Origin of the sequence: Clostridium frigidicarnis, assembly GCF_900111985.1 — a bacterium.
Taxonomy (GTDB): domain Bacteria; phylum Bacillota; class Clostridia; order Clostridiales; family Clostridiaceae; genus Clostridium_Z; species Clostridium_Z frigidicarnis.
This window is the reverse complement of sequence record NZ_FOKI01000003.1, coordinates 57,672-115,342: the sequence shown is the minus strand read 5'-3', so window position 1 is coordinate 115,342 and position 57,671 is coordinate 57,672. Positions and strand designations below refer to the sequence as shown.

45 protein-coding genes and 1 pseudogene (2 of these 46 cut by a window edge) are annotated in these 57,671 nt (G+C 28.4%); 45 read left to right on the top strand and 1 reads right to left on the bottom strand.

Annotated features, from left to right (window positions below):
- The 32 genes and pseudogenes from BM119_RS02610 to BM119_RS02455 form a co-directional block, all read left to right on the top strand.
- Positions 1-886 carry the 3' portion of an oligosaccharide flippase family protein gene (locus BM119_RS02610; RefSeq protein WP_090038637.1) on the top strand. The gene continues 416 nt to the left of window position 1, outside the view, so 886 of the gene's 1,302 nt are visible here — the last part of the coding sequence; its start codon lies beyond the left edge, outside the window; the stop codon is at positions 884-886.
- Positions 861-2,093: a glycosyltransferase gene (locus BM119_RS02605; protein WP_090038636.1), complete on the top strand. Its 1,233-nt coding sequence runs from the start codon at positions 861-863 to the stop codon at positions 2,091-2,093. Before BM119_RS02610 ends, BM119_RS02605 begins: the two co-directional genes overlap by 26 nt.
- Before the next feature lie 127 nt (positions 2,094-2,220).
- Positions 2,221-3,162, top strand: a complete 942-nt coding sequence (gene fcl, locus BM119_RS02600) for a GDP-L-fucose synthase (RefSeq protein ID WP_341465742.1) — start codon at positions 2,221-2,223, stop codon at positions 3,160-3,162.
- A gap of 16 nt (positions 3,163-3,178) precedes the next feature.
- Entirely contained in the window at positions 3,179-3,937 is a 759-nt protein-coding gene (locus tag BM119_RS02595) for a glycosyltransferase family 2 protein (RefSeq protein WP_090038635.1), read from the top strand.
- Positions 3,938-3,939: 2 nt separating this feature from the next.
- A complete protein-coding gene (locus BM119_RS02590; RefSeq protein ID WP_090038634.1) occupies positions 3,940-5,343 on the top strand; it encodes a hypothetical protein in 1,404 nt (467 codons plus the stop codon).
- A 222-nt stretch (positions 5,344-5,565) separates the two neighbouring features.
- Positions 5,566-6,633 carry a glycosyltransferase family 4 protein gene (locus BM119_RS02585; protein WP_090038632.1) on the top strand — a complete coding sequence of 356 codons (1,068 nt, stop codon included), beginning with the start codon at positions 5,566-5,568 and terminating at the stop codon, positions 6,631-6,633.
- A 23-nt stretch (positions 6,634-6,656) separates the two neighbouring features.
- Positions 6,657-8,996: pseudogene (gene secA / locus BM119_RS02580) on the top strand (preprotein translocase subunit SecA); the annotation flags it as partial.
- Between the two features lie 50 nt (positions 8,997-9,046).
- A complete protein-coding gene (locus BM119_RS02575; RefSeq protein ID WP_479723131.1) occupies positions 9,047-9,700 on the top strand; it encodes a sugar transferase in 654 nt (217 codons plus the stop codon).
- A gap of 21 nt (positions 9,701-9,721) precedes the next feature.
- Positions 9,722-10,912, top strand: coding sequence for an O-antigen ligase family protein (locus BM119_RS02570; protein WP_090038628.1), 1,191 nt, complete (start codon positions 9,722-9,724; stop codon positions 10,910-10,912).
- 149 nt (positions 10,913-11,061) lie between these two features.
- Positions 11,062-12,216 carry a glycosyltransferase family 4 protein gene (locus BM119_RS02565; protein ID WP_090038626.1) on the top strand — a complete coding sequence of 385 codons (1,155 nt, stop codon included), beginning with the start codon at positions 11,062-11,064 and terminating at the stop codon, positions 12,214-12,216.
- Between the two features lie 11 nt (positions 12,217-12,227).
- Entirely contained in the window at positions 12,228-13,394 is a 1,167-nt protein-coding gene (gene cps2T, locus BM119_RS02560; protein WP_090038624.1) for a beta 1-4 rhamnosyltransferase Cps2T, read from the top strand.
- Between the two features lies 1 nt (position 13,395).
- Entirely contained in the window at positions 13,396-14,238 is an 843-nt protein-coding gene (locus BM119_RS02555; RefSeq protein WP_090038622.1) for a glycosyltransferase family 2 protein, read from the top strand.
- A gap of 632 nt (positions 14,239-14,870) precedes the next feature.
- Positions 14,871-17,720: an Ig-like domain-containing protein gene (locus BM119_RS02550; protein WP_090038620.1), complete on the top strand. Its 2,850-nt coding sequence runs from the start codon at positions 14,871-14,873 to the stop codon at positions 17,718-17,720.
- A 905-nt stretch (positions 17,721-18,625) separates the two neighbouring features.
- Complete coding sequence (locus tag BM119_RS02545) at positions 18,626-19,276, top strand: sugar transferase (RefSeq protein WP_090038618.1); 651 nt, start codon at positions 18,626-18,628, stop codon at positions 19,274-19,276.
- Between the two features lie 20 nt (positions 19,277-19,296).
- Entirely contained in the window at positions 19,297-20,181 is an 885-nt protein-coding gene (locus tag BM119_RS02540; RefSeq protein WP_090038617.1) for a glycosyltransferase family 2 protein, read from the top strand.
- A 217-nt stretch (positions 20,182-20,398) separates the two neighbouring features.
- On the top strand, positions 20,399-21,250 hold the full coding sequence (locus BM119_RS02535; protein ID WP_090038615.1) for a glycosyltransferase family 2 protein: 852 nt from the start codon (positions 20,399-20,401) through the stop codon (positions 21,248-21,250).
- Between the two features lie 13 nt (positions 21,251-21,263).
- Complete coding sequence (gene rfbA, locus BM119_RS02530) at positions 21,264-22,133, top strand: glucose-1-phosphate thymidylyltransferase RfbA (RefSeq protein WP_090038613.1); 870 nt, start codon at positions 21,264-21,266, stop codon at positions 22,131-22,133.
- A gap of 15 nt (positions 22,134-22,148) precedes the next feature.
- Complete coding sequence (rfbB, locus tag BM119_RS02525) at positions 22,149-23,198, top strand: dTDP-glucose 4,6-dehydratase (protein WP_090038611.1); 1,050 nt, start codon at positions 22,149-22,151, stop codon at positions 23,196-23,198.
- Positions 23,199-23,733: 535 nt separating this feature from the next.
- Positions 23,734-25,350 carry a phosphoenolpyruvate carboxylase gene (gene ppcA / locus BM119_RS02520; RefSeq protein ID WP_090038609.1) on the top strand — a complete coding sequence of 539 codons (1,617 nt, stop codon included), beginning with the start codon at positions 23,734-23,736 and terminating at the stop codon, positions 25,348-25,350.
- 904 nt (positions 25,351-26,254) lie between these two features.
- Positions 26,255-26,758, top strand: coding sequence for a hypothetical protein (locus tag BM119_RS02515; RefSeq protein WP_090038608.1), 504 nt, complete (start codon positions 26,255-26,257; stop codon positions 26,756-26,758).
- Positions 26,759-27,410: 652 nt separating this feature from the next.
- Positions 27,411-28,196, top strand: a complete 786-nt coding sequence (locus BM119_RS02510) for an N-acetylmuramoyl-L-alanine amidase (protein ID WP_177199293.1) — start codon at positions 27,411-27,413, stop codon at positions 28,194-28,196.
- Positions 28,197-28,392: 196 nt separating this feature from the next.
- A complete protein-coding gene (locus BM119_RS02505; RefSeq protein WP_090038605.1) occupies positions 28,393-29,910 on the top strand; it encodes a lipopolysaccharide biosynthesis protein in 1,518 nt (505 codons plus the stop codon).
- 254 nt (positions 29,911-30,164) lie between these two features.
- Positions 30,165-31,187 (top strand): glycosyltransferase family 2 protein, encoded by a 1,023-nt coding sequence (locus BM119_RS02500; protein WP_177199292.1) that lies wholly within the window; start codon positions 30,165-30,167, stop codon positions 31,185-31,187.
- Between the two features lie 120 nt (positions 31,188-31,307).
- Positions 31,308-32,771 (top strand): O-antigen ligase family protein, encoded by a 1,464-nt coding sequence (locus tag BM119_RS02495; RefSeq protein WP_090038602.1) that lies wholly within the window; start codon positions 31,308-31,310, stop codon positions 32,769-32,771.
- A gap of 60 nt (positions 32,772-32,831) precedes the next feature.
- Positions 32,832-33,833: a glycosyltransferase family 2 protein gene (locus tag BM119_RS02490; protein WP_177199291.1), complete on the top strand. Its 1,002-nt coding sequence runs from the start codon at positions 32,832-32,834 to the stop codon at positions 33,831-33,833.
- Between the two features lie 16 nt (positions 33,834-33,849).
- A complete protein-coding gene (gene rfbC / locus BM119_RS02485; protein WP_090038599.1) occupies positions 33,850-34,407 on the top strand; it encodes a dTDP-4-dehydrorhamnose 3,5-epimerase in 558 nt (185 codons plus the stop codon).
- Positions 34,408-34,423: 16 nt separating this feature from the next.
- Entirely contained in the window at positions 34,424-35,248 is an 825-nt protein-coding gene (locus BM119_RS02480; RefSeq protein WP_090038597.1) for a LicD family protein, read from the top strand.
- Positions 35,249-35,269: 21 nt separating this feature from the next.
- The gene (locus tag BM119_RS02475) at positions 35,270-36,340 is read left to right on the top strand and encodes a glycosyltransferase family 4 protein (RefSeq protein ID WP_090038595.1); all 1,071 of its coding nucleotides are present in this window, start codon (positions 35,270-35,272) and stop codon (positions 36,338-36,340) included.
- 1 nt (position 36,341) lies between these two features.
- Entirely contained in the window at positions 36,342-37,220 is an 879-nt protein-coding gene (gene rfbD / locus BM119_RS02470; RefSeq protein WP_090038593.1) for a dTDP-4-dehydrorhamnose reductase, read from the top strand.
- A gap of 13 nt (positions 37,221-37,233) precedes the next feature.
- Positions 37,234-38,685: an oligosaccharide flippase family protein gene (locus BM119_RS02465; RefSeq protein WP_090038592.1), complete on the top strand. Its 1,452-nt coding sequence runs from the start codon at positions 37,234-37,236 to the stop codon at positions 38,683-38,685.
- A gap of 490 nt (positions 38,686-39,175) precedes the next feature.
- On the top strand, positions 39,176-40,177 hold the full coding sequence (locus BM119_RS02460) for a C40 family peptidase (protein ID WP_090038590.1): 1,002 nt from the start codon (positions 39,176-39,178) through the stop codon (positions 40,175-40,177).
- Between the two features lie 432 nt (positions 40,178-40,609).
- Complete coding sequence (locus BM119_RS02455; protein WP_090038589.1) at positions 40,610-41,449, top strand: C40 family peptidase; 840 nt, start codon at positions 40,610-40,612, stop codon at positions 41,447-41,449.
- Between the two features lie 211 nt (positions 41,450-41,660).
- Here the strand turns inward: BM119_RS02455 and BM119_RS02450 are convergent, their stop codons facing one another.
- Entirely contained in the window at positions 41,661-43,310 is a 1,650-nt protein-coding gene (locus tag BM119_RS02450; RefSeq protein WP_177199290.1) for an N-acetylmuramoyl-L-alanine amidase, read from the bottom strand.
- A 658-nt stretch (positions 43,311-43,968) separates the two neighbouring features.
- On the opposite strand from BM119_RS02450, the gene BM119_RS02445 reads away from it, so the two are divergent.
- The 13 genes from BM119_RS02445 to BM119_RS02385 form a co-directional block, all read left to right on the top strand.
- On the top strand, positions 43,969-45,822 hold the full coding sequence (locus tag BM119_RS02445) for an NTP transferase domain-containing protein (RefSeq protein ID WP_090038586.1): 1,854 nt from the start codon (positions 43,969-43,971) through the stop codon (positions 45,820-45,822).
- A gap of 352 nt (positions 45,823-46,174) precedes the next feature.
- Positions 46,175-47,155, top strand: a complete 981-nt coding sequence (locus BM119_RS02440; protein WP_090038584.1) for a DMT family transporter — start codon at positions 46,175-46,177, stop codon at positions 47,153-47,155.
- Between the two features lie 30 nt (positions 47,156-47,185).
- Positions 47,186-47,878: a sugar phosphate nucleotidyltransferase gene (locus BM119_RS02435; RefSeq protein ID WP_090038583.1), complete on the top strand. Its 693-nt coding sequence runs from the start codon at positions 47,186-47,188 to the stop codon at positions 47,876-47,878.
- A gap of 494 nt (positions 47,879-48,372) precedes the next feature.
- The gene (locus BM119_RS02430) at positions 48,373-50,547 is read left to right on the top strand and encodes a transcriptional regulator (RefSeq protein ID WP_090038581.1); all 2,175 of its coding nucleotides are present in this window, start codon (positions 48,373-48,375) and stop codon (positions 50,545-50,547) included.
- A 183-nt stretch (positions 50,548-50,730) separates the two neighbouring features.
- A complete protein-coding gene (locus BM119_RS02425; protein WP_090038579.1) occupies positions 50,731-51,156 on the top strand; it encodes a membrane-associated protease 1 in 426 nt (141 codons plus the stop codon).
- Between the two features lie 28 nt (positions 51,157-51,184).
- The gene (locus BM119_RS02420) at positions 51,185-51,610 is read left to right on the top strand and encodes a membrane-associated protease 1 (RefSeq protein WP_090038578.1); all 426 of its coding nucleotides are present in this window, start codon (positions 51,185-51,187) and stop codon (positions 51,608-51,610) included.
- Between the two features lie 92 nt (positions 51,611-51,702).
- Positions 51,703-52,140: a J domain-containing protein gene (locus BM119_RS02415; protein ID WP_090038576.1), complete on the top strand. Its 438-nt coding sequence runs from the start codon at positions 51,703-51,705 to the stop codon at positions 52,138-52,140.
- 14 nt (positions 52,141-52,154) lie between these two features.
- A complete protein-coding gene (locus BM119_RS02410; protein ID WP_242948279.1) occupies positions 52,155-52,730 on the top strand; it encodes an FHA domain-containing protein in 576 nt (191 codons plus the stop codon).
- A gap of 15 nt (positions 52,731-52,745) precedes the next feature.
- Entirely contained in the window at positions 52,746-53,249 is a 504-nt protein-coding gene (locus BM119_RS02405; protein ID WP_090038572.1) for an FHA domain-containing protein, read from the top strand.
- Between the two features lie 11 nt (positions 53,250-53,260).
- On the top strand, positions 53,261-54,106 hold the full coding sequence (locus BM119_RS02400; protein WP_090038571.1) for a PP2C family protein-serine/threonine phosphatase: 846 nt from the start codon (positions 53,261-53,263) through the stop codon (positions 54,104-54,106).
- A gap of 24 nt (positions 54,107-54,130) precedes the next feature.
- Entirely contained in the window at positions 54,131-55,915 is a 1,785-nt protein-coding gene (locus BM119_RS02395; protein ID WP_090038569.1) for a PP2C family protein-serine/threonine phosphatase, read from the top strand.
- Between the two features lie 10 nt (positions 55,916-55,925).
- Positions 55,926-57,230 (top strand): normocyte-binding protein, encoded by a 1,305-nt coding sequence (locus BM119_RS02390; protein WP_090038567.1) that lies wholly within the window; start codon positions 55,926-55,928, stop codon positions 57,228-57,230.
- Positions 57,227-57,671, top strand: partial view of a hypothetical protein gene (locus BM119_RS02385; RefSeq protein ID WP_090038566.1) — the 5' portion only. It continues 251 nt past the right edge of the window; 445 of the gene's 696 nt are visible here — the first part of the coding sequence; its start codon is at positions 57,227-57,229; its stop codon lies off the right edge, out of view. Before BM119_RS02390 ends, BM119_RS02385 begins: the two co-directional genes overlap by 4 nt.

The window sequence follows — 57,671 nt, the reverse complement described above, 5'->3', positions numbered from 1 at the left end:
AATAAACTCTATTTTATATGCCTACCAAAAAAGTAATCTTGTGAGTTTTGGCCAGGTTTTAAACTCATTAATATTACTTCTTGGAGTATTTGAAATAAGTAAATTGGGAAAAGGAAATTTGATACATATATCTCTTGTGTATGTAGTAGCATTGATATTATCAAATGTTATTTTGTCAGGTGTATTCTTTTTAAAACATAGGAGCATGTTTCCGAGCATCAGTGCATTTAAGAAAGATACAATCGGATCAATCTTAAACCTTGGAATGAAATTCTTTTTTCTTCAACTATGTGGTCTTGTACTTTTCTCAACAGATAGTTTAATTATCGCTAATTTAATAGGACTTACAGAAGTAACTCAATATGACATTCTTAATAAGGTATATAATAATTTAACCATAATGTATTCTATAATATTGATACCAATTTGGTCAGCTGTTACTTATGCTTATGCAAAGAAGGATGTAAAGTGGATAAAGAAAATTTTATTTAAATTGAAATTACTTTTAGTTCCTTTTTCTTTAGGGGTAATTGGTGTATCAATATTCTTTAAGCCTATAACGATTTTGTGGCTAGGAGATGATAAAGGAATACCAGTTTCTTTAGTTATATTATTTGCATTATACACAATAGTTCAAGGATGGACGGCTATATATTGTAGTATTGTAAATGGTATGGGGAAAATAGAGGTACAACTTTATACAGCTATAATAGGAGCTATAATAAATATACCTTTATCTATTTACTTAGGTAAGACTTATGGAATATTTGGGGTTAAGTTGGCAACCTTTGTGTGCCAGGTAATGCCTGCAATAGTTCTTCCTATACAGGTTAGATATGAACTTAAAAGGAGTGAAGTAAATGAAAGTGTTGCACATAACGACTAATGTTTTTAAACAGTCAGCTTGTTATAGACTTCATAAAGCATTATTAAAAAATGAAGTTGATTCAAAAATACTTGTAGTTGAAAAATTCCATGATTTAAAGCAGGTTATACCTTATGTTGATAGCTTTTCAAATAAGGTTAAATGGAAAATAAGAAAAAAGCTTGATGATAGAGAAAAAAGTAAGTTTGATATACAAACAGTGTTTTCTTTAGGACATAGAGGAGTAAACATAGAGAATAATCCTTTAGTTAAGGAAGCAGATGTTATACATCTTCATTGGATAAATGATTCTTTTGTGAGTATCCAAAGTATAAAAAACATAAGTCAGATGGGAAAACCGATTGTTTGGACTTGTCATGATAGCTGGCCTTTTACTGGTGGCTGTCATGTAAGATATGGATGTGATAAGTTTACTAATTCATGTGAAGACTGTCCACTTGTAAATCATAAGGGTAAGGTTTATGCTAAGGAGCTTTTAAAGGATAAATATAAACTTTTTAAGGACATACCAATGAAGTTAATTGGACCAGGTCAATGGACCGTTGATTGTATAAAAGAATCAAGGGTTTTTAAAGGAAAGGAAGCCTTCAAAATATCAAATACCTTGGATTTAAATACTTTTGCTCCAATGAATAAGGATATAGCTAAGGAAAAACTTAATTTACCAGAAGGTAAAATTATACTTACCTTTGGGGCAGTTAATGGAACAAAGGTTAAGTACAAGGGATATGAATATTTACTTGAAGCTTTAAAAAGTCTTTTAAAAGAAAATCCTTCATTAAAGGATAAAATCCACTGTGTTGTGTTTGGTAGTGATTATGATGAAAATATTGATAAGCTAAATATAACTTCAACTTTTACAGGGTATATAAGTGAAGAAGAAGAATTAGCTTTAATATATAATGGAACAGATTTATTTTTAGTTCCTTCTATAGAAGATAGTTTAAATTCAACGGTTATGGAATCCTTAAGCTCAGAAACTCCAGTTGTAGCATTTAGAACAGGGGGAATACCAGAGCTTATAAGACATAAGGAAAACGGATATTTGGCAGAATTCAAGAACTCAGAAGATTTTAAAAATGGAATAAAATACTGTCTTACTAATAATAGAGACAATATACTTGGAAAACAGGGAAGAAAACATGTTGAAGAAAACTTTAATATGAAACTTATTGCTGAAAAACATATTCAGGTTTATAACAATTAAAAATTGACAATTGACAATTGACAATTGAGAATGAAGGATGTTTTTCTTCACTTCGTTTAGAAAAATCAACCACCATTGTCAATTGTTCATTATCAATTTTCAACTCAAAAAAAGGGGAGTGTTAATTATGATGGAGAAAAAAAGTAGAATATACGTAGCAGGTCATAGGGGACTTGTTGGGTCAGCTATAGTTAGAGGATTAGAAAATATGGGTTATAACAATATTGTTAAAAGAACCCATAGTGAATTGGATTTAACCAATCAAGAGAAGGTTAATGAATTTTTTAAAAATGAAAATATAGATTATGTTTTTTTAGCAGCAGCAAAGGTTGGAGGTATTCTTGCCAATAGTACTTATCCAGCAGATTTTATAATGGAGAATCTTTTGATTCAATGTAATGTTATAAAAGCAGCTTATGAAAATAAAGTTGAAAAATTAATGTTTTTAGGAAGTTCTTGCATATATCCAAGAGAATGCCCTCAACCAATTAAAGAGGACTATCTTTTGTCAGGATATTTAGAGAAAACCAATGAAGCATATGCATTAGCAAAAATAGCGGGTCTTAAAATGTGTCAGTATTATAACACTCAATATGGCACAAACTATATAAGTGTAATGCCAACTAACTTATATGGTACTAATGATAATTTTGATTTAAAAAATTCTCATGTAATGCCGGCGTTAATTAAAAAATTCCATGAAGCTAAAGTTAACAATCTTGCCTCTGTAGAAGTATGGGGAAGTGGTAAACCACTTAGAGAGTTTTTACACGTAGACGATATGGCAGATGCCTGTATTTACCTTATGAACAATTATGAGGGAAATGATTTCTTTAATGTGGGAACAGGAAAAGAAATATCAATAATGGATTTAGCTCTTCTAATTAAAGAAGTTGTTGGATATAATGGTGAAGTTAAGTTTGATTCATCAAAACCAGATGGAACAATGAGAAAGCTTTTAGATGTTTCAAGACTTAAGAATGCAGGATGGGCTTATAAAATAGATCTTAAAGAAGGTCTTAAAAGCACTTATAAATGGTACTTAGAAAACTCACACAATATAAGATAAGTAAGGGGAGAATGTTTTGGATAAACCATTAGTTTCAGTAATTGTACCTTGTTATAATGGAGAAAAATATATTAAGGAAACCATTGAAGGTATATTAAATCAAAGCTATAAAAATATAGAAATTATAGTTATGGACGGAAAATCAAAGGATAATACATTAAAGGTTTTAGAACCGTACAAAGATAAAATAACTATAGTTTCAGAAAAAGATAAGGGTCAAACAAATGCAATCAATAAAGGATTTGCTTTAAGTAAAGGTGAGATAATTGGTTGGATTGGCTCAGATGATATTTTGCTTCCCCATGATGTGGAAATGGTAGTTGAAGAATTTTTAAAGGATAAAAACATATGTCTTGTTTATGGTGATGTTCAATATATAGATGAGAAAGGACAGGTTCTTGGAAGATATTCTAGACCAAACCTTTCAAGAGAATCTCTTTTAAAAGATAATCCATCAGTGGTACAGCCAGGATCATTTTTTAGAAAAGCTCATCTTGATAAGTGTGGGATTTTAAATGAGGATCTAATATGTGTTATGGATTATGATATTTGGCTTAGAATACTTGAACATGGACAAATAAAATATATACCAACATATCTGGCACAATTTAGATTACATGAAGATTCAAAAACAATGTCAATACTATCTCAGTTTAATAAGGAGATTATTAAGGTGTGTAAGTACAACGGAATTGGATGGTATGGAAAAGTTCCATTAATGTGTAGATGGGAGATATTTAAAGGGGGAATTAAAAAAATAATAGGGAGGAGATAATTTTGAAAGAAGCTATGAGAAAATTCTTTAGTGGTGTTGAATTTATAAAGAGTGACCTTCTTATGTTTTTACCATTCTCTTTACTTATTGTTATAACAGGAAAAGAGAATTTAATATATCCTTGGTTTATACTTATGTTAATAAAAGAAGGCTATATGATAGTTAAAAGAGGAAAAGTTTTTGAGGAGAGTTTGCTTTCATTAACTTTATATACATATATATTAGCTGATAATTATAGTTCTATGGTAATGACATTAATTCTTACAGTTTATATATTAAGTCAAATCATAAGAGGAAAAAGAAAAATAAATCTTAGTAATAAAACAAAATATATTATAATGGGAATTTTTATATATATTGTTGTAAATATTATACTTAATAGAGTTCCTATGGCCAATATACTATTATACATTTTTTATAATGCTACTTTTGTTTGTATAATGTTTATAATCTTAGCTTATAAGCCATATGAATATGGGGATACATTAGAAAAAGTTATGAACACAATGATAATGGCACAGATTTTACATCTTATAATATATATACCATTAAATATTGATGTGATTATTATACATAGAATAGGAGATTGGGCGATTGGTACTTTAGGAACCAGCCAAGGACCAATGTTGTTTAATCTATTTATATTTTCATTTATAAGATTTTTTATGAGATTTAAAGAAAATAAAAAGAAAAATTTATTAGGTTGGATGGCCATAGTATTTATATTTGGAATACTTACTGTTTCAACAGCATTAACAATGTTATTTGTAGTTTCTATGGGTATATATTCAGTTTTATTTACATCAAATAAGCTAAGAATTATAATTGTTTCTACATTAATAGGATTAAGTGCAGTTTTTTATGTAACATCACCATCATGGATTCAGTATCAAATAAAAAGTACTTTATTTGATAGTGAATTTAGAAATGATGAAATAAAGAAATTTGCATATTACGAAGACACATTCCTAACAGTACCTAAAAAGGATGCATCTTTTGCTTTAAAGGGTGCAGGGCTAGGATGCTATTCATCAAGAGCTGCACTAACAAGTAGTGGATATTATGCTAATTGGTACAATAAATTAAAGTTACCTATATATAATGGACAATATATGAGGAAGTATATAAAACCAAGACTTTATTCAAGATATGGGCTTTCTGTAGTGGATCAACCTACATCTCAATATATATCTATAATGGGTGAGTTTGGTTATATAGGGTTTATAATGTTTATAGCGCTGTTAGTAATTTTCTTTATAAAAAGTCCTAATAATAGGCTTACAATTATATATTTAGCCATGATATTAACTATTGACAATTGGTTTGAATATCCAAAATTATCAATATTATTTTTCTTTACTTATTATTTAATAGAAAATTATTATGAAAAACATGTGAAAAGTTAAAAAAAGTATACACTTTTTTTGGGAATACTTAGTATAATAAATTGACTATTTATTGTTTTTAAATTATATTAATATTAGATAATTGGTGTAAATATACTAGATTAACTTTAATTTTCTTAGGTTTTTTATTTAAACAATAAGGAAATTAGACAAAATTCCTCATAGTAATATGATAAAGGGTGTATATTATATACCCTTTTGCAATTTCATAGAGGTGGAATAATGAAAAAAAATATATATTTTATAAATTGGCATAATGGATTAAATACCTTAAATGGACCCACAAATGTATTTAATTCATTGGTTAAAGAGATAACACAAGAGGACAATATAAAAGTTATATGTCCTGAAACATTTAACGGCAATTTTACAAGAGCTGTTAAATTTATAATGAGTACTTTTTCAAATAGTGAAGAAAATATTTATTGTGTAAACTCCGATGGTCTTAAAATGCCTTATGTAATTTATCTTTTATCAAGGATGCATAAAAAACACAAATATTATATGATGGTTCATGGTTTTAGAAGACTTGAAGATAAGTTTGTGGGATTAGATAAGAAAAATTACTATAGGCTTGAGAGCTATATTCTTAAAAACTTTCAAAATTTAATATGCGTTTCCAATTTTTCTAAATCTATGATTTTGCAGTACACAAAAAGGATAAAGCCAACTTATGTTATACATAATGGGGTAGATTTAATTGACTACATAGATTTGAATAAAGAAAAGCATATGGAAAAAGAGATCAGGCTTATAATGAGTGGAGGAGTCAAAAAACTAAAGGGTGCTTTAGAAACGGTTAATTTAGTTACCAGTTTAAATAATAAAAACAGACCGTATAGAGTTACATTAGATGTTTACGGAAAATTTGATGATAAAGTATTCTTTGATAGCTTTTTAGAGGCTATACATGGAAAAGATTATATAAGATACAACGGATGTGTAGATAAAGATGAGCTATATGAGGCCTATAAAAGAGCTCATTTTTTAATAGCGTTATCCTATCTAGACTCTTTTAACATGACTGTAGTTGAGGCTATGGCCAATGGTACTGTACCTATAATTACGGAGAATGTAGGCGCATGTGAATTTGTAGATGAGAACAAAAGTGGATTTATTGTTAAATTAGATGATTATTATGGAAGAATAGAAGAAATTCTAGATTCATCTTTTCATAAACAAGAAAAGTATTTAAACATTGTTAAAAACGCGTATGATAAGTCAAAGAAAATAAGTTGGCGTCATAAGCTTAATGAGTATATGGAGCTTTTTTATGAGAATAAAAATTAGCTGAGAAGGATGGTTTAGTTAACATGGGCATAATTAAGAAGGTTATAGGAAGCTATAGTGAACGAGAAGTAAAAAGAATAATACCATTGGTAGATAAAATAGATGCATTAGATGAAAAAATCGCATCATTAAATGATGAAGAACTTAAGAATAAAACAGAAGAGTTTAAAGAAAGACTTAAAAATGGGGAAACAGTTGATGACATATTAGTAGAAGCTTTTGCAGTATTGAGAGAGGCTTCATGGAGAGTGCTTAAAAAGAAACATTATAGAGTTCAGCTTATTGGTGGTATAGTACTTCACCAAGGCAGAATTGCAGAAATGAAAACTGGAGAAGGTAAAACATTAGTTGCAACTTTACCAGCGTATTTAAATGCGTTGGAGGGAAAAGGAGTTCATGTAATTACAGTTAATGATTATCTAGCTCAAAGAGATAGAGATGAAATGAGTAAAGTATATGGATTTTTAGGCCTTACAACAGGGGTTGTAATACCACAAGATGCACAAGATTCTAAGAGAAATGCATATAATTGTGATATAACTTATGGAACAAATTCAGAATTTGGGTTTGACTATTTAAGAGATAATATGGTTAACGAAATGGAAGAAAAAGTTCAACGTGGACTTCATTATTGCATAGTTGACGAAATGGACTCTATACTTATTGATGAAGCAAGAACCCCTCTTATAATTTCCGGAGGAAGTGCTTCAGTAAATGAGTATTATAAGTTAGCTGATTATTTTGCTAAGACTTTAAAAATAGAAGAGGATTTTACTATAGATGAGAAATCTAAATCTGTTTTACTATCAGATGAAGGTGTTGAAAAGGCAGAGAAGTTTTATAATGTAGAAAATTTTACAGAGGTGCATAATTTACATATTCAGCACTACACTGTTCAAGCGTTAAAAGCTAATTATTCTATGCAAAAAGAAGTTGACTATATAATAAAAGAAAATAAAGTTTATATAGTTGATGAATTTACAGGAAGAACAATGGAAGGAAGAAGATTTTCAGATGGTCTTCACTGTGCAATAGAAGCAAAAGAAGGAGTGCCAATAGAGGGAGACAATAAAACTTTTGCAACAATAACATATCAAAACTTCTTTAGAATGTATACAAAACTTTCAGGTATGACAGGTACTGCTCAAACAGAAGAATATGAGTTTAAAGAAATATACGCACTAGATGTTATAGTTGTACCAACAAACAAGCCAATTAAAAGAATAGATAATTCTGACGTTGTTTATAAATCAGAATTTGCAAAATTTAAAGCTGTTGTTGATGAAATAGAGAGAATCCATGAAACAAATCAACCTGTTCTTGTGGGTACTGTTTCTATAGAAAAATCAGAACTTTTATCATTTATGCTAAAAACAAGAGGAATTCCTCATGAAGTATTAAATGCAAAGCATCATGCTAAGGAAGCAGAAATCGTAGCAAAAGCTGGACAAATGGGAGCTGTAACTATAGCAACTAACATGGCTGGTAGAGGTACAGATATAATCTTAGGAGAAGGTGTAAGAGAACTTGGTGGACTTAGAATAATTGGTACTGAAAAACACGAATCAAGAAGAATAGATAATCAGCTTAGAGGACGTTCAGGTCGTCAAGGTGATGTTGGAGAGTCAACATTTTACGTATCTTTAGAGGATGATTTAATTAAAGTTCATACATCAGAGAAATTTAAGAAGATTACTGATAAACTTGATTTAGAAGATGAAACACAAGTTAATGAAGCTTGGACTGTTAGAGCTATAGAAAGTGCCCAAAAAAATGTTGAAGCAAATAGTTTTGACACAAGAAAGAATCTTATACAATATGATGATGTTATAAATAAACAAAGAGAAGTTATATATTCTCAAAGAGATAGGGTAATTTTAAAGGAAGATTTAAAACAACAAGTTTTATCAATGGTTGAAGATGTTATACAAGAAAATGTTACTAAGATTTTAGTGGGTAAGAAAAATAAAAAGTTTATCGAAGAAGAAGTTAAAGATTTAATTAAAAAGATAAAAGAGTTATTTAAGATAGATGAGCTAAAAGAGGAAACACTTTCTGAAATAATGGAAATGAAATCAAAAGATGATGTAAGAAGTTATTTTAAAAACATTGCATTTTCATTATATGATGCTATGGAAGAAAGATTTAAAGAGGCCTTTGAAGATTTACAAAAGGCTGTAATACTTAAAGCTGTTGATAATAGATGGATTGAACATCTTGAAAATATGGAGCATTTAAAGCAATACATTGGACTTCAAGCATATAAACAACAAGATCCAGCAATGGCTTATAAGCTTCAAAGTGCAGGAATATTTGATGATATGGTAAGTGGAATAAAGACAGATGTTATTAAAGGTCTTTATAAGTATTAAAAATTACTCTCAAGATATGAGGTGTTAGATGTATGCAAAAAATAAGTCAGTGTAGAGATGAGGATACTAGGGTTACCCATGCTGAAAGAAGTATAATTTTTAATATAGTTAAGAGAACAGTGGATATTATAGGTTCTTTATTTGGACTGGTTATTTTATCACCGTTGCTTTTAATTATTTCCATTGCAATAAAACTTGATTCTAAAGGTCCTATATTTTTCGCACAAGAGAGAATTGGAAGAAATGAAAAGATATTTAAGATGTACAAATTTAGATCAATGGTAGTTAATGCAGAGGAGTTAAAGGAAACCTTACTAGAAAAAAATGAAATGTCAGGTCCTATGTTTAAAATGAAAGAAGATCCAAGAATAACTAGTGTAGGGAAATTCATAAGGAAAACAAGCATAGATGAACTTCCACAACTTTTAAATGTATTAAAAGGGGAAATGTCTATTGTTGGACCAAGACCTAATTTACCTAGGGAAGTAGAAAAATTCACACCTTGGCAAAAACAAAAATTTATAGTTAAGCCGGGACTTACATGTTACTGGCAAGTTATGGGAAGAAATGAAATAGGTTTTGAAGAATGGATGAAGCTTGACATAAAATATATAAATGAAAGAAGTATTTTAGGTGATTTTAAGCTTATCTTTAAAACATTCTTTGTACTTTTCGGAGATAAGAATGCTAGGTAAAGCATTTAGGAGGAGTTCTATATGGAGTTACTGTTAGCTATATTATATTACTTTAGACAGATGTTCGGTAATATAACAATAAACGGAGTGTTTCTTTCAGGTAATGCAGATTTATTATATATTTTATCTATATATTATTTTGTATTTTACTTGTTTAAAAGGGAAACAAGAGATCATAAAAAACAATTATTTCTATGGATTATTCCATTAATTGTATATGGATTATTACAATTTTTTATTCTTGGTAATGTAAGTATTATTAAGATGGGTGTTAATATTGTAAAGATAATGCTTTGTATAGGAGTAATGTATTTAACCATTGGAAATATAAGAAAGTTTAATATAAAAAAGTTTTTAATGTATTGTACTGGATTATATCTAGTTTCTATACCATTAGCCTTTGTATTAAGAAACTCTATACTATGGAGAAATAATGATACAATAAATAAATATAGTTTATCTAGATTAAATCTTCTTTACATGGAACCTAGTGAACTGGGATTTCATGTATCAATATTGATAATAATGCTTATAGCAGTTGTATTACACGAAAAAAATAAGGGAAACATTAAAATTTTCTCAGGAGCTATATTAGTCAACTTTATAGTACTATATTTAGCAAGGCCTTGGGGAGCAATTGTAGTTTTAGTTGCAAGTTTAATGTTTATGTTTCTTGTTTATATGATTCTTAATCCATCAAGGAAAGCATTTAAAATTGGTGGAGTTGTATTTGCAATTATAATTGCAGGTGGAATATTTAGTGCTGCAACTAAGAATCCTATTTATATGAGAGCCATGGATACAGTGCAAGGAAAAGATTTGTCTAACTGGTACAGAATAAATGCTTCAGTTAGATTAACAAATATGATGTTTAAAGATACCAATGGACTAGGACTGGGAATGGGTAATATGAACACCAGTTTAGCAAGAGAAAAATATCAAATATGGGGTCTTGTTAGTGTAATACCTAACTCTTTCCTATATGAAATAGCAGAAACAGGAATTTTGGGCATTCTAGCAATTTGGGGAATTATTGCGTCACTTATATATAAATGTTTTAGAGAAAGATCAGTGTTAAAATGGGGACTTTTGTGCTTCGTTGTATTATATCAAGTTTTTGGAGGACATTTTACAAATCCTCTAAATTGGATTGTATATGGTTTTATCTTTAGTAATTTTAAAGAAACAGATTTAGATAATGAAGTTTTATAGGAATGAGGACTTATTCTAGTTGAGAATTGAAATTTTACATTTTCAATTCTGAATTCAACAAAAGTTATGAGTTTCATTAGTAAAAAGTTATAAGTTGCAAAGTTTATTAAATTGATCCAACTTTCCACTTATAAAAAAGGAGAAGAATGATGAAAAATATTTTATATCTCCATGCAGGAGCAGAATTGTACGGAGCGGATATAGTTCTTCTTCAACTTATGAAGAATCTAAATAAGGAAAAGTATAAATTGCATATTATACTTCCTTGTGATGGACCTTTAGTTGAGGAAATGAAAAATATAGGTGCAAAAGTTACCGTGCTTGAATATCCAATCTTAAGAAGAAAATATTTTAATCCAAGTGGTATGATAAAATATTATAAGGAATTTAGAGATAAATCTAAAAAAATTAAAGAATATTGCCTGGAAAATAAAATTAATGTAATACATTCAAATACTATGGCAGTTCTTTTAGGTTCTAAGGTGTGTAAGGATTTAAATTTATATCATGTTTGGCATATACATGAGATAATTACAAAACCTAAGATGGTTAATAAATTCTTATGTAAGGTTATTTCAAAAAGTGCTGATAGAGTTATTGCAGTTTCAAATGCTGTAAAAGATCATCTTTTGTCAACAGGATATTTTAATACTACTCCAGTAGATGTTATTTATAATGGTGTTGATAATGAAGTGTTTAATGAGAATAATGAAACAGATTATTTGAAAAAACATTATGATATAAAAAATGATGAAGTAGTTGTTGGAATGATTGGTAGAGTTAATGCTTGGAAAGGACAAGAATCTTTTTTAGAAGCACTAAACAAAGTTTTACCTAAATATCCAAAGGCAATTGGAATAATGGTTGGAGGAGTTTTTGAAGGTGAAGACTGGAGAATGGAGCAGCTTAAAAAAGCAGTTTCTGAAAGTCCAGTAAAAGATAGAATCATTGTTGATGATTATAGAAAAGATAGTAAAAACCTTCATTGTTTATTTGATATATTTGTACTTCCATCAGTTAGACCAGATCCACTTCCAACAGTAGTCCTTGAGTCTATGGCTTCAGGAAATGCTGTTATAGGATATAGACATGGTGGAGTAATGGAGATGGTTAAAGAAGAGTATAACGGATTATTTGCAGATATATGTGATACAAGTGATTTAGCAGATAAGATAGAAATTTTATTAAAGAATGATGACCTAAGAAAATCTTATGGTGAACATTCAGCAAAAAGACAAAGAGAGAGTTTTTCGCTAACAAGTTATGTGGCAAACTTTGAAAAAGTATACGATAGTAGTAAGTAGGAGAGATAGTTATGAAAAATATTTTCATAATAGGGTCAAAAGGCATTCCGGCTAATTATGGTGGGTTTGAAACTTTTGTTCATAAGTTAACTGAGTTTAAAAAAAGTGATGATATAAAGTACCATGTTTCATGTCTTGCAGAGGATGACAATGAATTTGAGTTTAATAAAGCGAGATGTTTTAATGTTAAAACTCCAAATGTGGGGCCTGCAAAAGCTGTTTATTATGATATGAAAGCTATAAAAAAGGTATATGAGTATGTTAAGAAAAATAATGTAGAAAATCCTATACTATATATACTTGCATGTAGAGTTGGACCATTCTTATTGTGTTATAAGAGAAAACTCGAAAAGTTAGGCGTAAAAGTTTATATCAATCCAGACGGACATGAATGGAAAAGAACTAAATGGAATTGCTTAATAAGAAATTATTGGAAAATATCAGAAAAGCTTATGATTAAAAAGGGCGACCTTATAATATGTGATTCAAAGGGAATAGAGGATTATATTAAAACTGAATATAGTAGTTATAATCCAAAAACAACATTTATAGCTTATGGAGCTGAGGTGTTTGATGGAAAGACTTCAGAAAAAACTGAAGAGAAGCTTTCAAAATGGTATAATAGCCATAATCTTAAAACGAGTGAATATTATTTGATTGTGGGTAGGTTTGTACCAGAAAACAATTATGAACTTGTAATAAAAGAGTTTATGAAATCAGATAGTAAGAAAGAGTTAGTTATTATAACTAATGTAGAAAAAAATAAATTTTATGAAGGTCTTTTAGAAAGAACAAAATTCAATGAGGATAAGAGAATAAAATTTGTTGGAACTATGTATGACCAAGAAGTTCTTGCACTAATAAGACAAAATGCATTTGCTTATTTTCATGGTCATGAAGTTGGTGGAACTAATCCTTCTTTATTAGAAGCTTTAGGTGCAACAAAGGTAAACATACTTTTAGATGTTGTTTTCAATAAAGAAGTTGCTATGGATGGTGCTCTTTACTTCTCAAAGAAGGATGGAAACTTAAGCAATTTAATAAATGAAACAGAAAAAATTTCTAGCGAAAAAATCTTAAGCCTTGAAAAGGCAGCTAAGGATAGAATAAATAAATTTTATTCTTGGGATTATATTGTAGAAAGGTATGAATCCTTATTCTTAAATAAGGGGTGTTAAAGTGAAGATATCGTTAATAGTCACTACATATAATAGAGTTAAAGAAATGGAGACTCTTTTTACTACCTTAAAAGATAGTACATTCAATAATTTTCAACTTATAGTCATAGATCAAAGTGATTTAGAAGTTATAAAAGAACTTTGTACAAAGTATGAAAAATTATTTGAGGTTAAATATGTTAAGGCAAGTAAAATGTCTTTATCAAAAGCTAGAAATTTAGGAATTGATTATATAAATGGAGACCTCATAGCCTTTCCGGATGATGATTGTTGGTACAATGAAGAATTCTTAGAAAAGGTTAATGATATATTTGAAAATCATAGAGATATAACTGCTATTTGTACAGGGGTATATGATCCTATAAATAATTTGCCATATAGTAGTATTGAATCAAAAAAACCAATAGTAAAGATTAACTCCTTCAATGCATTTAAGTATACAACATCTGTTGGAATATTTATAAGACGTGAAAGTATTCAAAGGTTTGATGAGGATTTAGGTCTTGGTGCTAAGTGGTTTGGGGGAGAAGATATAGATTATACTTTGAACCTTATATCAAAAAATAAAAATATATATTACTATAATGATTTAAAGGTTTATCACCTTTATAATCCACATGATGTAAATTTAGACAAGGAGTTTAAATATACAGTTGGATATGGGGCTGTAATAAAAAAATCATTAAAAGTATATGGATTTAAAACTACGGCATTATTAAAATATTCTTCAGTATTATTAAAGTTTAAAATTTATTCTATTATAGATAATAACCATAAACTTTATTCAACTAGGCTTAGTGGTATGAAAAAAGGATTCAAGGATTATAAGAAGTTGTCCGATTAATATATTGGGCAACTTTTTTTGTGTACAAGAAGGTATAAAAAATTTTGAGGCTAAAATGTTGAGAAAACCTAGGGTTAAAGGGCTTTTGAATTGAAAATCTTTGCTTAAAATTTTATAATGTATTATATTACATATAAGGATAATATTTAATTTAAAGTCAGGTATATAAGTATAATTTGTAGTATATTTTATAAGATTAAAATATAATTTACTTAAAATGAATATTTTTCTTGATACATAAGCATAATGAATGTAAAATTTAAGATGTACTTAATAAGTAAGAAGTTGCAAGTTTTGATAAGTATAAGCTTGTGTTAGTTAAAAGTTGAGAGTGAGGGATGTTTTTCTTCACAATGTTCAGGAAAACCAACATTAACTTGTTACTTGTCACTATTAATTTGTCACTTATAAAAATTGTTTTATTATTGGAGTGTGGATTTTAGGGAATAGAGTTAAGATAATAGATTAAATTCTGGGAATAGATGGAAAATAAACGTTATTTTATTATTGAACCTAGAATTTATGTTCCAATTTTAAATAGAAAAAAATATATATACATATATCTTCATTCAGATGGTGGAAAGAATACAACTGAATGAGGATTTGTTCTATATATTAAAAGGAGGGGAAGAATGAAATTTCTAAAAAAAAGGTTAAGCTTATTTTTAACTTTCATTTTTGCCCTAACATTAATTACTCCTGTTGAGATAGCTCATGCAGCATTACCTTTCAATGGAAATCTAGAGCTTCCAAGCTATGGATCAAGTATGAATGGTGATGTTATTCATGTTGAAGGTTGGGCCGTACATAACGATAGGGTTAAAGAAGTTAATGTTAGATTGGATGGAAATCCTATAGGTAAAGCTACTTATGGAAAAGAAAGAAACGATGTTCACGATGCTTTTTCACAATATTCTGATAGTAAGAATAGTGGATTTACTTATGAAATGTCTCTTAGGGATATTAAAGACGGGAAACATAATATAGAAATAGAAGTTGTTTCTCAAAGTGGATCTAAGGGATATTTAAGTACATCTTTTACAAAAACTAAATTACCAGCTAGAATGTGGGTAGAAACACCAGAAAATTACTCTAATTCAAATGGTTCTATGGTTAATGTAAGAGGATGGGGATTAAATCCGAGTGGGGTAAAGGAAGTAAAGGTTTATCTTAATGATAAGCTAGATGGATCAGCTAAAATAAATCTTCCAAGAGAAGATGTAAATGAAGTTTATCCTGGGTATCCTAATGGTACAAATGGTGGTTTTGAATATGACTTAAACCTAAATAATGGTGTTGAGGGAAGAAACAAAATCAGAATTGAAACTATAGGACAAGATGGTTCAATGCAAACTCAAGAAGTTTTTGTAAATTATAAAAAACAAGATCCTAAAATGTGGCTTGAACTTCCAGTATATGATTCAACAGCTGAAAGTTCATTAGTTAGTGTTTATGGTTGGGCGTTAAATCCAAGTGGTGTTAAGGAAGTAAAGATTTATTTAAATGATAAATTAAATGGTTCAGCAGACTTGAATCTTCCAAGAAAAGATGTAGATGCTGTTTATCCTGGATATCCAAATGGTGAAAATTCTGGTTTCGCTTATGACTTAAACCTGTCTAATGGAGTGGAAGGTAGAAATAAAATAACAGCTGAGGTAATAGGTAAAGATGGCACAAAGCAAAAGCAAGATACCTATGTTCAGTTTAAGAAGTTAGACCCTAAAATGTGGGTTGAATACCCAGAGAATTATAGTGTTACAGGACCAGATATTCTTGATGTTTTTGGATGGGCTTTAGATCAATCTGGCATTAAAGAAGTTAAGGTTTTACTTGATGGAAATTATGTTGGACTAGCTAAAACAAATCTTTCTAGAGAAGATGTAGATAGTGCTTTTCCAGGATATGCAAATGGTAAAAACTCAGGTTTTTCATATAAGCTATCTTTAAGTAATATAATCCAAGGACAACACAGAATAACTGTACAAGCTATAGGTAATGATGGAAAAGTTCAAAGTCAAGATAGATTTGTAAATTTAAAAGTTCTTGAAAATAAAATGTGGGTAGAAGAACCTGTAAATGGTAGTAATGTAAATAATACATTTAAAATTTCTGGTTGGGGATTAAATCAATCAGGGGTTAAAGAAGTTAATGTTTATGCTGATGATCAATTTATAGGTAATGCACAAAGTGGACTTGAAAGAAATGATATTTTTGCAAATTACCCAGAGTATGTTAATGCTAAAAATAGCGGATTCTCTTATGATATGAATATTGATACTTTAACAATAGGAAGCCATAAGATTACCGTTGAAATAGTAGGAAACAATGGAAAAAAACAAACCTCAACATTTAGTGTAAATGTTGCTAAAAAAGATATGAAAATGAATGTTGAATCATTGTATGAAAATATGAATGTAAATTCAAATGCATTAAAGGTTTCAGGGTGGGTATTAAGTGATTCTGAAATAAGAGATGTAAAAGTTTATGTTGATAATTCTTTACAAGGAAATGCTACAATGAACTTATCTAGAGAAGATGTAGACAACATTTATCCTGGTTATAAAAATGGTAAGAATAGTGGCTTTGAGTATAGCTTAGATGTTTCTAAATTATCAAAGGGAAACCATAGGGTAAAAGTTGTGACAACTAGTGTTGATGGTAAGTCAATAGAGAGAAGTGCAAATATCAACGTAATTAAAAGTGATTCAATAACATATAAGGAATATACTAATTCACTAGATTTTTATAGTCAAATTCAAATGAATTCTAATGCACAAATAATCTATGATGGTGGCTGGAGAAAGGCTACATGTGATGAGATTAAATACCAAATGAACCCAAACAACTTTGTTAATGATCCAGTTAAGAAATATATTTTCTATAAGTTAAGTTATACAGATGGCATAACAGCGGATCAACTTAATCAAGTTTTAGTTGGAAAGGGTGTTCTTGAGGGCAAGGGAGCTGCATTCCTTGAAGCAGGAAGACGTTATAATGTAAATCCTGTTTATCTTGTATCACATTCATTATTAGAGACAGGAAATGGTACATCAAAGCTTGCTACAGGTATTATTGTTAATTCTTTATATAAAAAGGAAAGTATTAAAGATGAAAACGGAAATACTGTTGTAGTTAAGGTTAAAGAAAAAGATGTTTCACCAAGACTTACATTTAATGTTTATGGTATAGGTGCATTTGATGATGATGCCAACTTCTGGGGATCTGATAGAGCCTACAGAGAAGGATGGTTTACTGTTGAAGATGCTATAATTGGTGGAGCTAAATGGATAGCTGATGGATATATTTCAAAGGGACAAGATACCCTTTATAAGATGAGATGGGATTTTGATAGTATGACTATGTGGCATCAATATGCAACTGATATTGAGTGGGCTACTAAGCAAACTTCTCGTATAAAGGCGCTTGTTGATAAGATAGATAATCCTAGTGTATCTTTTGAAATTCCTGTGTTCAAGAAATAGGGGAATTCATATAAACATGAAAATAGAGGGATAAGCACCGTAAACAAGCAGATTTCACCTAGTATTCTAAAGTGAAAAAAGCGTTACTTCCTAAATTCCAATAACTCACTGAGTTCAAACAATTGGAATTCTTAACGGAAGCAACACTTTTTTCACTAAGAATACTTACGGTTTATCTGATAGTTTACTAACGCTTATCCCTCTATTTTCATTTAGATAAATTTATTATTAGGAGAAAGGAATTTAAAAAGGTAAATCTTAACACCATCAATGTGTTTTTATAACAAGAATGATTAATGTTCGTCAGATAGTTTGCTAACGCTTATACCCACACACTTTTTATAGTATATATAGTGAAGAAAACTTAGGGAAAATTTAAAAAGATACATGGCGTCAGTGCCGATAAAAAAAAGTAAATATTAATATTGACAATATTTTTTAATAACAAGAATGAGTAATTACAGATAGTTTTATTTAAATATGTAAAGAATAATAATGCAACAATAAATGAATTTATAGAATAAACAAAATAATATGGTTTAAATAGAATTTTTAGGTTTATTTCTTTTGTAAAACTAAATATATAATGAAAAAAATTACATATTAGTATTTTAATAAGAGTTCTACATTGTGAATTTTTTTATTTCCAATTTACAAATAAAAAAAATAATAGTAAACTATATATTAGCTTATTATGTTTAAATGAGGGTATTCTTCAGAAAAAATCTGATGAAAACAAAAGTTGATTTTAGCTAGTATATTATTAATTTATATAAAGGTCAATAATAATAAGAGATTATAACAAATTATTAAAATTAAGTACCTGTATAGATTAAAACATTTTTATTATGTATAATATATGGGTAGTATACATAGTTAAAAATTAATGTATATGGAGGATTAGTATGCAAGTTAAAGAGGTAAAAATAGATACAACAATAGAGTCAAAGCCAGTGTACAATTTCTTTAAGAGATTATTTGATATTGTTTCAGCTATGGTGGCATTAATTCTTTTATCTCCAATATTTTTAGGTGTGGCGATAGCTGTAAAGCTAGATTCAAAAGGAGCAGTATTTTTTGGACATAAAAGACTTGGAAAAAACGGAAACTTTATAAAAGTTTATAAGTTTAGAACCATGTATGAAAACTCTAAGGAACTTTTTGAGAGGTTTACTCCTGAGCAAAAGAAAGAGTTTGAAATAAATTTTAAGTTAGATGATGATCCTAGAATAACTAAGGTTGGAAATTTTCTTAGAAAATCAAGCTTAGATGAATTGCCACAGCTCGTAAATATAATTAAGGGGAATATGGCAGTTGTTGGTCCAAGACCAATAGTTGAAAAAGAACTTGAAAAGTATGGAGAATTTGCGGGTAAATTGTTAAGCGTTAAACCAGGTCTTACAGGTAACTGGCAAGCAAATGGTAGAAGTGATACTACATATGATGAAAGAGTTCAAATGGATATGGATTATATTAATAAGAGAAGTTTTGGACTTGATATAAAAATAATATTCCAAACAGTATTTTCAGTTTTAAAAGGTAAGGGTGCTGTTTAACATTAGGAAGGAAGAATTGTATGAAGGACTTGTCAATTGTTATAGTAAGTTATAATACTTGTGATTTACTAAGAGATTGCCTAAATTCCGTATATAATAATACAGAAAATATAGATTATGAAGTTTGGGTAGTTGATAACCAGTCTAAGGATGGTAGTCCAGATATGGTGGAAAGGGAGTTTCCACAGGTTAAACTTATAAGAAACCCTATAAATGGAGGGTTCTCTCAAGCTAACAACTTAGCAATTAAACAGTGTTTAGATTATAGTAGGTATGTTTTAATTTTAAATCCAGACACTGTAGTTCCAAAGGAAACTTTAGAAGATTGTGTTAAACTTTTAAATAACAATGAAAAAGTTGGATGTTTAGGATGTAAGGTAGTTTTGGCTAGTGGTAAACTAGATAAGGCTTGTAAGAGAGGTTTTCCATCTCCATGGAATTCATTATGCTATTTCTTAAAGCTAGATAAGTTATCTCCAAAATCAAAGAAATTTGGCGGATACAATTCTACTTATATAGATGAAGATGAAGAAAGTGAAATAGATTGTTTAGTTGGGGCATTTATGATGCTTAGACAAGAAACTATTAAGAAAATAGGATTTCTTGATGATACCTTTTTTATGTACGGAGAAGATATAGACTGGTGCTATAGAGTTAAAGAAGGTGGATGGATAAACTATTATTATCCTAAAGTAAGAATAACTCACTATAAGGGTGAAAGTAGTAAAAAACAAAGTACAAGAATGATAGGTGAATTCCATAAATCTATGTTTATTTTTTATAATAAGCATTATAAAGCTCAATATAATTTCTTGGTAAATGGACTAACTTACCTTGGAATATATGCAAAGTGGGGAATGTCTTTACTTGTTAATGCGTTTAAAAAGGAAAAGAAGGTTTTTTAACATTATTTATTATGGTTAGAATATTATATATGGTGTAATGATATATGTGTGGATAACGTTAATAGGTATTAAATTTTAAAATTGAGAATTGATGATTGACAATTGTTCATTGTCCATTATCAATTAAAAAAGGGCATAGCCTTTTTTATAGTTATAAACAATTATAATTAACATTGAATCTTATCTTTATAGATTCTATATGTAGGGAGAATTACCAATGGAGTTAAAATTTAGTTTGGTAGTGGCAACTTTAGGTCGTTACGATGAATTAAGAGGGTTTTTTAATAGTATAAAAAATATAAATTATCCTCTAGATAAAATTGAGATTGTAGTTGTCGATCAAAATGATGAGTTGAATTTAAAACCTTTAATAGAGGAATTTTTAGATTTAAATATAGTTTACATAAAATCAGATGTTAAGGGGTTATCCCAAAACAGAAATATAGGGCTGAAACAATGTGCTGGGGATATTATTGCCTTTCCAGATGATGATTGTGAGTATTTAAACGATACCTTAAACATAGTAAATGAGTTTTTTGATGAAAATAAGGATAATAGTGTTGTTATGGGAAGAATAGTTCAGCGTGATGGGTCAGATTCATTAAGGGTGTGGCCAAAAGAAACCATAACTATAACTAAGAGCAATTTTTATACAAAGTGCTCATCTATTACTATGTTTATAAAGAAAAATTCAAAGACTTTAAAATTTAATGAAAAGCTTGGTACAGGTAATTATTTTGGAGCTTGTGAAGATGCAGAGATGATATATGGTTTTTTAAAAGAAGGATTGAAAATAACTTATAATCCAGAATTAAGATTATATCATCCCCATTATTCTTCAAGTCACAATATGAGTGCACAAAAGGTGTATAGCTATGGCTTAGGCTTTGGAGCATTTTGCAGAAGTAGATTTGATTTTCATAAATTCATGTTGTTTTTTAAAGCAGAAGGCTTTCATTTTGTAAATACTTTAATAGGGGTAATAACCTTTAATAAGGAACGAATGAAAAAAGGTTTTAACGCTTTTGTATCAAGAATAAAGGGATTTATAACTTATAAATCTTACTAGAGGGGGTTGTACAATGAAAGGAATTATATTAGCTGGTGGTTCAGGAACAAGACTTTATCCTGTAACTAAGTCAGTATCTAAACAAATATTACCTATATATGATAAGCCGATGATTTATTATCCTTTATCAGTTTTAATGCTTGCAGGGATTAAGGATATATTAATAATATCTACTCCAAGGGATTTAGGTTGCTTTAAAGAGCTTTTAGGAGATGGAAGTCAGGTTGGCTTAAATCTTCAATATAAGATTCAAGAGGAACCAAAGGGACTTGCAGAGGCATTTATAATTGGAGAAGAATTTATAGGGAATGATAGAGTTGCATTAGTTTTAGGAGATAATATATTCTACGGTTACGGATTCTCTGAAAGACTTAAAAATGCAGTGGAAAGACAAGAATCTACTATATTTGGATATCATGTAAGCAATCCAAAGGCTTTTGGTGTAGTTGAATTTGATAAGGATTTTAATGTTGTTTCTATAGAAGAAAAACCAGAGGAGCCAAAATCAAATTATGCAGTTCCAGGGCTTTATTTCTATGATAATGATGTTATTGAAATTGCTAAAAATGTTATGCCTTCTGATAGAGGGGAACTTGAAATAACTTCTGTTAATAATGAATATTTAAACAGAGGAAAGCTTAAGGTTGAGCTTTTTGGTAGAGGTATGGCTTGGCTTGATACAGGAACTCATAGAGGGCTATTAGATGCGTCAAACTTTGTTGAAGCTATACAAACTAGACAGGGACAATATATTGCATGTATTGAAGAAATAGCTTATAGAAAAGGCTTTATAGATAATAAGCAACTTCTAGAGCTTGCACAGCCACTTTTAAAGTCAGAGTATGGTCAATATTTAGTTCAAGTGGCTAATGAAAAGAAATAGGAGGAGTTGAAGGTTATGAAAACTTATTTAGTAACTGGTGGAGCAGGTTTTATAGGCTCAAACTTTGTAATATATATGTTAAATAAATATAAGAATATAAAAATAATAAATTTAGATAAATTAACTTATGCAGGTAACTTAGAAAATTTAAAATCTGTAGAGGGTAATGAAAATCACATATTTGTTCAAGGGGACATATGTGATAAGGAATTAGTTTCAGGTTTATTTAAGAAGTATGATATAGATTATGTTGTTAACTTTGCAGCTGAATCTCATGTTGATAGAAGTATAAAGGATCCAGATATATTTGCTAATACAAATATATTAGGAACTTTAAATCTTTTAAATTGTTCTAAGAATGCATGGGAAACTAAAGAGGGATGGATTGAAGGTAAGAAGTATCTTCAAGTGTCTACTGATGAGGTTTATGGTTCTTTAGGAGATGAAGGATATTTCACAGAAACAACTTCTATAGATTCACACAGCCCTTATTCTGCAAGTAAGGCAAGTTCGGATTTAATGGTTAAAGCTTATGCTGATACCTTTAAGATGCCTGTAAATATAACAAGATGTTCTAACAACTATGGACCATTCCAGTTTCCAGAGAAGCTAATACCTCTTTTAATAAACAATTGTTTAAATCATAAGGATTTACCTGTTTATGGTGATGGTTTAAATATAAGAGATTGGCTTTATGTTGAGGATCATTGTAAGGCAATAGATATGGTTGTTAACAATGGTAGACTTGGAGAAGTTTATAATGTTGGTGGACATAATGAAAGAACAAATATACAAATAGTTAAGACTGTTATTGATTATTTAAACAAGAATGTTGATAGTGCTATAACAGAAGACTTAATAAAGCATGTTGAGGATAGAAAGGGTCATGATAGAAGATATGGAATAGACCCAACTAAGATTAAAGAAGAGCTTGGATGGTATCCAGAAACTTGTTTTGAAGAAGGTATAGTTAAGACTGTTAAATGGTACCTTGATAATAAAAAATGGATGGATAATATAACTTCAGGTGATTATCAAAATTATTATTCAGAAATGTATAAATAGAATTTTTAGAAATGTGTGCTTTTTAGCACACATTTTTTTGTTGGTGTGTAACAAATTGGATAGTCATTCGTTTTATAAGTGAATGGAGGTGAATTATGGAGAAAAATAAAGACAATACAGTGGTTTTAGTAGATCTGATTTTTAATGATCCTATATCATTAATAGAAGTAGGTAAATTAAAGACTAAGTATGACGTGGATTTTCCTTATTAGATCTTCAGGACGATCCGTATATAGAAGGGTATAAAAAGCAACTTAAAGATTTTATAGATAAGTCTAACAAATATAAGAATGATAGACGAAATGAAAATCAATGCTTTTAAGGTTCAAGATATGGGTTTTTATGATTGGGATAAATAATTAGTGCAAGTTTCTAAAAGAATTTCTTGCATAATTTTATAAAAAGTATTGCAAAATAATATAAATGTGTTATTATATGAAATATAAACAAAGAGAGAAATGCATATTGTATAAATGATGAATTATTCACAAGATATAGAAAGTAATGAATACAATTTATAGGGGGCAATATAAAAATGAAGAAATTTCCTAGTTCGATGATGACACAACATCCAGATAATGTAGATATTTATATTTCGGTACAGCAGGAGCCAGAAGAGGCTATAGAGGGATTATCTCCACATAATAAAGGTGGACTTGGAATAGATGAGGTAATGATTGATTTTGAGGGTAAGTTAACCCCTTATCATCAGACATCACAAATTGCTTTGGGATTAATTGCTAAAGATGTTATACCAGGAAAAGATGTTAGAATAACACCAAGAATACCTAATGCAAATAAGGAATCTGTTTTTAGACAACTTATGAGTATCATGTCTATTGTTGAGACAAATGTACAAGCATATGAACTTACAAAAACTCAAGCAATAAAAGAGGTTGTAGTTCCTATGGTTGAAACAGGTCAAGAAATTACTCAGTTTCAAGATAGAGTAAATTCAGTTATAGAACTTGGAAATAAGAATTATCCAATACACTTTGAACCTAACAGTGTAAGAATAATACCTTTAGTTGAAAGTGTTCCAGCTCTTGTAAATATAGATAAGATTTTTGATGAATTTTATCATACATGTGAGGGAAATGGATTTAAGCTTGATGATTTAAGATTTATGATAGCTCGTTCAGATTCAGCTATGTCTTATGGATTAATTTCAGGAGTGCTTTCAGTTTTAATAGCAATAGATAGAGCTTATAAATGGGGAAATAAGCACAATTGTGAAATGGCACCTATATTAGGATGTGGGTCACTTCCTTTTAGAGGACATTTTACAGAAGAGAATGTAGAGAAGGTTTTAGAAACTTATAGTGGTATAAAAACTTTTACTTTCCAGTCAGCTCTTAGATATGATCATGGAGCGGAAAAAACTAAGAGTGCTACAAATAAATTAAATAAGGGCATTAAGAATTCTATTCATAGAAATTTTAAAGAAGAAGATATACAACTTATGAAGGAATTTATAGGGATTTTCTCAAAACATTATTTAGTTACATTCTTAAAAGTAATAAATACAGTATCATTTGTAGCTGATTTTATTCCTAAGAATAGAGATAGATTAACTAAGGCTAAAACAGGAATTGAGTATAATAGAGAAGTGGCAGATTTAAATCAAATTGCAGATTTAGTTAAGGATGAGAAGCTTAAGAAAGAAATTCTTTCAATAGATAATTCAACTGAATTTGCAGTGCCTAGAGCTATATCTTATACAGGTGCTATGTATACAATAGGACTTCCACCAGAAATAATGGGTATGGGAAGAGGTCTTAAAGAAATTAAGGATAAGTATGGTGATGAGGGAATAAATAAATTACTTGAATTTTATCCAATGCTTAAAGAAGATTTACGCTTTGCAGCTAAGTTTGCTAACGGGGGAGTTGCAAAGAAAATTATAGATGAAAGTGCAAGACAAGAGTATAAAGAGGATATGAGACTAGTTAATGAGATTCTAAATCTAGGGGTAGATTTTGAAGACTTGAACGAAAATAATTTTTATCATACTCTTTTAAAAACAACAAGACCTATAGTTATGCATTTAATCGGAATTGAAAAAACTGAAATACTTGGCAAAACTGAGGAGTTAAAAATCCTAAATGAGTGGATTGTTAGAATGGGTAAAATAAGAGGAAGCATTGGTTAATTGAAAATTGATAATGGACGATTGACAATTGTGGATGTTTTTATTCACCCTGTTCACAAAAACTGATAATTAAATTTAATTTTACAAAAGGTCGGTAAGAAGAAATTCTTACGGACCTTTTGTCATTGTATAGAAATTTATATAAATTCTCTAGTGCAAAATGCTGATAACCGCGCAATTTTATGAATTCATTATGCTTTTCAAAGTCTATTCAATTTTCTTAATGAATATGTACTAAAAGTCTGGTTATATAAGTGTTAGAAAACTATCAGATAGAACGAATCTTCATTTAGTGAATTGATTATACTTAAAATTACATATATATTTTTGAGTATAAGGAATTTTATAAAGAAAAGAGAGGGCTAAGCATTAGCAAACTATCTGGCGAACATTAATCATTCTTGTTATAAAAAACATTGATGGCGTTAAGAATTCCAATCTGTTCGAAGTGAAGCAAGTTATTGGAATTTAGTCGTTGATGCCTTTTTATAACTTAGAATTATATGCATAGCCAGCTAATTAGATCGCACTTTTCTGTTTTGATAAATTTTTGTTTTTAAAATTATACATCCTTATAATAATAAATTATTTAATGAAACTAGAGGGATAAACGTTAGTAAACTATCAGATAAACCGTAAGCATTCTTAGTTCAAAAAGTGTTACTTGCGTTAAGAATTTCAATTGTTTGAACGGAGTGAGTTATTGAAATTTAGGAAGTAATACTTTTTGAACTTTAGAATACTAGGTGAAATCTGCTTGTTTACGGTGTTTACCCCTCTAGTTTCATGTTTAGATGATTTATTTAAAAAATATTTTAAATAAACTGAAAATTCTATTTATCATAGTAGTAGTTTTTGAATATAATAGTAGTATAAGCACAGTAATATTAAATGAGGTGATTGTATGAAAAAAATATATTGGGGACTTTTACTTTCCTCCTGTATATTGCTTATTCTAGTTATGAGTATTGTTTTAACTGTTAAAAAGGATAATTGTGACTCTCTAGCATATGATTTAATTCATACACCATTACCATGCTACAATGTGACGGATACTGATCTAGATAATAATAAAAATGATGTTTTTATATTTTATACTAGAGATGAGGCTATTAATTTTGATAAAGAGTACGGAACAAATATTAGTAAAAATATTATGGATAACTTTATTGGTAAAAACTTAGTTCTTATAAAGGTTAACTGGGAAAATAAAATTAATGGTTCGGCTTATAAGATTGATTGTATAAATTATAAGGATAACGTTATTACTATAGATTTAAAACCTAAGCAACAAAAAATAACTATCAATTCTAATGATAAGAATATAGTCTATAATTATTTCTTGTTAATTGAAATGGATGATTCAGTTATAAATAATAAAACAACTCTAGAAATAGCAATTAAATAAATTTTCATGGCTTGTCTTATAATCTTTAATAATGCATTCACTTCAATACTGTGCATGGGTTATAGGACAAGCTACTACTTATTGTTACGCAAAAATAACTAAATAGATTATCATACTAACTTGTTATTTTTTATTGTTAGTGTATAAGAAATTATAGAAGTTTTTAATCCTAAAATGCTGATAAAACCTAAGGTTAAAGGGCTTTTGAATTGAAAAATGAGAATTTGCAATTGACGATATTGGATGAAATCTTTTTAATAAGATTTCTAAAATAAAAAAATCTTATTAAAGAAAATCTGTGATTTTCAACAACAACTGTCAATTTTGAACTGTCAACTCTCAATTATAACATGGTGCAGCTATTTTTTTCAATGTGCCTTAATCAGGGTAATAACATTTAAGAATTCTTAAATGTTATTTTTTATGGGATATTATAGATTTTAAATTTGCGGATAACTTTAATTTGTCACTTGTCACTTAAAAAAATATATATAGAACAAATTGAATGTTTAGGCGAGTTAACCTATTGTATATAAAAAATATATTAAGATTGAAGCTTGAATTTTTGTTAAATTTTGAAAATCAATAGCATTAGTAAATACATACTTATATAGTAGATAAACTCATGTTTATGATAGAAGGAGGGAAACCTATGAAGATAGCAGTTAGGCGTGGTCATCAATACACCGGACAAGATCAGGGTGCTGAAGCAATAATAAAGGAAATTGATGTAGCTGAAAAATATTATAAATTAGCGCTTGAAGGATTCAAAAGTCTAGGCCATGAAGTGTTAGATGTTACTCCACCAGAGGCAAATCGAACATTATCAGATAGTTTACTTTATGGAATAAATATGGCTAATAATTGGGGTGCTGATTTATTTGTAAGTTGTCACGTTAATAATGCATATGATAGTTATAGAGGAAGCTTAGGATGTGAAGTTATATATGCTATAGGTAGCTCATCAGGTGAAAAGTATGCAACTAGTGTAGAGAGTCAGCTTTCTAGCTTAGGGTTTAAAAGTAGGGGTGCAAAGGCAGATGTAAGAGGTCTTGCAGAACTTATAAAGACTAACATGCCAGCTATAATTGTTGAACCATTTTTTGTTGAGGCTACTAATGATATAGATGTATATAATAGCATTGGAGATAAGGGGATTGCTAATTCAATAGTAAAAGGGGTTACAGGTAAAGATATACCAAGTGGAGGAAATGGAATGAAATACGTAGTTACTAACTATTTGCCAGAAGGTCAGTATGGAGTTGAAATAAATTCCATAATTAAAAAATATTTTAGTGAATTAGATAGATTATATGTTAGAAGTAATGATACAGGAATATGGATAGAAACTCAAAATATGCCTGAAGACAAGGCGAATTCAATAGCCCAATCTTTAAAAAATGATAATTTGTTTTGGTCTATAGAAGAAGCAAATTAAATATATATGTAAGCATACTTTAAATTAACAAAAATTTTTTATATTGCTATAAGAATCATCTTAAATATGTGAATTTAGGATGATTTTTCTTTGCTTTTACAACAAAGATATAAAGGTAGATTGGACAAAGATATAAATAAAAATTATAATAAGGTTACTTAATGAAAAATAGTTTTTAATATAAGGAGTCGTTAATGTGAGAACTAAAAAGGCAATAAAAAATGCAAAATATAATATGTTTTTTTATTTATTGTTATCAATACTTACTTTTGTAGTAAAAGGTACATTTATAAAAGAACTAGGAAATGATATAAATGGATTAAATTCATTACTTAGTAGTATTTTAAATTTAATAAATCTTGCAGAGCTGGGAATAGGTAGTGCAGTAATGTTTGCATTATATAAGCCAGTAGCTGAAGGAAATGTGAAGTTAATAAAGGGTATAATGGATCTTTATAGAAAGATGTATGCAATTGCTGGCGTTATTATGCTTGTATGTGGAGTTTTATTTATACCATTCTTAGGTATATTTACAAAAGGTCAAGTACCTATGGGTGATGTAATAGTGTATTATTTAATATATTTAATAAATACATCATTTAGTTACTTTTTTTCTCACAAGCTTACGTTACTTTATGTGTATCAAGAAAACTACACTATATATAAATATGATGGTATATTTAAAATTTTAAAAAATTTAATACAATTAGCAGTTTTATATAAATTCAAATCATATAAAGGATTTTTAATTGTAGAGACTGTCTGTAATATCTTATATTATTCAGTAATAAATAGGATAATAAATAAAAATTATAAACATGTATTGGAATGTGAAGGAACTTTGGATATAAGTACTAAGCAAGGTATATATACAAATCTAAAAGCTCTAGCATTACATAAAATAGGTGGATTTGTTGTGTTTGGTACAGATTATATGGTAATGGCGTATTTTGTTACCTTAACAAATCTAGGAACATATAGTAACTATTTAATGATTATAACTTTTTTCGGTAGTCTCATTAGTAAAATATTTGAAAGTGTAATGTCAAGTATAGGAAATTTAATTAGTTCCTCTAGTGAAGAAAAAACATATACAGTATTTAAAAGATTATTCTTTTTTAACTTTTGGGTAGTGTGTTTTATAAGTATATCTATTTATAATACTATGCATAACTTTATACACCTTTGGGTTGGAGATTTATATTTAGATAATATAGTTTTAGCATTAATGATAGTTAGTTTTTTTATAACTAATATGCGACCAAGCTTAGAAAAATTTAAAGAAGCGGCAGGAATATATAAAGAAGATAGATTTGCACCAATTTTTGAAGCTTTAATAAATTTCGTGGTTTCTATAATACTTGCAAGGTGGTTTGGTATTGCAGGAGTAATTATAGGAACAATAACAAGTAGCTTAGCTGTTGTATTTTGGATAAGACCAGTGCTAGTTTATAGAATTGTATTTAAAAGAAATGTATCAGGTTATTTTTATAATTACTTTAAAAAGACTGTTATAACAATCATTATTTTAGTTACATCAAATTTTTTAATGAATAAAATTCCGCTTTCATTTGGTATAGGAAGTTTTGTAATTAAATGTATGTTTAATGTAGTGTATATTAATGTATTTTTATTTATTTTATATAGGAAAACTCCAGAATTTATATATTTTAAAGATTTAATTTTATCTAAAATTAAATCAATTAAAAGTTAAATATAGCAAAAATCACCTGTAAATGTTATTATAGGTGATTTTTGGTGCAAACTCCTTGTTTCACACAAAATATACATAGCATCTTTAACTTGTTATTTTCTTTCATGTACCTAAAGTAAATTGGACATTATAAAGAATAAATTTTATAATAAAAGTATTTCATGAAAATAGAGTATTAAATTAAAAATATAAGGCACATTCAAAAAATAACAAGTCAGTATGGAAGTCTATTTAGTGTCATGTGCCTAAGAAGGATGGTTAAAATTGATATGGTAGATGTAAGTATTATTATACCTGCTTACAATGTTGAAAAATATATAGGTAGAACACTAAATTCAGCAATAAATCAGACATTTAAAAACATTGAAATTATAGTTATTAATGATGGGTCAGAGGATAATACTCACGATATAATAGAGGAATATGCTAATGTTGATTCAAGAATAAAGGTTATACAGAAAGAGAATAAGGGAGTATCATCTGCACGAAATCAAGGCATTAAATCTTCTGTAGGTGATTATTTAATGTTTCTTGATGGAGATGATTGGGTTGAAAATACAGCAGTAGAAGAAATGTATTCATTCTTAATTAATGAAGATGGCGATATTTTAGTAAGTGATTTTTATTTAGATTATGGAAAAAAAATAATGGATTATTACTTTGAGTTTAATGATGATAGTATAGACAACATTGAATATATAAAGAAAATTTTACTTGGTCAAAGTAGTGGGGTAATATGGAATAAAATGTTTAAAAGAAAGCTTTTTATTGAACATAATATATTGTTTCCTGAAAATATAACTCTTGGAGAAGATGCTTGTACATTAATTAAATTAATTTATAATAGCAAAAAAATAATTAAATTTAATAAGTCCTTTGTTCACTATATTCAAAGACCTGAAAGGATTACTGCAACTAACAATGAAAAAAGCTATAGCATATATGATAGTGTAATTTGTTTAACTCAATATTTTTATGAAATTGATTTATACCATAAACTAAAAGATGAAATAGAATTTTTTGAGTACCTTTATGTGTTCTATTATAGAGTAATAGAAGCAAAGACTAACAATGAAGTAACAGTGGACATGTATTGTAGATGGAAGAATACTAGAAAAAAAATAAGATTCAATATACATTATAAGAATTTTATAAATAGCTTATCCTTTAATAAAAGACTAAAAAGTAGACTTGTTTTGTTTAACTATAATTTAGCTTGTATAATATTTAAATTTACTAAAAGATTTAATAAAGATATAATAACATTTGGAGAATAAAGCTAGTTATATTAAAATAGTAGTGTATGACTTTAAAATTGAAAAAATGAGTATAATAAATATACAGAAATAATATATTTAAATTTGAAGTTAACAGATGTTGTATAAGGAGTGTAATTGATGAACATGATGATGAATAATGATTTTTATGGAGAAAGTAGGATAGATAAATTTTTGAAAATAGCTTTAGCTGTTATGCTAATAAGTATTCCTTTTATGAATTTGCCATATATGAAAAAGTTTATGGGGGAACTTGGAGCGCAAGGTAGTGCATATGTATTTATATTTATTATAATGCTAGTATTTGTAGATATGGTTTTTGTAAAAAGAAGATTTTATAGAATTAATAATATATCTATCTATATACTTATGGCGTTTTTAGTATGGGTATGTATTTCAACAGCTTTTAATTTTAGTAATATAATGAGCAATACCTTTAAGGGCAGAAGTGGACTAGAAAAACTGATACTTCAAGTTGGGGTTTTAGGTTTCTGTATTCTAAGCTTTTATTGTGTTTATTATATAGTAAAATCAAACAAATTAAGTATGACATTTATGAGAAAATTTGTAACAATAAGTTTTCTTATATGTGGAATATATTCTTTTATGGAAGTAGGATATCTTTTAAATATAAGAGTTTTTGATGAAGCTTTAAAAGGAATATCTTATTTTGTAAATATGTATTTTAGAGGAGATCTATATCCTAGAGGAGTAAGATCAATTTGCGGAGAAGCTTCGTATTTTGCTATGTTTGTGACTTTTGCATTTCCATTTATAGCAAGTTATATTTATACAAAAAAAACAAATAAAAACTTTTGGTTTGTTTTATTAAATGTATATTTATTAATTTTAATATTTTTCTCAAAATCTAGAATTGGATATATGATGGTTTTAGTTCAAGCAGCTATGATATTATGTTATGGACTTTTTCTAAGTAAAAATAAAAGAAGCATTATAAATACAATACTTGTTGCTATTATTAGTATGGTTATGGCATTTGGTGTAAATAGTTTATTTTACAACAGAGCTTCAGAGGAAAGAGTTGAGTATGATAGAAATACATCAAGTTCTTTAGCACTAGGAGATGTATATGGATCTTTAAATGATGAAAATAATATGTCCAATGTTGCAAGAACAGGACTTTGGAAAGCGGCAACAAAAATGAGTTTGGATAATCCAATTAAAGGTGTTGGGTTAGGTCAATATGGGTTTAATGTATCTAATTATATAGATGATGACACTAAGCGATCAGATGAAATAAAGAACTGGATAGACCCAGAATCAGCAGCATGGCCACCAGCATTTTCAATACATTTTAGAATATTAGCAGAGTTTGGATTTGTTGGAGCTGCACTTTGGGTTATTCTTTGGCTAAGTATAACTATTCAATGTTTAGCTAGATTTATAAATAGTAGATTTGATGTTACTGGTATGGTAATCATTACTTTAATAGCAGGAGTTATGATGAGTGGTTTTAATTCAGATACTTTCGGATTTTTTCCTTATTATATAGTTTTGGCTTTAGCAATGCTATATATAAAGGGAGAAGAATTTTTAAATTTAAAAGATTCTAATTTATATTAAAAGATATGTATATTTTTTAGTATAATGGCTTTATAAGAAGCAACCTGGGGGGGAATATTAGTGGCTAAGGTGAGTGTTATTGTAGCTGCATATAATATAGAAAAATATATAGATGTATGCATGAAGTCTATAATGAATCAAACTCAAGATGATATAGAAATTATTGTGGTCAATGATGGATCAAAAGATGACACTTTATTAAAAATAAAGTATTTAAGAGAATTAGACAACAGAATAATTATTGTAGATAAGAAGAACGAGGGTGTTAGTAAAGCAAGGAATGAAGGTCTTAGTCATGCTAGAGGTGAATATGTTATGTTCATTGATGGTGATGATTATGTAGATTTTACAGCCATAGAACTTCTATATAAAAAAGCTAAAGATGAAGATGCTGATTTAGTTTGCTACAATTATGCTTTTAGCTATGAAGATGGTACAAATATAATAAACAAAGAAGAAGCATTTAAATGTATATCAGGTGATGAATACCTAGAATTATGTTTAAGTTCTTCGGTAGCATTATCTCTTTGGAGTAAACTTATACGAAGAGAAATTTTAATTAAGCACAATATAAAATGCCCAGAAAACATTGCATTTGCTGAGGATATGGCGACTAGTGTACATATAGCATGTTATGCAAAGAAGGTGTGTAAAGTTAATAAGTGCTTATATTATTACTTACAAAGAGGCACAAGTGTAACTAAAACAGATTCTAAAAAGGTTTTAGATATATTAAAGAGTATAGAGAAAATAAAAACTTATTTGGATTATAGCTGTAAGTATGAAAGATTTAAGGGGAATTTTGAATTACTTGCATTTCAACACTTATACTATTATAATGTTGTAACGTCTAATATAATAGGAGAATCACATAAAGCTCTTTATTATAATTGGAAAAATTATGGGTATAATATCAATGAAAATAAATATTATAAAAATTTTATATGTAAATTAAGTAAAAATGATAATATAAGATTAAAATTATATAATATTAATTATAATTTAGGAAAGTCATATGTTTTAGCATGCTTAAAAATAAAAGGATGTTTACTTAAAAAGTAAAGGAGAGTGGATTATAGTGGCTAAGTTTAAATTCTTAGAAACAGAAATAAAAGATGTGTATATAATAGAGCCAACAGTTTTTGGAGATCATAGAGGTTTCTTTATGGAAACTTATAATTATAAAGAATTTAATGATGCAGGACTTTCAATGCAGTTTGTTCAAGATAATCAATCAAAGTCTAAAAAGGGAGTACTTAGAGGATTACATTTCCAAACTCAAGATCAGCAGGGTAAACTTGTTAGAGTTATAAAGGGAGAAGTTTTTGATGTAGCTGTGGATTTAAGGAAAGGATCAGAAACTTATGGAAAATGGCAAGGAGTTCATTTAAGTGAAGAAAATAAAAAAATGTTTTATATTCCAGAAGGATTTGCTCATGGATTTGTAGTTTTGTCAGATGAAGCTGAGTTTGTATATAAATGTACTAATTTATACAATCCTAGATATGAAGGCGGAATTGCATGGAATGACCCAGATATCAATATACAATGGCCAATAGAAGGAATTGATGAAATACTGCTTTCAGAAAAAGATAAAAAGGCGAAAACATTAAAGCATTGTAAAATAGAGCTTTAAGATTTAGGAGCATGTTATGGAATATAGAGTTTGTAGTTTAAGGGAAGCACAATGTAGAATGTTTCAGATTTTGAGGGAAATAGATAGAATTTGTAAAAAGCACAACATAACATATTGGCTTGATGGAGGAACTCTTCTTGGTGCTATGAGACATGATGGTTTTATACCATGGGATGATGATTTAGACATAGGTATGCTTAGGCAAGATTACGTAAAGTTCATAAGCATTGCACAAAGCGAGTTTGGAGAAAAGTATTTTCTTCAAACTCCTTTAACCGATACATATTCTGAAGCTTCGTGGATAAAGGTAAAGGATAATAATAGTAAGATCCTTGAGGAAGAAAATAATAATAATGCCCACTCAGGGTTGTTTGTAGATATTTTTCCATATGATACTTTAAGTGATGAGGATGTTAAAAGGAAAAAGACTATAACTAATGTAATGTTTTTAAGGGCATATACAAAAACTAGATTTAAGAAGCCAATTATAAAAAATCTACCTAAAAATATTGGTATATGTGGGTTAAAGACATTAGGTTTGTTATATAAATTAATAGATTATAATGATTATTTAGGTAGAATACATAAAAAATATAATACTAAATATAGAAAAACAAGTAATAAACTTAATTATGGGGTTGAGGTGCCTTGGGAGTTAGATATAGATAAGCAGGACATTTTTCCATTATCTACACATAGTTTTGAGGGCATTGAATTTCCGATACCAAATAACAGCGATGAATTTTTAAAAAAATTATATGGGAATTGGACACAGCTACCACCAAAAGAATATAGAATGCCATCCCATAGTGACGCTGTTTATATTAAGGATTTAAACTAAGATTTCTTGAGGAGAAGATTAATGAAAGTTGGATTTTTAGTTGAGGACATTACTGCAGTAGGTGGGGTTGAGAGAGTGGTTTGTATGCTTGCAAACCATTTTTCTAAATTTTACGGATATAAGATAAAAATTATATCTTTAATACCACCTAAGAATTCTAAAATAGGATTTGAATTAGACCATAATGTTGATGTAATGTATTTAAATTATGATAATAGCGGAAACTTTTTTAAGAAGCATACTAAAGGTCTTAAAATGTATAAAAAACTTTTTAATGAGATAGATATAGAAGTATTATTTAGTTTATATACTAAAACAAATGTTTATTTCTCTATATTAAAAAATAAGATTAAACCCAAAATAATAGCATGTCAGCATGGACAATATTATTTTGATAATATTGTTTTTAGAATTATGGAAAGAATTTTTTATAGAAGATTAGATCCATTGGTGTTATTAACAGAAAGAGATAAAGAAATATATAGTAAGTTCTGTAAAAACACAATGGTTATGCCTAATGCAACTCCATTTAGAAATGAAGAACCTTATGATGGAAATAGCAATAAGATTATAAGTGTTGGAAGGCTTAGTACCGAGAAGTCTATTGATTATTTAATTAATGGATTTAAGTTAATACATAAGGAATTTCCTCAGTGGACTTTAGAAATTGTGGGAGATGGAGATGAAAGAGAAAAACTTCAGAATATGGTTAAGGAATATAATATGGAAGGTCAAATTATATTTTCAGGTTTTTGCAGTGATGTTAAGAAAAAGTATGAGGAAGCAGCATTTACAGTATTAACATCTCAAACAGAGGGATTCCCTATGATGTTAGTAGAATGTAAAGCTTGTGGAATACCATCTATTAGTTTTGATATACGAACTGGACCAAGAGAAATAATTGTACATGAAGAGGATGGATTAATTGTTCCACAAAACAATGTTGAAGAGCTAAGCAAAGCCATGAAAAAACTTATGAGTGATAAAGATCTACGAGTTAAGATGTCTAGAAATGCTATAGAGAACAGTAGACAATATTATGTGGAGAATATCGCAGATAAGTGGAGAATAGTTATTGAGGGGAGAGATTAATATGAAAATTTTAATTACAGGTTCTAAAGGACAACTGGCTAATCAAATAGTCAATATTTTGGATAGAGGGTGTAGTGATATTGGAGAGATTTCTAAGGAATTAAAAAATGCTAAAATAGTAGGATTTGATTCAGATATTATGGATATAACTGATTTAAACAAGGTTAGAGAGATTTTTAATAATGAAAGACCTGATGCAGTTATAAACTGTGCAGCATGTACTAATGTTGATGGATGCGAATCAAATTATGAATTAGCATTTAAGGTTAATGCATTAGGAGCTAGAAATTTGGCTATGGTTTGTGAAGAAATAGGAGCAAAGCTTATACAAGTTTCTACAGATTATGTTTTTGAAGGAAATGGAACAATACCATATAAAGAATGTGATATTACAAACCCAGTAAGTGCTTATGGTAAAACTAAGCTTTTAGGGGAACAATATGTTAGGGAATTTTGTACAAAGTATTTTATAGTTAGAACAGCTTGGCTATATGGTCATGTTGGGAAAAACTTTGTAAAAACAATAATGAATGCAGCAAAAGAAAGAGGACAATTAACTGTAGTTAACGATCAAAGAGGAAATCCTACTTATGCAGAGGATTTAGCTTATCATATATTAAAATTAATTGGAACTGAAGAGTATGGAGTTTACCATTGTACAGGAGAAGGTGAGTGTAGCTGGTATGATTTTGCTAAAGCTATAGTTGGATTTTCAGGTATAGAATGTAAAGTAGAACCAATAACATCAGATAAGCTTGATAGAGCTGCTAAAAGACCTGCTTTTTCATCATTAGATAATATGATGTTAAAATGCACAGTAGGAAATGGGATGAGACACTGGGAAAAAGCTTTAAAAAGTTTTATAGAGAGTGTTAAATAGTGAGGTAGTGGAAATGCCTAAGGAAAAATCGTTAGTAAAAAATGTGATGTACAAATCGCTCTTAAGTCTTTTTAATATAGTTGTACCTATAATAATAGGTTCTTATGCTACAAAGATTATCGGAAAAGATGGCATGGGTGAAGTTTTTTATGCAGATACAATATATCAATATTTTTTGATTTTTGGAGCTTTTGGTATATATAACTATGGTCTTAGAGAGATTAGTAGAATACGAGACAATAAAGAAAAATTAAAACAACTTTTTTCATCACTTTTTATTTTGGGAGTTGCATCTAATATAATAGTGCTTCTTGCCTATGCTGGGTTTATATTTTTCAACTATAAAGGTACGAGTAGCTTTTCTATATTTGCAATATATTTATTTAGTATATTTTCTAATTTATTTTATGTAGAATGGGCCAATGAGGCATTAGAGAAGTACGATTTTATAACAATTAAAACTATAATAGTTAAACTTATATATATAGTTGCATTACTTACATTAGTTAAAACACCAGAGGATTATTTAATATATGCAGGGCTTATAAGTGTGGCTCTATTTTTAAATAATATAATAAGTTTTGTTTTTATAGTTAAAGATATAGGATTTACTTTAAAATGTCTTACATTTAGAAGACATGTAAAATATTTAATTATGGCATTAATTATGGCTAATGGAAATGTTTTATATACTCAACTTGATAAACTATTTTTAGGTTCTAATCTTGGAAAAGACACGGTTGCTTTCTATACTACACCTCAAAATGTTGTTTACATGATTAATGCATTTATAATGTCAGTTGTATATGTAACAATACCTAGACTTTCAAACATACTTGCGGCTAATGATGAGAAGGCTTATTTAAAACTACTCAATAAAGTTGCAAAGAGCTTAAGTCTATTTTTATTTCCAGCAGCTATGGGATTAACTGTTTTGGCAAGAGAAATAATTCTTTTATATGCTAAGCCAGAGTTTTTGCCCGCTGTACCTGTACTTCAAATTTTCACAATTTACATGATTACTTTGGCATTTGAATCTATTTTGTCAAATCAAGTTATGTATGTTAAGAAAAGAGAAAAGGTGCTTATATGCTTTATTATATGTTGCGGATTATTTAATTTAATTGCAAAGATAGGGTTAACAAAAGCAGGATTATTAACTCCAGTTACTGCAGTTATGACAACAGTAATGGCGAATATTATATTAATAAGTCTAGAATTTTTCTATTCAACTAGAGTTTTAAAAGTTGATATTCCTATATTTAAATTAGATAAGTTTAAATATTTGTTTATATCATTATTATTTATACCAATAACTTATGGGGTTAAGATGATATTTGCATCTACAGTTATGATTACATTAGTTACAATGATACTATGCGGTTCAGTATATTTTGGTATACTTCTAGTTACTAAGGATGAAGTTGTAATTGCTATTTTGAATAAATTTCTTAAAAGAGCTTAAGAAGCTTTGATAACTTGTCACTATCTTAAATTTGTTACTTACATATTGAAAGTTGAAAATAGAGAGTTGAGGATTTTTTTTGTTTATTTTATTAAAAAACTAATGATTGAATTTAGCTTTTTGTAAAAAAATCAACATTAATTTTCAATTCTTTATTTTTAGCTCTAAATTTAATAAAAGTTATAAGTTTAATTCTCATAAAAGTAACAATTAGAAAGTTGAATTTTTGAGTTATGATAGTTGCATATTATGGAGTATTAAGCATTGATAGGGTATATGAATGCTTAATCTATAAAAATAAATTATTAAGATTTTATGAGTAAGAGTGAGTTTCACATAAAAAATGTAGTTATTTCAATTTATATTCATAAAATGGTTACAAAAATAAAACAAATTGGTTAAAAAAATCAAAAAAATAATAACAATAAATTGACAATGGAAAAATTTGAATGTATAATAATGTTAAAATTCAAAAAAGGGGGATGTGTGAGTGATAAATATAAAAAGAATTTGTTTATTCACGGTAGGGGCTATATTAACTATGAGCTCCATGATTACATATGTGGCTAACGCTTCAACGGAAACGATAACAAATAATAGGGCTAAGCAATTTGTAGATATTGTAACTGAACAAAAGAATAAACCATATCAGTATGGTGCAACTGGTCCAAGCTGTTTTGATTGTTCAGGTTTAATATATTATGCAACTGGACAGATGCCCTCTTTAAAAATAGATGGACAAGATGTTAAAATTAATTTAGAAAATGGATTAGGAAGAAGTACAAATGATCAATATAATGCAGAAAAGGGTCATTATGTTTCTATATATGATAGACGTCCAGGAGATATAGTGTTTTTTGGAGGGTCTAGTTATAATGTAACCCATGAAGGGATGTATCTTCAAGGGGATACTTTTATTCATGCTCCAAGAACTAATGAAGTTGTTAAGGAGACTTCTCTATCAAGTAGATCAAATTTGCTTCCTAGTGTTAGAAGGCTTGAAGGATGGCTTCAATCTTCGAATTCTTGGAAATTTTTAGTGGCTGATACTGAAGTTAATAATAAGTGGATATTAGATAACAATAGCTATTATTATATAAACAATAGTGGATACATGGAAGAAAATAGTTGGCAATGGATAGATGGAAGTTGTTATAAATTTAATCCAAGTGGAATAATGGAAAGTGATAATTGGCTTTGGGACAATGGTAAATGTTACTATGTAAAACCAAGTGGAGCAATGGACAGAAATAATTGGGTTCAATATAAAGAGATTTGGTATTATGTGGGTAATGATGGAGCTATGATAGTTAACGATTGGGTCCAATGGAAAGATATATGGTACCATGTAGGAAGTGATGGAGCTATGCAAAAAAGCTGGCTTACTATAAATGGAAAACAATATTACTTCTACAATGACGGAAGTATGGCAGTAAATACAGTAATTGATGGTAAAACAATAGGATTTGATGGAGCAGTTATTAAAGGATAAGATTAATTTAGTTGCAATAATAATTGATAATTTTAAGTCAGTGGCAGATTGCAATAATATAACTCTTTTATGAGTTAATAAAAAATATTAATATATGATAACAAAGTTGCTACGAAATTTTCACGTGGCAATTTTTTATTTTTGAGTTTATAGTTATGTCTAGTAATTAACAATATGTTATTTCATTAATGATTCAACACTAGTTGCTATAATTATTCCTATGTTTACATATTTGGAAAATAAAAGTAAAAAATACTATATTGATTACAAAATGATAACAAAAAGTAAAAAACGACAATTTTTCAATGTAATAAAAGATATAAACTTAAAAGAAGTCAATGAAAATTGTTGATTTGTAAGAAATGAATAATTTGACATTAAAAGTAATATAACTGTATTATATTGGTATAATATAAAAAGGGGGAGATATTTATGAAAAATATCAAAAAAGTGTGTTTATTAGCATTAGGAGCTGTGATGACTATGACTACTATGGTTACATATACAGCTAGTGCAGCAACAACATATACTAATAATCGTGCATCTCAAGCTGTAAGTATAGCTAAAGCTCAAGAGGGCAAACCATATGTATATGGGGCAACGGGTCCTAATTCTTTTGACTGTTCTGGGTTAATGTATTATGTGTATAATACTAGACTTGGTAATAGTATAGATAGGACAAGTGAAAGTCAATATGGTGCTAAAAATACAGCAGCGGATAAAAATAAGTTCGTCTCATTTTCAGATGCTAGATCAGGAGATTTAGTTTTCTTTGGAAGTGAAAGTGGACCACACCATGTAGGAATGTACTTAGGTGGAGATACTTATGTGCATGCACCAAGTACTGGTGATGTTGTAAAAGAAAGTTCTTTATCAAGTAGATCAGACAAGCTGTATACAGTTAGAAGAATTGAAGGATGGATTAAGAACTCTAATAGATGGTGTTACCTAGATCACAATCAATTTGTATATAGTTCTTGGATTTCAGATAATAATAAATATTATTACATTGATAATGCTGGATACATGAAAGTTAACAGTTGGGAATGGGTTGATGGAAAGTGCTATCACTTTGTTTCAGATGGAGTAATGGATTCTAATAAATGGATTGAAGATCAAGGTAAATGGTATTATGTAGGAAATGATGGAGCTATGCAAAAAGGCTGGATTACTGTAAGTGGAAAACAATACTATTTATATAATGATGGAAGTATGGCAAAAAATACAGTAATTGATGGTAAGACAATAGGATCTGATGGAGCTGTAAAATAAATTATGCAATTAAAAAAGATTGTTACGTAATCATTCGTAGCAATCTTCTTTTTTATGAAAAAAAAGTATAAAGTACATTCAAAAAAATAACAAGTCAGTATGCTAGTCTATTTTGTGTCATACTTCGTCAGCGATATTAGTTCATAGCATAGACTATGAGCTGATATCACTTTCTTGTCTGACACAAAATATACATGGCATCTTTGACTTGTTATTTTATTATACTCTCAACTGCGCTTGAAACAATTTTTCCTATATTCTCTTGATTTTTAAAATTATTAGCTCTTTCAGCTTCATCTTTATTACTTATAAAACCACATTCAATTAATAATGATGGCATATTAGTATTTACAGTTACACTTAAATTATGATCGTGGGCTTTTCTATTATTATAACCCATTTGAAAACTTAAATCTGTAGCTATAGTTTCAGCTAATTTTTTACTTTTAACTGCAGCCTCACATGGAGTTGTATCTATATATACTCCAGAATACCAGCCATTTGGATCATCTCCAACTATTACGCCTTCATTATCTATATTAGGACGATAAGTACTATAATGAGTGCTTATTCCTTGTACTGTAGAATTATCACTTACATCATGGTGTAAGCTTACGAATAATTTTGCATCAGAATTATTCGCAAGAGAATATCTTTTCATTAAACTTACACTTAAATCATCGTAAAATCTATCGCTTTCTTCTCTAGTTAATTTTACATCATAACCTTTGCTTTCAAGTTGAGTTTTAACTCTTAAAGCAACCTGCATGTCAAGTTCAGTTTCGGAGTATTTTATTCCATCATGATATTTTTCGCTTCCATAGTCTCCACCATGATTATGTCCAGGGTCTACAACCACAAGTTTTTTGACACCTTCAGGGTTCCAAACTCCATTAGAATCAAAATAATAATTAACACCATCTATTTTATGAGTTCCTATTGCCATTGAACCATCTGCAAGTAAATAATACCAAACATTACCTAAAAATAACCATCCTGTTAGCAGAGAGCCAGATCCTTGTTTGAAATAATACCATTTACCGTTTATCATTTCCCAAGTTTCAGCCATAGATCCATTATCTCTTAAATAGTAACGTTGTCCACCAATAGTCTGCCAACCAGTTAGCATTGTACCGTTTTGATTTAGATAATACCAGTCTTGACCTAACTTTATCCAACCTGTAGCCATAATTCCATCTGCATTTAAGTAGTACCAACCAGTACTTGTCCATATCCAGCCAGTGCACATATTACCATTATTACAATCAAAATAATACCATTTATCATTTATCTGTTGCCATCCAACTTGCATATCACCATTGTTATTAAAATAATATTTTTTATCAGATATAGTATGCAAGCCAGTTACCATAGAACCATCATCTTTTAAGTAATACCATACATTGTCTGGTTTTATCCAACCAGTAGCCATAGATCCATTAAATCTTAAGTAATAATAAGCACCGTCTATTAATTGCCAACCAGTTAACATGACACCATTTTTATCGAAATAGTACCAATAGTTATTAATTTGTTTCCAGCCAGTTGATTTTACATTATTATCACTAACGTAAAACCAGTTATTGTCAGTTTGTACCCACCAACCGTAGTTCATAGTACTTGAAGATTTAGAAACATCTACCTTATTATCACTTGGAATTGTTGGATTTTTAGCCGAATCATCTACATTATTAATATTGTCTTTTGAATCAACAAGAGGTTCAACATCCTTTTGAGAATAAGTAGATTGAGTATCACTTTTACTAGAATTTTCAGTTTGTGCAAAGGTAGTTATTGAAGGGTTTATGAAAAGTGACATAAGAATAACCCAACATACACCTTTTTTAAGACGTCTAATCATGTACATCAATCTCCTTTAACTAATATTTATTTTTTTAGTGGATAGCTTGTACAAATTTAGGAATTAAGGTATCCACATTAAATATTACCATAATAGTACTCCATATATATATGTTTTTTGATAATATTCAAAGAAACTTTAAATATAATGTATAAAATTGTGTTGGAAATTTAATTGATTTTATGAACATTTAGGCTAAATACTAAAACAGTGAGAATTTATAGGTTTTTATAGGACATAATTAATAAATGGATTTGTTGGATTATGGAACAATATTCATATTTGAGGTGTGATTTATCTTAGTGGCAAAAAGTAAGTTTAATGAAATAAATGTTGAGCTTAAGAGATTAAATAATGAAGCTATACAATTAAAAAATATAGGAGACTTTGTTATGAAAATAGGTATTTAAGTGAAAATATATTGACTAAAATATGTAAAGTATTTATAATATATATTAAGTTCATTTTATGAACTCATTGGAATTTAGTTAAATAGAAATATGATTGTATAGGTATAATAATGCTTATATTTTTTTGAAATATTTACGTTCAATTAATGAACGTTTGAATATAAGTTGTTAATAATGATATTTAAAATTAATAAGATTTATTCAATGATAAGAGGAAAGTTTAGTTTATGAACTATGGAGGGAAAGTTATGGACAAGGAATTAAAGGTTTTAAAGACTTTAAATGAGGGTAAAAACTTAAGCCAGAGACAAATATCTAAATCTACAGAAATGTCTCTTGGAAAAATAAATGAAATACTTAAAGAATTAACAAGAGATGAATATATAAGCTGCACTAAGAAGAGCAGAGGGTTTGATTATAAAGTTACTATAAAAGGTATGAAGGTTTTAGAAGAAAATTTAAAGGAAGTTGATGGTGTAAAGATAAAGCTTCACAGGGAGGGCGCTATGGTTAAACAAGCTGTTATATTAGGGGCTGGTAGTAGAAAAGAATTTGGTAAACCAACAGGTTTTTTAGAACTTAAAGATGAGACAGTTATTGATAGAATAATAGAATTATTAAAAGATAGGGGCATAGAAGATATTACAATTGTTGTAGGGTATGAAAGCTCTTATTACAAGGATTACTCTAAAGCTAAAAACATAAAATTAGTTGAAAATCCTAAATTTAAGTGGACAGGTACTATGGCATCATTAGCGTTAGCTAAGGATTATATTAAGGGTGATTTCTTACTTATAGAGAATGATTTGGTATTTGAAGAAAGAGCCATAAAGGAAGTATTAAAAAATTCTGCAAGGGATTGTGTATTAATAACCAATGAAAGTGGATCAGGTGATGAAGCTTTTGTAGAAATAAGAGATGGATTTCTTTATAAAATATCAAAAGACAAGCATATGTTCAATAAAATAGATGGAGAGATGATAGGTATAAGTAAACTTTCTTATGAAGCTTTCAATAAGATGTTAAAGGAGTATGAAAGATATAATAAAAATCCTTATTTAAATTATGAGTATGCTCTTTTAGATGTGGCTAGGTACTATGACATAGGATATACAAAAATTGATGATTTAGTTTGGGCAGAGATTGATTCAAAAGATCATTACCATAATGTTGTTAATCATGTTTATCCAAAACTTAGAAGAAAAGAGCTTGAGATAAAAACAATAAGTCTTAGAAAGTACGTTGTTGAAGCTTTAAATGTAAATGAAGATAGTATAGGGGAAATAGTTCCAGCAGGAGGAATGACTAATAAAAATTATAAGGTTTCTATAAATAACAAGAACTATATTTTAAGAGTACCTGGTGCAGGAACTGAAGAAATGATAAGTAGAAAAGATGAAAAGATAAATGCAGAAATAGGATTTAAGCTAGGTCTTGATACTCATGTATTATGTTTTGATGAGGTTAAGGGAATAAAAATTAGTGAATTTATAGAAAATGCTGAGACTTTAACAGGAACTTCAGCTTCAAAAGAGAGCAATATGAAAATGACAACAAAACTTTTGAAAACTCTTCATAATTCTGATGTAAAGCTAAATAATTCTTTTGATATCTTGGGTAAAATAAAGCTTTATGAGGATTTACTTGAAAAAGCTAACGGAAGGAATTTTGATGATTATGAAGAAATTAGAGCTAAAGTTATTCCTTTAAAAGAGCTTTTAGTAGAACTTGGTGCTAAGGAAGTTCCTGCTCATAATGATACTGTACCAGAAAACTTTGTTAAAAGTGGTGATGATAAGATGTATCTTATTGACTGGGAATATAGTGGAATGAATGATCCAATGTGGGATTTAGCAGCACATATAATTGAATGTAATTTTTCAGATGATGATGAAGAATTATTTTTAAGAACTTATTTTGAAGAAGACCCTGATTTAAACATAAAAAAGAGAATTTTAATTCATAAGATATTCCAAGATTTACTTTGGAGTATTTGGACAAAGTTAAAAGAAGCTAAAGGTGATGATTTTGGAACTTATGGTATAGATAGATATAATAGGGCGAAGAAAAACTTAGAAATACTTCACCAGATGCTACTATAGGTAGTTGAAAATTGAAAGTGGAGAATTGAGAGTAAAGGATGTTTTCATTCACTTTGCTCACAAAAACTAATAATTTAATTTTAGATTTTTCTTAGAAAAATCAACTGTAATTTTAAAACTTTAACTTTTAATTTAACAAAGGGAGTTAAAAGTTACGAGAGTATTTAAGTGTTGAGTTTCAGCATTTGAAAATTGAGAACTTATGTTAGTTGAAAATGGAGAATGAAGGGTATTTTTGTTTGTGAAAACTAATAATTTAAATTTTAGGTTTTTCGTAGAAAAACCAACCATAACTTTCAACTCTCAATTCTCAACTTTCAACTTAATAAATATATGAGGAGAGTTATTTAATATGAAGGCAACGGATTTGAGAACTGTTAAGTTTGGAATTGGCTCGGCTTTGATTTCAGGTATCACATGGGGAATTGATACTGTTTTAATAGGAATTGCTTTGACTATGACACCTTTTGTGGATGTGGAAAAAGCTATAGTGTTTGCTCCTTTTGTTAGTACTTTTTTACATGATGCATTCTCAGCTATTTGGATAACAATGTATCAAATTTTAAAGGGTAATCTTTCAAATGTATTTAAATCTATGAAAAGTAGAAGTGGACTTTTTATAATGCTTGGAGCACTTCTTGGTGGACCAGTTGGAATGACATGTTATACATTAAGTGTTAAATACATAGGACCAGCTTATGCTGCAAGTTTAACATCTGTTTATCCAGCGGCGGGAGCATTCTTTGCATTTATTTTTCTAAAGGAAAAGCTTGAAAAAAGAGCTTGGATGGGTATTGGTTTAAGTGTCTTTGGCGTTATAGTAATTGGATATTCTAGTGGAGGAAATATAGCACTTCAAGGAACATTTATCATTGGGTTACTATGTGCTTTAGGTACAGTATTAGGGTGGGGACTTGAAAGTGTAATATGTGCTTATGGTATGAAGGATGATGTTACTCCAGAAGAAGCATTAAACATAAGACAATTAACTTCGGCTATATTTTATGGAATAATAATACTTCCATTATTATCAGCACATAGTGTAACAATAGAAGTATTTAGGCAACCAACTTGGATTATATTAGCTGCCACTGCATTAGTTGGGACTACTTCTTATTTGTTTTATTATTCAGCAATTAATTTAATTGGAGCAGCAAGAAGTACCGCTTTAAATATAACTTATTCCATGTGGGCCATTTTAATTCAAATAGTTTTTTTAAAACAGCCTGTTACTGTTCAGTTTGTTTTAGGAAGTGTTATTGTACTTTGTGGAACAATATTAGTTGCTGGAAACCCTAGAGCAATGGTTGATCTCACAGAGGAATATAATTAAATAACAAATAAAAGTAAGGAGAAATTTACAATGAAAGCGATATTATTAGCAGCAGGTATGGGAACTAGATTAAGACCATTAACTTTGGAAACTCCAAAATCTTTAGTTAAGGTTAATGGCAAGCCTATGCTTGAAAGGCAAGTGGAGTATTTAAGAGAAGTGGGAGTAGAAGAAATAATAGTTTTAACAGGATATTTAAATGAAAAGTTTGAGTATTTAAAGGAAAAATACGGTGTTAAGCTTGTGCATAATGATAAGTATAATGTTTATAACAATATATATACCATGTACCTTGTTAGAGATTATTTAAAGGATTCTTATGTAATAGATGCAGATGTTTATTTACATAAAAATATATTTAAAGAAAAGGTTGAAGATTCAACGTATTTTTCAGGATATAAAGAAGGATTTAAAGGGGAATGGATTTTAAAGTTTGATGAAAATAATAAAGTATATGATATAGAAGTTGGAGATGGAGATGGTTATATACTTTGTGGTATATCTTATTGGAGTGAAAGAGATGGAGCTTTAATTAAGGAAAGACTTGAAAGTGTAATAGATGGTGGAAGTTTTACTAATCTTTATTGGGATGATATTGTTAAGGATAATTTAAAGGATTTGAATGTATATATTGAAAAAATAGATTCTACTGCATCTTATGAGATTGATTCTTTAGATGAATTAAGAGAAGTAGAGGAACTTTTAGCTAAAGGTTCTATATAAATTTTAAATAATAGTAAAAAGATGTATTTGTTTTTTCTATTAATGCTATAGGTGAAAAAGTGCTTATTGTTTTGAAATAAAAACTATGAATGCTTTTTTTTTATATAAAAATCTATAACGGGTTTAATGTGAAAAAAAATAAAACTACATAAAAAAGTAAATTAGACAATATTAATACATATATTTTTGGGATTAAATAGAGGCTGTTAAACAATTGACAAAACAATTATTTGAAAATAATGTATTTAAATGACATGTTAAAAATAAATTGAAAAAAAAGTAAAATATAAACTTAACACATTGTTTTTAAGAAATTAACAAAAATGTTAAGAAATTTACAATTTTTATTTAAAAATTAATATATAAATTAAAAAATACAATAAAGTTTAATTTTGTTTTTAAGTCCATTATATTTACAGTTAAAATTAAGGTTGAAAAAATAAATGGTAAATATTATAATGTCCTCAAGACAATTATTACAAAGGAGTGAAATGATGGAAGTTATTCAACAAACAAATAGGACGATACTATTTGAGGAAATAAATCCAGAGAAATTAGACTTACTTTCGATAATAGGTGATACAAAAGGATTAAATAGTTTAAATGACGATAAAATAAAAGAAATTAATGAACATCTTTTAGTAAAAAGTTTTGACGAATTCTTAGAAAAATTCTCACCCGTTGTTTATTCGTTTTATAATGCAACAAATCAAAAGGTTATGTACACATTAAAGAAACCAGAAAACCTACCACCGGAGTGTATAACAGAAATACCAGTTAACCAATCAAATGATTTCCTAAAAATGCTATTTACTTTAATTGACACTAAAAGTGCCCAAGGTATAGCTAATGTGGATTTTAAATTTGAAAATTTATTGGATATGATATCACCAAAAAAAGTAATGGATGATATAAGACAATCTAGAAAAGAAATTCAATACATGTATAGCAAGTATGAAGATTTAGAAGACGAAGATCCTAGTAAGTTAGATTTAGGAGATAAACTTAACTACATGTTTGAAGAAGCAAGTAGTAATTATAATAATATTATGGCTATGCTCCCACTTGCAATTGAGGATATTAAGACAAGATTGCTTCTTGGGGAAGAAGAAAATAAGAATAATAACGTAGAGCTTAAAATAGGGGCTCTAAGTATGGGTGAGAATGGTGAACTAAAAGTTTTAGAAGCACCAAAAAATGAAGAAAAATCTTTAGTAAGCTTAGATGATAATGCAAATGTTGGATTAATCAAGGCTTTTGAAGAAGATTATGATGCTGTTAATGAAGCAAATGATGTTAAAACTGACTATGTTAAAAGTTTAGTTGTAAGAACATTTTGTCCATTGGCTTCTACTATGGAAAGTAAAATTGACGTAGAATTAGAGGTTTCAAACTATAATACATATTTAGAATTTTATAAAAGTGCTAAAGATGATTTTGTTAAAACTGTTAAGCCATTGGTTGAAAAAATAGTTGGAGTAAAAATGTTCTTTGATCAATATAGAACAAAGAGCGTAGGTATGCAACCAACATTATTAGTAACAAACACAAAACTTAACAGAATGGTTAGTTCAAATAATTTACCTAGATTAACAACTTATTTAAGCACAGTAAATGATAAAAATGATTTTGATAATACTATTTGGTTTGGAATTGTTCCATCATTAGAGCTTGAAAGTCAAAGTAAATCTAAAGTAAGAAGAGAAAGATTTAGAGGAAATAATCAAGTTGAGAAAATAGATGGAACAAGCATGGAAGATTTATCAATGCTTTTAGATTCTATTAAAAAATATAGGATACAAGTATTCTTCAGTTTTGAAGCAAGAGAAGATACTACATTTAATCATATAGCTACTTCTGGAATTGATAGATTTATAGACAAATGTTCTCCACTAATACGTAATGATTTTAGTGAATTTGCAATTCCATGTATACCAAACTTTACTATAATACCTAAAGACAAATCTGGAGTTATTATAGACAAAAGAATGGTACTTTCAGAAGGTGGTTCAGCAGAATTATCTAAAGAAAAAGAAGATATTCTTAAACTTTGGATAGAAGGAGTTTACATTGGAGGGTCTTATGTGGCAGCAGGTATTGTATCTGCATATCAATGCCCTGAGTTCTTAAGAGAGGCTTATAAAAATGTACAACCTGAATATCCAGGAATTAGATTTGATATAGAATCAGCAGACAATTGCTTAAAAGTTACAACTACATTAGCTAAAGAGATTTCTGGTTTTACAAACGAAATAAAAAATTCAATAAATAGAAAGAATTTTGGTTTTGTTTTCTCATCAGAAAATGCTCAATTAGAAGGTAAAAATGTTAAGCAAATAACAATATATAAGGCTAGAAGTTTACAGGCAACTAATAATGATTTTGAATCAATATATAAGACCTTAGTAACAACTTATATAGAAAGAATGTTAAGATTCCATACAAATGACTTTAAGCAAGACAATATTATTAAATTCTTCAGTAATAATCCAAACAGTGTCAAGAGTAAATGGACATCAAATAAAGGTTATGTAAACTCTATTATCCAAGAAGGAGACGATATTAACTTCTTAATAGATGAAAAGAGTGGTACATGCAATATAGACCTTGTATTTAATGGAAATATTAAGAACTTAGAAGTTGATATTACAAGAAGCGTAATTAGTTAAAACTTATGTGTAAAAATACTAAGATTAAATAAAATTATAAAAACATAGGCTCATTATAATAGAAAACTAATTTAGACATATGTAAAAGTACAAAAATTAGATTAACTTAAATGTTAATTGAAATAGTGGTAGTTTTATTACTATTTTTAATTATAAATAAAATACAAAATAGGAGGATGGAAAATGGGATTTAAAGTAAAAGTTGAAGGTGCTGAAAACATAGACTTAGGTATTGAAAGTCTTTTAACAGTAGAATTTAAGACAGATACTCCAGATGATTCTAATGCTCGTTCAACTGATTTAGGAACAACACTAGTTATTAATGGAAAAATATTAACTCCAGTTGATGGAGAAGAGGCAGATAGCACAATTAAATTAGCGCAATGGTCACTTGTACCAGCAGAAAAAGCTGATTGCTATAGAAATGTAACAGTAGATGTTATATCTGCATCTCAAGTAGTAAGACAAATCAATCTACCAAATGCTTTCGTTGTAGATTATGAAGAAAGCTATGGAGATGAAGAAGGTGTTGGTACATTCAGTCTTTGTGTAAAACAAAAGAAAGATAAAACAGCACAAGTAAAATTTGAAGGTGGATTTGGCGAATAAAAATTAATTTAAGGAAGGATTTGAGAAAATGGGATTTAGAGTTGCAATAGAGGGTGCGGAAACAATAAACCTTAGTATTGAAAGTATTGAAAATGTAAAGTTAAAAACAGATACTCCTAAAGATTCAAACGCTCGTTCAAAAGATGTAGGAAGTACTATGATAATAAGCGGAAAAATCTTAACTGCATTAGATGGAGATGTTTTCGATAGTACAAGACAATTAGGAGTTTGGTCATTAGTTCCAGCTGAAAAAGCTGATTGTTATAGAAAGTTAACTGTAGAGGTGCTTTCAGCAGACCAAATAATAAGAAAAATAACTTTCCCAAATGCATTTGTAGTTGATTATAAAGAGCATTTTGGTGATACAGAAGGTATAGGTACATTTGAAATTGTTGTAAGACAGAAAAAAGATAAATTAGATAAAGTTACTATAGAAGGCGGATATAGCGCATAGTATTAATGTTAGACGTTGGATAAAGTATTATAGAATTTTCCCTTGAAAAAATATTTTCAAGGGAGAACTTCTGTAAGGATAAGAGGTAATATATGAAAGATTACTATAAAATATTAGAACTAAATAAAGATGCAAGTAAAGATGACATAAAAAGTGCTTTTAGAAAATTAGCAAAAAAGTATCATCCAGATACAAATGTAGATGATAAAACTCTATCAGCAAAGTTTCAAGAGATTAATGAGGCTTATGGAGTTTTAAGGGACGAGAAGTCTCGAAAAGAATATGATGAAAAACTTAATAATCAAAGCAATAATTTTAAAAAGTCAAATAAAACTAAACAAAAAACCAATAATTCAAATAGTAGTGATATGAAAAGTACTATGGAAAATTTAAATAAGAGTTTTGAAAGTTTCTTTGGCTTTAATGCAAATACAAGTGATGTTAATGAAGAAACGTTAAATAATAAGGAGAAAAATCCAATGGATACTTCTCATATTTTTAATAGTTTTTTTAATTTAAAAAAGAATTAATGGAGTGAATTAATTTGAAAGAAAATAATTTTAAATATAGCGCTAATAATAATAAATTACTAACAAGTATTCAGATAATTAATTTATGTATAGGTGTAATTGTTACATTAATAGGTGTATTTGCTTATATTGCTATAGAATCTTCATTAATAAAATCTATATTTATAGCTGTATTAATAGTATGTGGTACAGGTTGTTTTATAAGTTTATTAAGAAAAACACATAAGGAACAAAATTTAGATAATGAATATGCAATTAATACGATAGCTTTGATAAACGAAGATAATGATGTCATAAGAGAGTGGATAGTAAGTGAAAAAGTATCAATCCTTATTGGTAAAAAAACATTAAATAATGAAGTACATATAGATTTAACTTCTTCAATATACTCATTGTTAATTGAAAATGAGCATGCTGTTTTAAACCATTCAGGGGGAAGATGGTATGTGGAAGATTTATGTTCTGAAAATGGAGTAAGTATACAAAAGATAGAAGACGGAGAAAAATACAGATTAATAAAATATAGTCCTTGTACAATAAAAAAAGGGGATATATTATTTATTGCCAAGGCTAAACTTTTGCTTAGATGAAATGGAGTGATTTAAATGAGTCTTATTAGATGTAAAAATGGACATATGTTTAGTGAAAGGCGTTATGGAACATTGTGTCCATACTGTAATATTGAAACAGCCAATAAAGAAAAGAAAATAGAAATAAATAAAGAAGACTCAGATGTGGAAATAGATATGTTATATCAAGAGATAGAACCTGTTTGTGGATGGCTAGTATGTATAGAAGGTACAAGGGTTGGTAAAGATTACAAAATTAAAAGCGGTAAAAATTTCATAGGAAGATCTGATGATATGGATATACAAATAATAGGTGATAATGCAATAGCAAAAAGAAATCATGCAATAGTAGTGTATGATCCAAAGAAAAAGAACAATGTTCTTTTACCAGGAGATTCTTCAGGAATTGCTTATTTAAATGGAGAAGCCGCATACGTACCTACTGAACTTTTAGCTTATGATGTTATTGAGCTTGGTAAAAGCAAGTTTCTTTTTGTTCCATTTTGTGGAGAACATTTTGAGTGGGAAGATAATAATTAGAGGTGTACACGATGATGGCGATTCATATATGTGAAACTTATAAATGTATATCTATACTAATTGTTTTACTAATTATATTGATAATAGTAAGAATGTATTTAATAAAAAAAGCTAATAAAAGGGATTTGGAAATAGGTGTATGCTCTACTATAGGAAATGAGGAAATACAAGAAAATCATTTAGGTGTAGCATATGCTCCACATGGGGTATTAGGGATTTTAGCAGATGGTTTAGGGAAAAATCAATCAGGTAAAATATCCAGTATTGTAGCAGTTGAAACAATAAAAAAGCTATTTCTAAAAGAGGGTAGTAAAGAGAAAATAAACTACTTTTTTAAAAAATCATTTAATACAGCTAATAGAGAAATACTTAAAAGGATAGACAATGATAATGGAGGCACAAGTGTAATAAGTACTATAGTAGTTGAAGATTTGTTACATTATGCTTTGGTTGGAGATACTATGTTGGCAGTGTTTAGAGATAAAGAATTAATTAGAATAAGTGATGGTCATACCTTGGATGTATTAGCTCAAAAAGAATTTTATAAGGGTAAGATTCTTAAAGAACAAGCTATAAATGCTTTACATAATAAGAAACTTTTATATTACTTAGGACAAGAACCCTTAAATAACATAGAGATTTTTGAAAAGCCTATTAAATTGAATAAGGGAGACATAGTTACATTAATGAGTAGAGGTATTTATGATGTATTAGCATGGACAACTTTAGAAAATATAATTGGATCAAATCAAAGGGTTGAAGAAAAAGCAAAAGAAATAATAAGACAAATTAATCTTAATAAAAGAACTAATAAAAATAATGGAAGCATTATATTGATGAAATATGTGGGAAATTAAAAAACCAGGTTTAAGGTGGATAATATGAGAAAAATAAACTCAGATTTTAAAACAAATTTTATATCAGAAGAAGGTACGTTTTTACAAAACAAAGATTACTTTGCATTTGTAGAATTAGATAATTACGCATGTTATGTTATAGCAGATGGCATAGATGATGATTTAGTATTAGATAGCGCAAATATAGTAGTAGAAAGTATTATAAGAAACTTTACCGAAAATCCTAGTATGAAAAAATCAACAATAAAAAAATACTTAAATGCAGCAAATGATGAATTGATAAAGCGAAGCAAAAATGTAAGATTAAAGGCATCAGTTACCATTTTAATAACTAACTATAACAAGGTTAGATATGCAGTGGTAGGAAATACAAGATTTTATTTATTTAGAGACGGAGTTATAAGACATAAGAGCAAGGATCAATCATTAACTCAAGAATTAGTTGATAAAGAAGAAATATCTTTATACACAGCATCAAAGCATATAGAAAGAAACAATCTTTATTCATATTTAGGTGAAAACATATTAAGTAAACCATACATATCTAAAAAATTAAAACTAGTAGATGGAGATACATTTTCCTTACTCACAAAAGGGATATGGGAAAACATCGATGAGTATGAAATGCTTGATGCATTAGATAATGGAAATGAAATTGATGAAATATTAGGTGACATAGAAGAAATGATGTTATCTAAACAACCAAAAGAACTTGAAAACTATACTTTATCTTTAACATTTGTAGATAAAATTTATATAAATCCTAAAAGAAATAAATTAATAAAAAAAATAATACTTACAGCTATACCTATATTATTAGTGTTAACAATAGGTTTGGTTATTTTTAATATTAAGAGAAAAGAAAAAATTAATAATATAAATGAAATGAATGGGCATCAATCTAGTGCTGCTCATTATATCAAAAATAAAAACATGCCAAAGGCTAATGAAGAATATAAACAAGCTTTTGATATAGCTAAAAAGTACAAACTTGAAAAAGAAAAAAGTGATTTTGATAGAGATTATAAATACACTGATATTATTTTACAAGGAGACGCAGCATTAAAGGATAAGAAATATGAGGATGCTTTAGATAAGTATTTATTGGCATTAGAACAAGCTGAGGATGTTGATAATTTAGCCAAAGATTATATATTAGAAAAACTGGATATTGTAAAAAACTGTATTAAAGTAATGGATCTTTTAGAATTAGGAGATGAAAGCTTAGAAGCTGGAAATAAAGAAGAGGCAGAAAAAAATTATAAAGAAGCAAAAAATCTAGCCACAGATTATTATTTAAAAGATGAAAGAAAAGAAGCTATGGATAAATTGAAAGATTTATACACTGAGAAAGCAGCTGATGATGATAAAAAGAAAAAAGAAGATGATGATAAAAAGAAACAGGAAGAAGAAAAGAAAAAATCAGATGAAGAAGGGCAGAAGAAAGCTATAGATCTTAGAAAAAATGGTGACTTAAGTTATATGTCAGGGGATTATATAAGTGCAAAAATGTATTATACAATGGCAAAACAATCATTTGAGGAACTTAATTTACATAGTTTAGCAAATGACCTGGAAGCTAAAATACAGCTTATGGATAGAAAAATAAATGAAGTTGCATCTAAAAGATCAGAAGCTGAAAAGTATGAAAAGGAAGCTGATAATAAATACGCAGCTGGTGACCCTAATTCGGCAAAAATATTATATCTTTTAGCTAAAGAAATATATGAAAAAGAAGGGTTATTAGATGAATCAAAAAAAATAGAAGAAAAATTGGCAGTAGTAGAAAAAGCTATGTCCAATAATTAGGGTGATAAATATGGATAATAAGATTTATGAAAAACTAAATGAAATTCAAAATTTAGATGATAGATTAGCTTTGAAGAAAATATTAAATGGGTTATTCACTTCACTAGAAGAATATACAAAAAATAAGTTCAATGAATTAGAAGAAAGAGTGTTTAATGAAGTTGAATATATAAAAGAAAGATACAACGTATTTTGTACCATGACTAAAAGAGAAAACTTAGACCCAACTAACGAGTTTTTATATCCAATATTAGAAGAAGACAAAGAAGAAGATATATACGATGTAAGTGAAATACTAGAAAATTTAAATGAGAAGCAGTCTATGAATATGTTTAGGGTATTTCTAAAATGTGATTATTTACTTTTAAATCATATATTCAAAAATGAAAAAATGTTTAAAGGAACTATTAAAACAGATAAAAACACATACGAGGCTTATTTTACATTAAAGCAAAATAATGAATACATAAAGAAAACAGTTGAATTATACAAAATGTTCATGAATAACAATATTCCTTGGACAACTATAAATAATCCATATATTTATAAAATGGCTGATGTGGTTTTAATTAAATGTGAAGAGAAAATAAAAAAGGGTGAATCTATAAATAAAATATCTATAGATTTTGAAGACTATGATCAATATGTTGAATATAATCCAGTTCCTCTTTGGAACATAAAACAAGTTTTACTTAAGAGTGTAGGATTTCCAATGCCTTGTGAAGATAAAATTAATTATGAGCATATACTTTCACTTAAGAAAGAAGGAGAAAATCATGGATACTTAGTAAACTATGAAGGTTCAAATATTCAATATATAAGATTCATGAAAGATTCTTTAATAGTAACATCTTCAGAGGAAGAATCGAAAAAATGGAATGTGTGGAAGGTTGTTTCTAGGGATAAGTTTGGTACAGAAATTTATGATAATGATGTTATGTCTAATGAAACCAATAAAAGTTTTGTTGGAAAATTAGCATTAAAAAATAGATATAATGTAAAAACTAGAGCTGAATTAGAAAGAATTATAAGTTCATTTAAAGTATATAAGTACTTAGAATTCAAACATTTAGAGCTAGAAGAATTAGATGAAGGTATATTTAGTAATGAAGAAAAAATTAAAAACTCAGAAACTTATAATATGAATGAATTTATTGTTGATGAAATAAGAGAAGAAAACATAAACAAAGCATTAATACTGTATTTTAAAGCAGTGGATAAAAATAATTATTTAAATAGAGATATTTTAAGTTTTTTAATATCAGAAGCCCAGTTACTTTATCCAGAGTATCAATGTGAAGGAAGATTAATATGAATTATATTTGGGATGTATTATTAAAATCTGATGAAGAATGTATATCAAGAGAGAAAATTAAATTTATATTACCTGAGATCTGTAGTCCATATATGGAAATTTCTTTTATTGATATTAATAACACCATGTTACCAGAAGACAAAACTGTTGAGGTTAATCCATATTATAGGTTTTATGATATATTTAAAGATTTGTTTGATATTAACATGGAAGAAAGCAAGGAATTAAGAGAAGTGCTATTTGATATAGTAGTTCATTATTTAGGTGAATTGGATTTAAATCAGGGTCTGTGTAAAGAAGAATTTTATAAAAAATTTTTTATGAGAGATATAAAAAATGGAATATTTGGACAAGAACTATACTCAGATATAAATATTTTAAGCAAAGAGGAATTAGATTATATATTAAGTGGATTAATTACTTTATATATAACAGGGGTTT

Bases quoted from the DNA above. Each gene is read 5' to 3' on its own strand.
- BM119_RS02515 (WP_090038608.1), top strand. From the start codon at position 26,255: ATGAAAAAAATATATTGGGGACTTTTACTTTCCTCCTGTATATTGCTT.
- BM119_RS02570 (WP_090038628.1), top strand. From the start codon at position 9,722: ATGGAGTTACTGTTAGCTATATTATATTACTTTAGACAGATGTTCGGT.
- BM119_RS02395 (WP_090038569.1), top strand. From the start codon at position 54,131: ATGAGAAAAATAAACTCAGATTTTAAAACAAATTTTATATCAGAAGAA.
- BM119_RS02565 (WP_090038626.1), top strand. From the start codon at position 11,062: ATGAAAAATATTTTATATCTCCATGCAGGAGCAGAATTGTACGGAGCG.
- BM119_RS02510 (WP_177199293.1), top strand. From the start codon at position 27,411: ATGAAGATAGCAGTTAGGCGTGGTCATCAATACACCGGACAAGATCAG.
- BM119_RS02550 (WP_090038620.1), top strand. From the start codon at position 14,871: ATGAAATTTCTAAAAAAAAGGTTAAGCTTATTTTTAACTTTCATTTTT.
- BM119_RS02500 (WP_177199292.1), top strand. From the start codon at position 30,165: ATGGTTAAAATTGATATGGTAGATGTAAGTATTATTATACCTGCTTAC.
- BM119_RS02420 (WP_090038578.1), top strand. From the start codon at position 51,185: ATGGGATTTAGAGTTGCAATAGAGGGTGCGGAAACAATAAACCTTAGT.
- BM119_RS02480 (WP_090038597.1), top strand. From the start codon at position 34,424: ATGGAATATAGAGTTTGTAGTTTAAGGGAAGCACAATGTAGAATGTTT.
- BM119_RS02535 (WP_090038615.1), top strand. From the start codon at position 20,399: ATGGAGTTAAAATTTAGTTTGGTAGTGGCAACTTTAGGTCGTTACGAT.
- BM119_RS02425 (WP_090038579.1), top strand. From the start codon at position 50,731: ATGGGATTTAAAGTAAAAGTTGAAGGTGCTGAAAACATAGACTTAGGT.
- BM119_RS02585 (WP_090038632.1), top strand. From the start codon at position 5,566: ATGAAAAAAAATATATATTTTATAAATTGGCATAATGGATTAAATACC.
- BM119_RS02390 (WP_090038567.1), top strand. From the start codon at position 55,926: ATGGATAATAAGATTTATGAAAAACTAAATGAAATTCAAAATTTAGAT.
- BM119_RS02440 (WP_090038584.1), top strand. From the start codon at position 46,175: ATGAAGGCAACGGATTTGAGAACTGTTAAGTTTGGAATTGGCTCGGCT.
- BM119_RS02430 (WP_090038581.1), top strand. From the start codon at position 48,373: ATGGAAGTTATTCAACAAACAAATAGGACGATACTATTTGAGGAAATA.
- BM119_RS02605 (WP_090038636.1), top strand. From the start codon at position 861: ATGAAAGTGTTGCACATAACGACTAATGTTTTTAAACAGTCAGCTTGT.
- fcl (WP_341465742.1), top strand. From the start codon at position 2,221: ATGATGGAGAAAAAAAGTAGAATATACGTAGCAGGTCATAGGGGACTT.
- cps2T (WP_090038624.1), top strand. From the start codon at position 12,228: ATGAAAAATATTTTCATAATAGGGTCAAAAGGCATTCCGGCTAATTAT.
- BM119_RS02465 (WP_090038592.1), top strand. From the start codon at position 37,234: ATGCCTAAGGAAAAATCGTTAGTAAAAAATGTGATGTACAAATCGCTC.
- BM119_RS02450 (WP_177199290.1), bottom strand. From the start codon at position 43,310: ATGATTAGACGTCTTAAAAAAGGTGTATGTTGGGTTATTCTTATGTCA.
- rfbA (WP_090038613.1), top strand. From the start codon at position 21,264: ATGAAAGGAATTATATTAGCTGGTGGTTCAGGAACAAGACTTTATCCT.
- ppcA (WP_090038609.1), top strand. From the start codon at position 23,734: ATGAAGAAATTTCCTAGTTCGATGATGACACAACATCCAGATAATGTA.
- BM119_RS02400 (WP_090038571.1), top strand. From the start codon at position 53,261: ATGATGGCGATTCATATATGTGAAACTTATAAATGTATATCTATACTA.
- BM119_RS02545 (WP_090038618.1), top strand. From the start codon at position 18,626: ATGCAAGTTAAAGAGGTAAAAATAGATACAACAATAGAGTCAAAGCCA.
- BM119_RS02445 (WP_090038586.1), top strand. From the start codon at position 43,969: ATGGACAAGGAATTAAAGGTTTTAAAGACTTTAAATGAGGGTAAAAAC.
- rfbB (WP_090038611.1), top strand. From the start codon at position 22,149: ATGAAAACTTATTTAGTAACTGGTGGAGCAGGTTTTATAGGCTCAAAC.
- BM119_RS02405 (WP_090038572.1), top strand. From the start codon at position 52,746: ATGAGTCTTATTAGATGTAAAAATGGACATATGTTTAGTGAAAGGCGT.
- BM119_RS02455 (WP_090038589.1), top strand. From the start codon at position 40,610: ATGAAAAATATCAAAAAAGTGTGTTTATTAGCATTAGGAGCTGTGATG.
- BM119_RS02435 (WP_090038583.1), top strand. From the start codon at position 47,186: ATGAAAGCGATATTATTAGCAGCAGGTATGGGAACTAGATTAAGACCA.
- BM119_RS02495 (WP_090038602.1), top strand. From the start codon at position 31,308: ATGAACATGATGATGAATAATGATTTTTATGGAGAAAGTAGGATAGAT.
- BM119_RS02540 (WP_090038617.1), top strand. From the start codon at position 19,297: ATGAAGGACTTGTCAATTGTTATAGTAAGTTATAATACTTGTGATTTA.
- rfbD (WP_090038593.1), top strand. From the start codon at position 36,342: ATGAAAATTTTAATTACAGGTTCTAAAGGACAACTGGCTAATCAAATA.
- BM119_RS02415 (WP_090038576.1), top strand. From the start codon at position 51,703: ATGAAAGATTACTATAAAATATTAGAACTAAATAAAGATGCAAGTAAA.
- BM119_RS02475 (WP_090038595.1), top strand. From the start codon at position 35,270: ATGAAAGTTGGATTTTTAGTTGAGGACATTACTGCAGTAGGTGGGGTT.